The organism is Hymenobacter arcticus (assembly GCF_054779975.1).
Genome location: NZ_BAAGXF010000004.1, coordinates 283,499 through 339,621 on the forward strand (window position 1 = coordinate 283,499; position 56,123 = coordinate 339,621).

General features: G+C 60.6%; 52 protein-coding genes (2 of these 52 running past the window's edge). 20 read left to right on the forward strand and 32 right to left on the reverse strand.

The features are described from left to right. The 7 genes from ACYVGC_RS09940 to ACYVGC_RS09970 form a co-directional block, all read right to left on the reverse strand. A protein-coding gene (locus ACYVGC_RS09940) for a tRNA1(Val) (adenine(37)-N6)-methyltransferase (protein ID WP_460583670.1) crosses the window boundary here: on the reverse strand, positions 1 to 540 show its 5' portion. Its footprint begins 183 nt before the window's first position; only the first 540 of its 723 coding nucleotides appear in the window; it begins with the start codon at positions 538 to 540; the stop codon falls past the left edge of the window. A gap of 7 nt (positions 541 to 547) precedes the next feature. Beyond that, positions 548 to 1,456: a periplasmic binding family protein gene (locus tag ACYVGC_RS09945; RefSeq protein WP_460583671.1), complete on the reverse strand. Its 909-nt coding sequence runs from the start codon at positions 1,454 to 1,456 to the stop codon at positions 548 to 550. 60 nt (positions 1,457 to 1,516) lie between these two features. Then, positions 1,517 to 2,020, reverse strand: a complete 504-nt coding sequence (locus ACYVGC_RS09950; RefSeq protein ID WP_460583672.1) for a GyrI-like domain-containing protein — start codon at positions 2,018 to 2,020, stop codon at positions 1,517 to 1,519. A 17-nt stretch (positions 2,021 to 2,037) separates the two neighbouring features. Further along, on the reverse strand, positions 2,038 to 2,493 hold the full coding sequence (gene rnhA / locus ACYVGC_RS09955; protein ID WP_460583673.1) for a ribonuclease H family protein: 456 nt from the start codon (positions 2,491 to 2,493) through the stop codon (positions 2,038 to 2,040). A gap of 139 nt (positions 2,494 to 2,632) precedes the next feature. Beyond that, the gene (locus tag ACYVGC_RS09960; RefSeq protein WP_460583674.1) at positions 2,633 to 3,736 is read right to left on the reverse strand and encodes an aminotransferase class V-fold PLP-dependent enzyme; all 1,104 of its coding nucleotides are present in this window, start codon (positions 3,734 to 3,736) and stop codon (positions 2,633 to 2,635) included. Positions 3,737 to 3,784: 48 nt separating this feature from the next. After that, positions 3,785 to 5,914 (reverse strand): T9SS type A sorting domain-containing protein, encoded by a 2,130-nt coding sequence (locus tag ACYVGC_RS09965; RefSeq protein WP_460583675.1) that lies wholly within the window; start codon positions 5,912 to 5,914, stop codon positions 3,785 to 3,787. A 114-nt stretch (positions 5,915 to 6,028) separates the two neighbouring features. Continuing rightward, entirely contained in the window at positions 6,029 to 6,511 is a 483-nt protein-coding gene (locus ACYVGC_RS09970; RefSeq protein WP_460583676.1) for a type II 3-dehydroquinate dehydratase, read from the reverse strand. Positions 6,512 to 6,728: 217 nt separating this feature from the next. On the opposite strand from ACYVGC_RS09970, the gene xerD reads away from it, so the two are divergent. Genes xerD through ACYVGC_RS09985 form a run of 3 tightly spaced genes read left to right on the forward strand, consistent with a single transcriptional unit; the run spans position 6,729 to position 10,732 of the window. Continuing rightward, complete coding sequence (xerD, locus tag ACYVGC_RS09975; protein WP_460583677.1) at positions 6,729 to 7,628, forward strand: site-specific tyrosine recombinase; 900 nt, start codon at positions 6,729 to 6,731, stop codon at positions 7,626 to 7,628. A 52-nt stretch (positions 7,629 to 7,680) separates the two neighbouring features. Further along, complete coding sequence (locus ACYVGC_RS09980) at positions 7,681 to 8,946, forward strand: tol-pal system protein YbgF (RefSeq protein ID WP_460583678.1); 1,266 nt, start codon at positions 7,681 to 7,683, stop codon at positions 8,944 to 8,946. A 58-nt stretch (positions 8,947 to 9,004) separates the two neighbouring features. After that, on the forward strand, positions 9,005 to 10,732 hold the full coding sequence (locus ACYVGC_RS09985; protein WP_460583679.1) for a DUF6044 family protein: 1,728 nt from the start codon (positions 9,005 to 9,007) through the stop codon (positions 10,730 to 10,732). Positions 10,733 to 10,764: 32 nt separating this feature from the next. Here ACYVGC_RS09985 and ACYVGC_RS09990 read toward each other — a convergent pair whose 3' ends face one another. After that, entirely contained in the window at positions 10,765 to 11,199 is a 435-nt protein-coding gene (locus ACYVGC_RS09990; protein ID WP_460583680.1) for a hypothetical protein, read from the reverse strand. Positions 11,200 to 11,348: 149 nt separating this feature from the next. Here ACYVGC_RS09990 and ACYVGC_RS09995 point away from each other — a divergent pair, with 149 nt between their 5' ends. After that, a complete protein-coding gene (locus ACYVGC_RS09995; protein WP_460583681.1) occupies positions 11,349 to 14,333 on the forward strand; it encodes an FtsK/SpoIIIE family DNA translocase in 2,985 nt (994 codons plus the stop codon). A gap of 102 nt (positions 14,334 to 14,435) precedes the next feature. Then, complete coding sequence (locus ACYVGC_RS10000; protein ID WP_460583682.1) at positions 14,436 to 15,080, forward strand: LolA family protein; 645 nt, start codon at positions 14,436 to 14,438, stop codon at positions 15,078 to 15,080. An 86-nt stretch (positions 15,081 to 15,166) separates the two neighbouring features. Here ACYVGC_RS10000 and ACYVGC_RS10005 read toward each other — a convergent pair whose 3' ends face one another. Beyond that, entirely contained in the window at positions 15,167 to 16,024 is an 858-nt protein-coding gene (locus tag ACYVGC_RS10005) for a tetratricopeptide repeat protein (protein WP_460583762.1), read from the reverse strand. A 28-nt stretch (positions 16,025 to 16,052) separates the two neighbouring features. Here ACYVGC_RS10005 and ACYVGC_RS10010 point away from each other — a divergent pair, with 28 nt between their 5' ends. The 5 genes from ACYVGC_RS10010 (at position 16,053) to ACYVGC_RS10030 (ending at position 21,401) form a co-directional block, all read left to right on the forward strand. Next, positions 16,053 to 17,360 (forward strand): DUF2851 family protein, encoded by a 1,308-nt coding sequence (locus ACYVGC_RS10010; RefSeq protein ID WP_460583683.1) that lies wholly within the window; start codon positions 16,053 to 16,055, stop codon positions 17,358 to 17,360. Continuing rightward, entirely contained in the window at positions 17,357 to 18,658 is a 1,302-nt protein-coding gene (locus ACYVGC_RS10015) for a hypothetical protein (RefSeq protein ID WP_460583684.1), read from the forward strand. Before ACYVGC_RS10010 ends, ACYVGC_RS10015 begins: the two co-directional genes overlap by 4 nt. 69 nt (positions 18,659 to 18,727) lie before the next feature. Next, positions 18,728 to 19,360, forward strand: a complete 633-nt coding sequence (locus ACYVGC_RS10020) for an LbetaH domain-containing protein (RefSeq protein ID WP_460583685.1) — start codon at positions 18,728 to 18,730, stop codon at positions 19,358 to 19,360. A 136-nt stretch (positions 19,361 to 19,496) separates the two neighbouring features. Next, a complete protein-coding gene (trhO, locus tag ACYVGC_RS10025) occupies positions 19,497 to 20,438 on the forward strand; it encodes a rhodanese-related sulfurtransferase (RefSeq protein WP_460583686.1) in 942 nt (313 codons plus the stop codon). A gap of 93 nt (positions 20,439 to 20,531) precedes the next feature. Next, positions 20,532 to 21,401, forward strand: a complete 870-nt coding sequence (locus ACYVGC_RS10030) for a nucleoside phosphorylase (protein ID WP_460583687.1) — start codon at positions 20,532 to 20,534, stop codon at positions 21,399 to 21,401. A 195-nt stretch (positions 21,402 to 21,596) separates the two neighbouring features. Here the strand turns inward: ACYVGC_RS10030 and ACYVGC_RS10035 are convergent, their stop codons facing one another. Next, the gene (locus ACYVGC_RS10035; protein WP_460583688.1) at positions 21,597 to 21,902 is read right to left on the reverse strand and encodes a hypothetical protein; all 306 of its coding nucleotides are present in this window, start codon (positions 21,900 to 21,902) and stop codon (positions 21,597 to 21,599) included. A 91-nt stretch (positions 21,903 to 21,993) separates the two neighbouring features. After that, on the reverse strand, positions 21,994 to 23,010 hold the full coding sequence (locus tag ACYVGC_RS10040; protein WP_460583689.1) for an aldehyde dehydrogenase family protein: 1,017 nt from the start codon (positions 23,008 to 23,010) through the stop codon (positions 21,994 to 21,996). A 132-nt stretch (positions 23,011 to 23,142) separates the two neighbouring features. On the opposite strand from ACYVGC_RS10040, the gene ACYVGC_RS10045 reads away from it, so the two are divergent. Both ACYVGC_RS10045 and ACYVGC_RS10050 read left to right on the forward strand, forming a co-directional pair. Next, positions 23,143 to 23,493, forward strand: coding sequence for a 4Fe-4S dicluster domain-containing protein (locus ACYVGC_RS10045; protein ID WP_460583690.1), 351 nt, complete (start codon positions 23,143 to 23,145; stop codon positions 23,491 to 23,493). Positions 23,494 to 23,678: 185 nt separating this feature from the next. Further along, a complete protein-coding gene (locus ACYVGC_RS10050; protein WP_460583763.1) occupies positions 23,679 to 24,503 on the forward strand; it encodes a DUF4349 domain-containing protein in 825 nt (274 codons plus the stop codon). A gap of 18 nt (positions 24,504 to 24,521) precedes the next feature. On the opposite strand, the gene aat is transcribed toward ACYVGC_RS10050, so the two are convergent. From aat to ACYVGC_RS10065, 3 genes are all read right to left on the reverse strand, one after another. Continuing rightward, on the reverse strand, positions 24,522 to 25,175 hold the full coding sequence (gene aat, locus ACYVGC_RS10055) for a leucyl/phenylalanyl-tRNA--protein transferase (protein WP_460583691.1): 654 nt from the start codon (positions 25,173 to 25,175) through the stop codon (positions 24,522 to 24,524). 15 nt (positions 25,176 to 25,190) lie between these two features. Continuing rightward, a complete protein-coding gene (locus ACYVGC_RS10060; protein ID WP_460583692.1) occupies positions 25,191 to 26,159 on the reverse strand; it encodes a hypothetical protein in 969 nt (322 codons plus the stop codon). 86 nt (positions 26,160 to 26,245) lie between these two features. Continuing rightward, complete coding sequence (locus ACYVGC_RS10065) at positions 26,246 to 26,401, reverse strand: hypothetical protein (protein ID WP_460583693.1); 156 nt, start codon at positions 26,399 to 26,401, stop codon at positions 26,246 to 26,248. A gap of 823 nt (positions 26,402 to 27,224) precedes the next feature. Here ACYVGC_RS10065 and ACYVGC_RS10070 point away from each other — a divergent pair. Then, the gene (locus ACYVGC_RS10070) at positions 27,225 to 29,858 is read left to right on the forward strand and encodes a valine--tRNA ligase (RefSeq protein ID WP_460583694.1); all 2,634 of its coding nucleotides are present in this window, start codon (positions 27,225 to 27,227) and stop codon (positions 29,856 to 29,858) included. A gap of 154 nt (positions 29,859 to 30,012) precedes the next feature. Here the strand turns inward: ACYVGC_RS10070 and ACYVGC_RS10075 are convergent, their stop codons facing one another. After that, positions 30,013 to 30,609, reverse strand: coding sequence for a Uma2 family endonuclease (locus ACYVGC_RS10075; protein WP_460583695.1), 597 nt, complete (start codon positions 30,607 to 30,609; stop codon positions 30,013 to 30,015). 97 nt (positions 30,610 to 30,706) lie between these two features. Between ACYVGC_RS10075 and ACYVGC_RS10080 the strand changes: the two genes are divergently transcribed. Together ACYVGC_RS10080 and ACYVGC_RS10085 are read left to right on the forward strand one after the other, a co-directional pair. Beyond that, complete coding sequence (locus tag ACYVGC_RS10080) at positions 30,707 to 31,510, forward strand: alpha/beta hydrolase (RefSeq protein WP_460583696.1); 804 nt, start codon at positions 30,707 to 30,709, stop codon at positions 31,508 to 31,510. Positions 31,511 to 31,581: 71 nt separating this feature from the next. Then, positions 31,582 to 33,720 (forward strand): S9 family peptidase, encoded by a 2,139-nt coding sequence (locus ACYVGC_RS10085; RefSeq protein WP_460583697.1) that lies wholly within the window; start codon positions 31,582 to 31,584, stop codon positions 33,718 to 33,720. A gap of 71 nt (positions 33,721 to 33,791) precedes the next feature. Here the strand turns inward: ACYVGC_RS10085 and ACYVGC_RS10090 are convergent, their stop codons facing one another. Together ACYVGC_RS10090 and ACYVGC_RS10095 are read right to left on the reverse strand one after the other, a co-directional pair. Continuing rightward, on the reverse strand, positions 33,792 to 34,004 hold the full coding sequence (locus tag ACYVGC_RS10090; protein ID WP_460583698.1) for a hypothetical protein: 213 nt from the start codon (positions 34,002 to 34,004) through the stop codon (positions 33,792 to 33,794). 162 nt (positions 34,005 to 34,166) lie between these two features. Further along, complete coding sequence (locus ACYVGC_RS10095) at positions 34,167 to 35,660, reverse strand: dihydrolipoamide acetyltransferase family protein (RefSeq protein ID WP_460583699.1); 1,494 nt, start codon at positions 35,658 to 35,660, stop codon at positions 34,167 to 34,169. Between the two features lie 374 nt (positions 35,661 to 36,034). Between ACYVGC_RS10095 and ACYVGC_RS10100 the strand changes: the two genes are divergently transcribed. Together ACYVGC_RS10100 and ACYVGC_RS10105 are read left to right on the forward strand one after the other, a co-directional pair. Then, positions 36,035 to 36,463, forward strand: coding sequence for a hypothetical protein (locus ACYVGC_RS10100; protein ID WP_460583700.1), 429 nt, complete (start codon positions 36,035 to 36,037; stop codon positions 36,461 to 36,463). Between the two features lie 89 nt (positions 36,464 to 36,552). Beyond that, positions 36,553 to 36,990, forward strand: coding sequence for a hypothetical protein (locus tag ACYVGC_RS10105; protein ID WP_460583701.1), 438 nt, complete (start codon positions 36,553 to 36,555; stop codon positions 36,988 to 36,990). Positions 36,991 to 37,111: 121 nt separating this feature from the next. Here ACYVGC_RS10105 and ACYVGC_RS10110 read toward each other — a convergent pair whose 3' ends face one another. Then, positions 37,112 to 37,405 carry a hypothetical protein gene (locus tag ACYVGC_RS10110; protein ID WP_460583702.1) on the reverse strand — a complete coding sequence of 98 codons (294 nt, stop codon included), beginning with the start codon at positions 37,403 to 37,405 and terminating at the stop codon, positions 37,112 to 37,114. A gap of 279 nt (positions 37,406 to 37,684) precedes the next feature. Next, a complete protein-coding gene (locus ACYVGC_RS10115; protein ID WP_460583703.1) occupies positions 37,685 to 38,356 on the reverse strand; it encodes a porin family protein in 672 nt (223 codons plus the stop codon). Between the two features lie 109 nt (positions 38,357 to 38,465). Between ACYVGC_RS10115 and ACYVGC_RS10120 the strand changes: the two genes are divergently transcribed. The 3 genes from ACYVGC_RS10120 (at position 38,466) to ACYVGC_RS10130 (ending at position 41,715) form a co-directional block, all read left to right on the forward strand. Next, the gene (locus ACYVGC_RS10120; RefSeq protein WP_460583704.1) at positions 38,466 to 40,277 is read left to right on the forward strand and encodes an ABC transporter ATP-binding protein; all 1,812 of its coding nucleotides are present in this window, start codon (positions 38,466 to 38,468) and stop codon (positions 40,275 to 40,277) included. Between the two features lie 74 nt (positions 40,278 to 40,351). Continuing rightward, a complete protein-coding gene (locus ACYVGC_RS10125; protein ID WP_460583705.1) occupies positions 40,352 to 41,152 on the forward strand; it encodes a hypothetical protein in 801 nt (266 codons plus the stop codon). Between the two features lie 5 nt (positions 41,153 to 41,157). Next, positions 41,158 to 41,715 (forward strand): 3'-5' exonuclease, encoded by a 558-nt coding sequence (locus ACYVGC_RS10130; RefSeq protein WP_460583706.1) that lies wholly within the window; start codon positions 41,158 to 41,160, stop codon positions 41,713 to 41,715. A gap of 151 nt (positions 41,716 to 41,866) precedes the next feature. Here ACYVGC_RS10130 and ACYVGC_RS10135 read toward each other — a convergent pair whose 3' ends face one another. The 13 genes from ACYVGC_RS10135 to ACYVGC_RS10195 all read right to left on the reverse strand — a co-directional run. Further along, on the reverse strand, positions 41,867 to 43,009 hold the full coding sequence (locus ACYVGC_RS10135) for a TFIIB-type zinc ribbon-containing protein (RefSeq protein ID WP_460583707.1): 1,143 nt from the start codon (positions 43,007 to 43,009) through the stop codon (positions 41,867 to 41,869). A gap of 20 nt (positions 43,010 to 43,029) precedes the next feature. Then, positions 43,030 to 44,028: an SPFH domain-containing protein gene (locus ACYVGC_RS10140; protein ID WP_460583708.1), complete on the reverse strand. Its 999-nt coding sequence runs from the start codon at positions 44,026 to 44,028 to the stop codon at positions 43,030 to 43,032. A 98-nt stretch (positions 44,029 to 44,126) separates the two neighbouring features. Next, entirely contained in the window at positions 44,127 to 44,888 is a 762-nt protein-coding gene (locus ACYVGC_RS10145) for an enoyl-CoA hydratase/isomerase family protein (RefSeq protein ID WP_460583709.1), read from the reverse strand. 149 nt (positions 44,889 to 45,037) lie between these two features. Next, on the reverse strand, positions 45,038 to 47,098 hold the full coding sequence (gene paaZ, locus ACYVGC_RS10150) for a phenylacetic acid degradation bifunctional protein PaaZ (RefSeq protein ID WP_460583710.1): 2,061 nt from the start codon (positions 47,096 to 47,098) through the stop codon (positions 45,038 to 45,040). Positions 47,099 to 47,218: 120 nt separating this feature from the next. Beyond that, entirely contained in the window at positions 47,219 to 48,427 is a 1,209-nt protein-coding gene (pcaF, locus tag ACYVGC_RS10155) for a thiolase family protein (protein ID WP_460583711.1), read from the reverse strand. A 149-nt stretch (positions 48,428 to 48,576) separates the two neighbouring features. Further along, positions 48,577 to 49,014, reverse strand: coding sequence for a PaaI family thioesterase (locus tag ACYVGC_RS10160; RefSeq protein WP_460583712.1), 438 nt, complete (start codon positions 49,012 to 49,014; stop codon positions 48,577 to 48,579). Next, complete coding sequence (locus ACYVGC_RS10165) at positions 49,011 to 50,174, reverse strand: 3-hydroxyacyl-CoA dehydrogenase NAD-binding domain-containing protein (protein WP_460583713.1); 1,164 nt, start codon at positions 50,172 to 50,174, stop codon at positions 49,011 to 49,013. The genes ACYVGC_RS10160 and ACYVGC_RS10165 overlap by 4 nt, the downstream gene beginning before the upstream one ends. Then, positions 50,175 to 50,957, reverse strand: a complete 783-nt coding sequence (locus ACYVGC_RS10170; RefSeq protein ID WP_460583714.1) for an enoyl-CoA hydratase-related protein — start codon at positions 50,955 to 50,957, stop codon at positions 50,175 to 50,177. A gap of 135 nt (positions 50,958 to 51,092) precedes the next feature. Beyond that, positions 51,093 to 51,617, reverse strand: a complete 525-nt coding sequence (paaD, locus tag ACYVGC_RS10175; protein WP_460583715.1) for a PaaD family protein — start codon at positions 51,615 to 51,617, stop codon at positions 51,093 to 51,095. 58 nt (positions 51,618 to 51,675) lie between these two features. Further along, complete coding sequence (gene paaC, locus ACYVGC_RS10180) at positions 51,676 to 52,470, reverse strand: 1,2-phenylacetyl-CoA epoxidase subunit PaaC (RefSeq protein WP_460583716.1); 795 nt, start codon at positions 52,468 to 52,470, stop codon at positions 51,676 to 51,678. An 11-nt stretch (positions 52,471 to 52,481) separates the two neighbouring features. Then, positions 52,482 to 52,769, reverse strand: a complete 288-nt coding sequence (gene paaB, locus ACYVGC_RS10185; protein ID WP_133655299.1) for a 1,2-phenylacetyl-CoA epoxidase subunit PaaB — start codon at positions 52,767 to 52,769, stop codon at positions 52,482 to 52,484. 136 nt (positions 52,770 to 52,905) lie between these two features. After that, a complete protein-coding gene (paaA, locus tag ACYVGC_RS10190) occupies positions 52,906 to 53,862 on the reverse strand; it encodes a 1,2-phenylacetyl-CoA epoxidase subunit PaaA (protein ID WP_460583717.1) in 957 nt (318 codons plus the stop codon). 71 nt (positions 53,863 to 53,933) lie between these two features. Next, positions 53,934 to 56,123 carry the 3' portion of a T9SS type A sorting domain-containing protein gene (locus ACYVGC_RS10195; protein ID WP_460583718.1) on the reverse strand. 561 nt of this gene lie beyond the right edge of the window, so the window shows 2,190 of its 2,751 coding nt (coding positions 562–2,751); its start codon lies off the right edge, out of view; the stop codon is at positions 53,934 to 53,936.

Sequence of the window (56,123 nt, forward strand, 5' to 3'; positions counted from 1 at the left end):
CAACTGACCTGCAAGTGCCTCTTGCACAAAGTGTTGCATCTCGGGTGGCGGCAGCAGTACCGTGAGCGTGCCGCCCGGCCGCAGGTGCGCCGCTGCAAAGGCCACAATGTCGCCAAACGTGAGCGAGGCCTCGCCCGCGTGGCGCGCCGTGGCGCGGGCCGCATCGGGCGGGGCTAGGCTGCGCCGAAAAAAAGGCGGATTACAAATAATGTGGCTGAATACCGCGGGCTGGGTGGCCGCGTAGGCCGTCAGGCTCAGCGGCCGTACGGCAATGCGGCTGGCCCAGGGGCTGGCCGCTGCATTGCGGGCCGCCTGGGCCGCCGCCAGTGGGTCAATTTCGATAGCTTCGATAGTGGCGGCCGGGGCGCGCTGGGCGGCCATAAGGGCCAGCAGGCCGGTGCCCGTGCCCAAGTCGAGCACGCGGGTGGCCCCGGTGAGGTCAGCCGCCGCGCCGAGCAGGCAGGCGTCGGTGCTCACCTTTTGGGCGCAGTCGCTTTGGGCTATGCGAAACTGCTGAAACTGGAAGTAGTCGTTGGGCAAAGCAGCGCTAGCTTAGCAACTCATTGGTGAATAAGTCGTGCGACAGAATAGCCTCGCTTTCCAACTGGTGCGCCACAAGCCACTTTAAAAACGCAGTAATGCGGCCCGGCTCCATCTTGCCCCAGGTGGCTGCTTCGCCATAAAAGGGTGCCACGTACTGCTGGCTCTTAACCACGTCGATTGCCTGCGCATCGCGGGCCGGTAGGTGGTTGGTTAAAATAGCGGCGGCCTGCGCCGGGTTGGTAATCGCAAATTGAAAACCCTGCTTGGTAGCGGCCAAAAAGGCGCGGTAGGCGGCAGCATGGGCGCTGATATTTTCGCGGGTGGAGAAAATAACGGGCGAATAGGCGTAGGGAATATCATAATCGGCCAACGCGAATGTAGTCAGCGCCAGGTGCTGGGTTTGTGCCTCAATTCCCTCCCAATTATTGAAAATCCAGGTGGCATCGGCGGCCTTGGTGAGCAGCGTATCCCAGATGCCGAGTTTTTCGGGATACGTGATGGTGATAGCGCCCTGCCCGCCGTCGTTGCGAATCATCTGCCGCACGATGGCATCCTCGTAGCGCGCCTGGTAGGAGGCGTAGGTGCGGCCATCTAACTCGCGGGGCCGGGTAATGCCGCTGCTGGCCAGCGTGGCAATGGAGCTGATATCCTGCTGCAAGAGGGCGGCAATGGCCACTGCCTGCACGCTGGCCGCCTTGGTATTCAGGCTGATGACGCTCTCGAAGGGGGCAATGGCAAAGTCAGCCTGGCCTGATTCTACTTTTTTAGCCGGCGTGGTAGCGTAGTTATCCTGGCCGGGGTGGAGGATTTCCAGCGCCACGCCGTGGGCAGCATAATAACCCAGTTCCTGGGCTACAAAGAAGCCGGTGTGGTTGGTATTAGGCGTCCAGTCGAGCGCGATTTTTAGAGCCATTTTAATTGGTTGGTAATGCTGAACTAATTGGTGCAAAAGGGGCTGCGGCTGAGTTGACAGCTACGCTTCAGGCGCAGGCTGGGCTGGCTTAAGTTTAATCGGAATCCAGATTTCCTCTTCCGAGGCCGGGTCTTCGTTGCTGTATTTTTCGCCCAGCACCTCAAAGTGCGGCCGGTCGTCGAGCACGTACGCCGAGCCAGGCAGCCACTCTTGCAGAATATAGCGAAATATCGTGTCGCCCGCACTAGCGGGGCCCTGGTACATAAAAACAGCGTAAAGTCCGCTCGGTAGCGTCAGGGTTTCGAGGTCGGGCGGCATGGCAGCGGGCTGCGTCATTTCCACGGCCGCCCATTTCTCAAAGGTTGCTTCGGGCCGGAATGGATGGAAATAATCCGGCCCATACACCTGCACGGAGTAGCGCTCTGGGCTGCCCGTAAATGGCTGGGCCCACTGCCACTGCCCGAAGCCCCGCCACAGCGCCGCCGTAGTATTGGCGAGCAAGGACATACGCTGGCGCTGGCCAATCAGCTTTTTCTCGGCTGCTAATTCTATTCTAGGCTGCATGGCGGTTACGCTTTTGTCTACCCCAGCGCCTCGTACCCCTCATCCACCAGCAGGCCTTTACCAAGCGCGCTTTGCACGGCTAGCACGTCGCAGCGCTCGTTTTCGGCGTGGCCGGCGTGGCCTTTCACCCATTTAAAGGACACTTTACGGTCTTTGTACACGCGCAAAAAGCGCCGCCACAGGTCCTCATTGGCCTTTTTGCCGAAGTCGGGCTTCTTAATCCAGTTGAAAACCCACTTCTTTTCTACCGAATCAACCACGTACTTGGAATCGGTGACGACGAGCACGGGAATTTCGGGGCGCGTCACGGCTTCCAGGCCCACAATCACGGCCAGCAGCTCCATCCGGTTGTTGGTGGTGCGCCGGAAACCCTGGCTGATTTCCTTTTCGTGGGGGCCGTAGCGCAGAATGGTGCCGTAGCCGCCGGGGCCGGGGTTGCCGCGCGACGAGCCATCGGTGTAGAGGGTAATCAAAGTGGGTAACTGATGTTAGTAGAAAATAATGGAAGTAAAATCATCTGTCATGCTGAGCTTGCGAAGCATCTTTTCACCGTCGAACGTCTTGTTCTGGTGCGATAAGATGCTTCGCAAGCTCAGCATGACAGATGATTTTTTATTTCACAACTTCCTCATTTCTAATCTTTTCAAAAAACTGCACCAGCGCCTCAAACGCCGCGTCGGGCACGGCCGGGAAGTTGGCAATGCGCAGGCTGGTGGCCTTGTGGTCGCCATAGCCCGAGCCCAATTGCAGGCCAGCCTCGTCACGGGCGCGGCGTTTCACTTCCTCAATAACGGCGGGCGGGCCTTGCAGGCCGATGACGGTGGTAGAGCGGGCGTCCACGTTCTCGATGAGTGGGCGCAGGCCCAAGGGCTGCACCTGGTCGAAGTAGTCGTAGAGCTTTTGGGCGCGCTCGGTGAGGTGCGGAGCAACGGTTTTGATGGGCTCGCGGGCTTGCAGCACCCGGCTCAATAGGTAGATGCCCAGCACGTTGGGGGTGTGGGTGGTCTGGTAGTTAAGCATTTGCTTCACCATGCCATTTATGCTGTTGTAGTGCGCGTTGTCGCCCACCTCGCGGGCGCGGGCCACGGCGCGGGGTGACAGCACCATAATGCCCAGGCCGGCGGGCAAGCCCAGGCACTTCTGCACCGAGCCGTACCACACATCGGCCTTGATGAACTTGAGCGCCACGCCGCCCAGCGACGAAGTGGCATCTACGGCCAGCAGCGCCGGCCCCAGGCGGTTGAAGGTGTTGAGAATGAACTGGTCGCGCAGCTGGGTGGCGGTGCTGGTTTCATTCTGGGTAAGGCACACCAGGTCAGTCTCTTCGGAGTCGAAGGGCAGGGTGGCCGGGTCGGGCACGTCGTTGATGTCAAACTTTAGACCAGTGCAGCCGGGGCGCAGGGCGCGGGCGTAGTCAAACCACTTTTGCCCAAACGACCCGTTGTAGAGGTGAAACGAGCGGCGCGGCGTGAGGCTTTGGGTGAGGATTTCCCAGCACTCGGTGGCCGATGAGGTGAACAGGATGGTATAGTCTTGCGGAATGTTGAGCTTGAGGCGGGCCTGGTCGAGGCACAGGCGCACGAGCGAAATGAAGCGCTCGGAGCGGTGCGGCGCCGACAGCCAGCCTTCCTCAAACGCGTCGGCCAGGTACTGGCGCACGTCGGGGTACACGGCCGAAGGGCCGGGATTGAAGGTATAAGTCGGGAGGGTTGCCATGCCGCAAAGGTAGGGGCCGCGCCTGCCCCCAAAGCACGCCGCCGGGCCTTATTGCACCATCAGGCGCAGGCGGCTGCGGCCCGTGCCGCCATCCCATTCTACCAGGTAGAGGCCAGCCGGCACCCCCGATAAGGGCAGGGCAAGCTCGGCCTGCCCTGCCGGGCCAGCGGTGCGCAGCACGCAGCGGCCGGTGGCATCGAGCAGGCGCACCTGGGCCGTGGCCCCGGCGGCCAGCGGGCCGCTCAGCTGCACGAGGCCAGCGGCCGGGTTGGGGTAGGCAGCCAGCGCCGTGGCAACGGCCGAAACCCGCACCACCGGCGAGTAGGCCACCGTGCCGTCGAGGTCCACCTGGCGCAGGCGGTAGTAGCGGGTGCCGGCCAGCGGGCGGGCATCGAGGGCCTGGTACTGGCGCGGGGTGGCGCTGCGGCCGGCAGCGGCCACGCGCGTGAGTACCTGCCAGGTGCTATCCAATACATTGGCCTGGCTTTCAACCATAAAAGCGGCGCTGTTGAGCTCGGTGGCGGTGGCCCAGCTTAGTACGGTGCCCCGGCCGGACTGGTAGCGGGCGGCAAAAGCGGTGAGCTGCACCGGCAGCGGGGTGGCGCTGGCGGTGAAAGCCGGGTAGTTGCAGCGCTCCTCGGCGGTAGCGTCGGTGCTATAGGTGCGCACGTTCTGGCCGGCGGCAATGTCGCTGCTCGCATCGAGCACTCGGCGTGCCTGGCCATTGCCGATGTTGAAATTCATGACCCCCGTGGCCGAGATAATGTGCGTGAGCTGGGTGCTGTGGCCTTGCTCGTGCAGGGCCACGCTTTCAAAATCGTACTGCCGGCTGGCGGGTGCGCCGGTGGTGTAGTTCCAGGTGGCGGCGGGCGTGTTGCCGCTGGCCGGCACGGGCACCGGCGTGTAAGCATAGTCGGTTTCGATAACCTGCCAGTTGAGCGGCCCGTTATTGGCCGCGCAGCCGGTATAGTACGAATACGTGACGCCGAGTACCCCGGTGGGCAGCCCGGCATCGAAGCGCACCACGTTTACGCCATCGCGCTGGGTTACGTCCGACGGGGCCGCCGTGGCGCTGATGGTGCGGTTGATGCCCGCCGCGCCGCGCCAGCTTTGCAGAGCGCGCTCAAAAGGTGCTTGGGCTTCGGCCGGAAAGCTGGCGCTGTATTGCAGCGTGTAGCCGCCGCTGTCATCGGGGCTGATGAGGTGCACCCGGTAGTTCTGGCCGCTCGAATTGGCGCTGATGAGCGCGTAGGCCACCGTGAGGGCGCTGGCGCTCGTGGCCAGTGCCCCGCTGTTGTCGGCCACCTGAAAGGTGCCCGTGCCCGCCGGGCGGCCCGTGGTGCCGCGCGCGGGCACGCGCACCTGAATCTGGGTGTCGCTCCAGCTTAGGTAGTCGCTGGCCAGGGGCTGGGTGAATGAGGCCCCGCCGTCGTCGGCGTTGCGAAACTGCACGTAGCCCGCCCCCCGCGCATTGCCAAAGCCCGCCCCCACAATGGTGAGCACGCCCGCCGGGCTGGTGGTGGTCGTGGTGCTGGTGCCCGCCGTGACCGTGGCGGGCGAAAAGCTGTCGATGGTCGGGGCCGTTATGGCCAGTGGCCCGGCCGCCAGGCGCTGACTTTGGCGCCGGGTAGCGGCCGCCAGGCTGGTATTGGCGGCTACCTCCTGGTAGGTCGCGCCGGTTTTGGCCCCCACGGCCTCGTACAGCGCCGGCCCGATGCGGGCGTAGCGTTCAAACGGCTCGCTGGCCGTGAGGTCGGTCAGGTTGTAGCCGATGAAGCCCTGCGGCCCGGCGTAGGCGCGTAGCTCACCCGGCTGGCCGGGGTCGGCTTCCAAAAGGAAAATGCCCTGCTGGCCGGCTGCCAGCTGCAAGGCTCCGCTCACCTCTTCGCGCCGCAGCCCCAGGGTGCCGCCCTGGGTGAGCACCTGCACCGGCCCGGCCGGCAGCTGGCCCCGAAAAATCTTGTAAATAGTTAATTGATTGCGCGTTACAATATGCCCGCCCACATCGGCTACCTGCTGGCTGGCTACCTGGGCCTCCACAACGAGGGTGGCCTGCTGGCTGCGCTGGGCCAGCGGCACGGGCGCGAGCAGGCACGCCTGGGCGCGCAGCCTTTGGGGGGCAGTGGTGCCTAGCAGCAGAGCTATTGCCGGGCCGGCAAGGCGAAGAAAACGGGACATCAGGAATGGGTACACGAGCGGTATTCTGGTAAAAATACTACTGGCGTAGCCATTATTGGCGCTATTTATAAGTTAAAGTACAAAATTATCTTGCCACCGTGTTATCCGGTTGGGCTAGCGCCGGCCAAAGCCCATTGGCTTGGGCCGCTGCCCCAGCAGGTAGTGCAGCGCCAATCGGTAGCTTTCGAGCCCAAACCCCGCAATGCTACCCACGCAGTGCTTGCCAATGAAGCTGACGTGCCGGAAGTCTTCGCGCGCGGCCAGGTTACTCAGGTGCACCTCAATAATAGGTAGGCCCGCACCGGCCACGGCGGCCACGGCATCGCCCAACGCCACGCTGGTGTGCGTGAAGCCGCCCGCGTTCAACACCACGGCTTGGCTGGCGCCGTCGTGGCCCATTTCGCCCCAGCCGGCAGCGGCGTGCAGGCGGTCGAGTAGCGCGCCCTCGTGGTTGCTTTGGAAGGAGGTGAGCGTGAGGTCGGGGAAGTCGGCCTGCAGCTCGGGCAGGTAGTCTTCAAACGAGCGCGTGCCGTAGATGTGCGGCTCGCGGCGGCCCACCAGGTTTAGGTTGGGGCCGTTGAGAATTAGAATATTCATACTAAATATTTTCAGAGAATAAAAGGCAGCTTAGCCAGAGAAAACAGAAGCTAAGCCAGTGGGTAGCCCTGCCCAACGAGAAAAAAAAGACCCGCAGTGGCCGGCCCCGTACTTTGTGGCCTACAAACTACGGCAAAGGCAACCCGGGCGGCTACCAGCTGCCCCCAGTGCCAGGCAGCCAGTGGCGCACTGCTCTTCCCTTAACTATTCCCACCCCATGACCTGGCCGCAAGCAATCAAGCAATTCGATGGCTACCTGCGCCTGGAGAAGTCGCTCTCGCCCAACTCGGTAGAGGCCTACCGGCGCGATGTGCGCAAGCTGTACCAATGGCTGGAGCTGGAGCAGCTGAAGGCCGGCCCGCTGCAAGTAACTACGCGGCTGCTGCGCGATTTTTTGGTCGCCCTCACCGAGCTGGGCTTGTCGAGCACGTCGCAGGCGCGCACGCTTTCGGGCATCAAGGCCTTCTATGAGTTCCTCATCATGGAGGACCTACTCAAAATTGACCCCACCGACACGCTGGAGTCGCCCAAGGCCGGCCGCCATTTGCCCGACACCCTCTCGTACCCCGACGTGGAAAAACTGCTGGCCGCTATCGACCTCAGCACCAGCGAAGGGCTGCGCAGCCGGGCCCTGCTGGAGGTGCTCTACTCGTCGGGCCTGCGCGTTAGTGAGCTGTGCGACTTGAAGTTATCGAATCTCTATTTTGAGGAAGGCTTTATGCGGGTGCTGGGCAAGGGCAACAAGGAGCGGCTGGTGCCCATTGGCCGCGAGGCCGTGAAGCACCTGCACTTTTACCTGGGTGGCGTGCGCCAGCATCTCACCGTGCAGCCGGGCAACGAAAATAGTGTATTTTTGAGTATGCGCGGGCGGCAACTATCCCGAATTACTGTTTTTACTACTATTAAAAAGCTGGCCGAGCTGGCCGGCCTGCGCCAAACTATCAGCCCGCACACACTGCGCCATTCCTTCGCCACCCACCTGCTCGAAGGTGGGGCCGACCTGCGGGCGGTGCAGGAAATGCTGGGCCACGCCTCCATTACGACCACCGAAATTTATACCCACCTCGACCGTGACTACTTGCGCCAAGTAATGACGGAGTTTCACCCGCGTAGTTAAGTTATTTTATAAAATACTAATAATAAGAAACTTATAAAAGTACACCTGGGTTATGCGCGTTATTTGCTTTCTGACAAACTGGCTGGCGCTGGGGGTGCTGCTGGCCGGGCTGCTGCTCACCGGGGCCGCCCGGGCCCAAACGCTGCCGGCCGTGCCCGCCATGCCCGAAGTAGCGCTCGATAGCGTGCAGGTGGCCCCGCAGGCAGTGGATATTTCGGGCTGGCTGCTGCTGGACAAAGACATTCAGCTGGAGCTGGGCGGCGCGGTGCAAAATATGTATAATTTCAAGTTTGATAAGGCCGAAAAGCAGTTTCGGTCGCTGCGCCGCCGCTACCCGCAGCATCCCATGGCGTATTTTTTGCTGAGCATGAGCAACTGCTGGAAAATGATGCCCAACAGCGTGGCCGACACCCGCTACGATAAGGCGTTTCTGGCCTACGCCGATACGGCCGAAGCCAAGGCCGAAGCCCTGTACAAAGCCGACAAGCACAACTACGAGGCCTGCTTTTTCCTGTCCGCTACCTACGGGCTGGAATCGCGGCTGCACGCCGAGCGCCACAACTGGCGCAAGGCCACCGTGGCCGCCCGCCGCTCACTCAACTACCTCGAAAAGAGTAAGGAAGCCAACGGCCTGAGCACCGAATTTCTGTTTGGCCAGGGCCTGTTCAACTACTACGCCGTGTGGATAGGGCAAGAGTATCCGTGGCTGCGGCCGGTGCTGTTTTTCTTCCCCAAGGGCAACCGGGAGCAGGGGCTGGCCCAGCTGCGGCAGGTGGGCCGGTCGGCCTTCTACACCGGCACCGAGGCTAATTCATTCCTAATCAGTATTTTAGATAGCGACCGTGAGCACCAGACCGCCGCGGCCTTCCAACTAGCGCAGCAGCTAGCAACGCAGTTTCCGGACAACCCCTACTTTCAACTCAATTACGCCAAGCTGGCCTTTAAGCAGGGCCTGCTGATAGAAAGCGAGCAGGCTTGCCTATCGATACTGCGCAAATATGCCGTGGGCCAGGTGGGCTACGAGGCATATAGCTGCCGGCCGGCGGCCTACATCATGGGCTACCTGATGCAGCACAAATACCGCGACGTGCCCCAGGCCAAGGACTACTTTCAGCGCTGCGTGGTGTACTCGGAGCAGGCGGGCACCACCCGGCGCGGCTACTACGTGTTTGCCCAGGCCAGCCTGGCGCGCCTAGCCGTGCGCGAGCGCGACGAGCCCGCCGCCCGCCGCTACTACCGCATCATTGTGGACCAGACCGATACCGGCCAGGTAGAGTACGAGGAGGCCCGCACCTGGCTGCGTACCCACCGGCAGTAGGTGCCGCGCCGCGGTAGCATCCGCTTACTTTGCGGGCAGTATTCTTTGCCGCGCCCGTTTGAAACCCCTCCGCTTTGCCCTGCTGGGCCTGTTGCTTTTTCTGTTGCCCGTGCTGCTGCTGGGCCGCCACGGCTACGTGCTCATCCACGACAACCTGGACACCGAAATCAGTCTGGCGTACCTGCTCACCAAGCTGCACCTGGCCTTCGCCTACGGCACCCACGTGCTGGTGCCCCAGCTGATGAACGGCCTGCCGCGCAACGCCCTGCGGCCCGGCCTGAGCGGCACCGTGCTCATCTTCAGTATCTTCCAAGGCCAGCCGCTGGTGGCTTACCTTGTGCACCAGGTGCTGGTGCGGGCGCTGGGGCTGCTGGCCATGTACTGGCTGCTGCGCCGCTACGGCTTGGCGCGGCCCGAGCAGCGCGGCCTGGCGGCGGCCGTGGCGCTGGCCTGGGCCACGCTGCCACTCTATACTATCTACGGGCTCACAGTAATGGGGCAGCCGGCGCTGCTGCGCGCGGCCCTCGATTTGCGGCAGGGGCGCAACCGCGGGGTGGCCTGGCTGGTGTGCGCGGCGTTTCCGCTGTGGTCGATTTTTGTGTACGTGGGGCCGTTTATTGCCGTGGTGTGGGGCGGGCTACTGCTGCTGGATGTGGCCCGGCGCGGCCGGGCGGCCTGGGCCGGCACCGTGCGCGGCGCGGTGGGGCTGGGGCTGCTGCTAAGTATGTACGTGGTGGTGGAGTGGCCGCTGTTTTACTCGCTGCTGGTGGCCAAGCAGTTCGTGTCGCACCGCGAGGAGTTTGACTTTGTGCGGCTGCTGCCGCACGGGGTAGGAGTGGGGCTGAAGGAGTCGCTGCGCTACTTCTGGCTGGGGCAGTACCACGCCAGCCCGTTTTTTCGGGGGGTGGTGCTGCTGGCGGTTGGCGTGGTGCTGGCCCGGCTCACCCCGGCGCGGCGGCAGCTGCTGTGCCGCCGGGTGGGCGTGGTGCTGCTGGCGCTGGCCGGGGTGTCACTATTCTGCGGGTTTGCGCCGCAGTTGGCCATGTTGTATCAAAAGCAATTGCCTCTGCTTCACGCTTTTACGCTCAATCGATTTCACTTCCTGATGTCGCTGACGTGGTTTGGGCTGCTGGCGCTGGCCTTGCGCGAGCTGCCGGCCACGCCCGCCGCCCAGCGCCTGGGCTACGGGCTGGTGGCGCTGCAATTTGTGGTGGCGCTGCCGCTTAACTCCGAATACGTCTATAACTTGCGCATTATCGCCGGCCGGCCCAAGGCCGATGCGCCGAGCTACGCCGCGTTTGTGGCGCCGGATTTATTTAACCAAGCCAAAGACTTCATCTTTCTGCAAACCGGGCAGCGGCCCGCCGCCTACCGGGTGGCCAGCCTGGGTTTGCCGCCCGCCGCGGCGCAGCTCAACGACTTTTACACCCTCGATAGCAACCAGAACAGCTACCCGCTGCCCTATAAGCACGCCTTTCGGCCGCTCATTGCCGGCGAGCTAGCCAAGAGCCCGGCCCTGGCCACGTATTTCGATGCCTGGGGCAACCGCTGCTACCTGATGTCGGCTGAGTTAGGGCGTAATTATTTGATTGATAAGAAGTTGTCGAAAGAGGTGCAACATTATGCGTTCGATGCGGGGGCCTTCCGGCAGCTGGGCGGGCGCTACGTGTTTTCGGCGGTGCGCCTGGCCCACCCTGCCGAAAGCGGCTTGCGCCTGCTGGGCGTGTTCGATAGCTCGGAGGCGTACTGGCAATTGCACCTTTACGAGGTGGCGGCCGGCCGCTAGCAAGTGGTACCAGCTAGCTGGCTGGTGGGGTGCTACGCAGCTTGCGAGTGGTGCAGGCAGGTGCGCAGCCAGTCGGAGGCATCTTCGATAGTAGTAAACACTTGTAAATCAACATGTTTGCTAAAAGGATTGCGGTTGAATAAGATGCCCAGGTCGGCTTCGGTGTGGGGCTGGGCTACGTGGGCGATGTAGCGCAGGCCCAGGCGCGCCGCCTGCGGGGCCCACACGCGCCGAAGCCAGGTTATAGAATCAAACCATGGCCCCTTAACCTCGCTATTATCGTTGAGCAAACCCGCCATCGGGCCCTGGCAAAGTGGCTCCAGCGCGGCCAGCGCGCCCTGCTCGGCATCGGCGGGCGACACAAAGCCCAGCCAGGTAGTCTGGAGCCAGCCGTCGGCCGGGCGGCATTCGGTAATGCAAAAGGGTTGCCCGTTGGCGTGATGCATAATCCGGGTAAGCGTTTCCATATGATAATGTAGCGTTTAGTACAAAAGGACTATCGATGTAGCGCGAAGGTAAGGGCAGCATAGCTACGATTAGACTTATTTGCTTACTTGGGCTGGCCACCCGAAAACGGTGCGACTGGCGTAGATTTGACCTTTCTGTTTGCCCGCGCATGGCTACCAATAATTACCGCAACCCGGCGAGTGGTCCCGCCGCCACCAACCGCCCGGTGCCCCCTGCCGAGCCCGGCGCGGCGCGCCCAGGGCGGGGCAATACGCCCCGCCCGGCGCCCGGCACGGCTCCTGCGCCCGCCAAAGCCGCCGCGCCTGCGGGCCGGGCCCGGCCCCAGGCGGCCCCCGCCACCCCGCGCGGCCCCCGCGGCCCGCTGCCAGGCCTGGGTCAGCTCACGGCCTTTCTGCGCGACCGGCGCTTTCACCTGCTCATCGGGTTTGGGCTGCTGCTGGGCTCGCTCTACCTCACCATTGCGTTTACCTCGTTTTTGCTCAGCGGGCGCGCCGACCAAAGCGTGGTGGCCGCGCTGGGCAGCGTGTCGGTGAAGGAAGCGGGCCAGGAGTCGGGCAACTGGCTGGGCCTGCTCGGGGCTTGGCTGGCCGAAAAGCTGATTTACCGCGGCTTTGGGCTGGCCGCGTACGGGCTGATTCCGATTGTCTTTTTCCTGGGTTACAAAATCGTGTTTCGGCGGGCGGCTGGCTCGGTGAGCTACGTGCTGGCGCTGGGGCTGTTTACCATCTTGTGGGTCAGCGCATTGCTGGGCTACGTGGTGGTGCAGTTGGCCCAGCCCGGCACCGCGCAGCCGGGGCCTGACCCGTCCCAAGTACACCGCTACGACTGGCTGAGTGGCGGCGCGGGCTACGAGCTGGCGCTGTGGCTCGACTCGCTGCTTGGCTGGGGCACCGTGCTGCTGCTGGCCTTCGGGCTCATCATGTTCGTGGTGTTTTTCTTCAACGTAACCAGCCTCAACTTGGGCCTGGGCGGCCGCGATGACGAAGAATACGAAGGTGAAGAAGGCGAAGCCGAAGCGCCCGCACCCGCCGTAGTGGCCGCCGCGCCCGCCGCCGTGCGCCCACCCAAAACCCCCGCCCCGCACCCCACCGAGGCCGAATTTGAGTCCGCCCCGGTACCCAGCCGCGCCCCCGAGTTTGAGCCGGCCCCCGCGCCGCGCCCTAGTCCGCTCAAAGCGCCGCAACCCGTGAGTACCAGCTTTGAGGTGGTGGGCGCGGGCGACGAGGACGAGCCAGAAACAGCGCCCATGCCGAGCCTCAATGGCCCAGTGGCCGCGGTGGCCCTGGCCGTGCCGACCGCTGGCGCGGCCAGCGCCGTGGCGTTGCCGGTAGCGGCTGCTTCCTCAGTGGTGGCGGCCGTAGCGGCGGCCGGGCCTGCTTTTTCCTTCGAATTGCCAACGGCCGAGCCGGAATTGGAGCCCGCGCCGGCCGTGGCGGCCAGCATCCCCACGCCGCTTTCGCTGGCTGATTTGGCCGATGGCCCGGTGCCATTGCGTGCGCCTGCCCTGGCTTCCAAGCTAGAAATTACCGTGCCCAACCGCGACGACCTCGACCCCAACGCCGGGGCCGACATTGCGGCCGTGGCCGATGAGGACGAGGACGCCGACGCCATGCCTGATGTCAACTACGACCCCACGCTCGACCTTTCGCGCTACCAGTTTCCGACCCTGGAGCTGATGAACGACTACGGCGTGGCCAAGGCCCAGGTAACCAAGGAGGAGCTGGAAGCCAACAAGGACCGCATTGTGGAAACGCTGGGCCACTACAACATCGCCATTGCCAGCATCAAAGCCACCATCGGGCCCACGGTCACGCTCTATGAGATTGTGCCCGAAGCGGGTATTCGCATCTCCAAAATCAAGAGCCTGGAAGACGATATTGCGCTGAGCCTGGCCGCGTTAGGTATCCGCATCATTGCGCCCATTCCGGGCAAGGGCACCATTGGCATTGAGGTGCCCAATGCCAAGAAGGAGATGGTGAGCATTCGCTCGGTGCTAGGCTCCGAGAAGTTTGCCCGCACCGAAATGGACCTGCCCATTGCCTTCGGCCGCACCATCACCAATGAGGTATTTGTGGCCGACCTGGCCAAAATGCCCCACTTGCTGATGGCCGGGGCCACCGGCCAGGGTAAGTCGGTGGGTTTGAACGTGATACTGGCCTCGCTGCTCTACAAGCGCCACCCCGCCCAGCTCAAGTTTGTGCTGGTTGACCCCAAGAAGGTGGAACTCAGCATCTTCAATAAGATTGAGCGTCACTTCCTGGCCAAGCTGCCTGACACCGAGGAGGCCATCATCACCGATACCAAGAAGGTGGTGAACACGCTCAATTCGCTGTGCATGGAGATGGACCGGCGCTACGACCTCCTCAAAGAAGCCGGCTGCCGCAACCTCAAGGAGTACAACCTCAAGTTTGTCGAGCGGCGGCTGAACCCAAAGAAAGGCCACCGCTTCCTGCCGTTTATCGTGTTGGTAATCGACGAGTTAGCCGACTTGATGATGACGGCTGGCAAAGAAGTGGAAACGCCCATTGCGCGCCTGGCGCAGCTGGCCCGCGCCATCGGTATTCACCTTATTGTGGCCACTCAGCGCCCCAGCGTGAACGTGATTACGGGCATTATCAAGGCCAACTTCCCCTGCCGGATTTCCTTCAAGGTGACCAGCAAAATCGACTCGCGTACCATCCTCGACACCGGCGGGGCCGACCAGCTTATTGGCCAGGGCGACATGCTGTTTTCGGCCGGCTCCGACCTCATTCGGGTGCAGTGCGCCTTCATCGACACGCCCGAAGTGGACCGCCTCTGCGACTACATTGGCGAGCAGCAGGGCTACTCCGATGCCTACCTGCTGCCCGAAGTAGCCGGGGCCGAGGGCGACGACGGCAGCGGCCAGGACGAGATGGACCCCAGCGAGCGCGACTCCATGTTTGCCGAGGCCGCCCGCTGCATCGTGCTGCACCAGCAGGGCTCTACTTCGCTGATTCAGCGCAAGTTGAAGCTGGGCTACAACCGCTCGGGCCGCCTCATGGACCAGCTTCAGCAGGCCGGCATCGTGGGCCCATTCGAGGGTAGCAAGGCCCGCGCCGTGCTCATCCCCGACGAGTACCAGCTGGAGCAGCTACTGAACTCGATGAAGTAATCACCGTTTGTCCTTGCGAGCGCAAGGACAAACCAATCTTCTGGCCCCGCTTTTGCGTATGGGTGCCCACCTGGCCCCTACCGCGCCGGATTTTTAGTAATCATGACCAAGCAATTCTCCCTGTTGGCGCTGGCCGCCACATTGGCCCTGCCCGCCGCCGCGCAGCAAGACCCCAAAGCCGGCAAAATCCTCGATGCCGTAAGCGCCAAGTACACGGCCCTCAAGTCGTTTCAGGCTGGCTTCACGCAAACTCTGGAAAACCCCGCCGCCAAGCTCAAGCAAAACATCAACGGCGACGTAACCGTGAGCGGCCAGAAATACCACCTCAAGGCTAATGGCCAGGAGGTGCTCAACGACGGCAAAACCACCTGGACTTACCTCAAGAATGAGAACGAGGTGAACGTGTCGGAGACGGACCCTAGCAACCAGGATATGTCACCGGCCCAGATGTACTCGATGTACAAAAAAGGCTATAAGTACACCTACGTGAAGTCGCTCAAGGATGCCGGCGTAACCAGCGACCTCATTGAGCTCACGCCCGACGACCGCAAAAACGACGTGTTCAAGGTACAGCTCATTGTGGGCACGGCCGACAAGGCCATCCACAGCGTAAAGACGTTCAAGAAAAACGGTACCCGCACCACGTTCATGCTCAAGAACTTCAAGCCCAATGTGCCCGTCGCGGCCAGTACGTTTGCCTTCGACAAGGCGCAGTACCCCGGCGTGAAAGTGGTGGACCTGCGCTAAGGGTAGGGTAAGCTTTAGCTTGCCACGCCACAACGCCTGACAAAAACGGCCCGCTCTTTTCAGAGCGGGCCGTTTTTACGTGTCACCTAAAACGTCTCGCCTTGTAACAGAGCTAACTGTAAAGCTGCTCGCTCGTGCCCTAACGCAGCGGCCTGTTGAAACCAAAAGGAGGCATCAGCTAAGTTTTCTTGGTCATTCCAGCCACTTTCAGCCCATACGCCCAGTATGTACATGCCCTGAGATTGCTGATTTTCGGCGGCCTGCTCCAACCAGTAGCGCGCCTGCTTCCAGTCTTCAATAGGCTCGCAGGCGTAGGCTAGCCCCAGCCAGGCCTGGGCGCGAAGGCAGCCCGCACGCACGGCCTTTTGAAACCAATAAATTGCCCAGCGCGGACTCTTTGGGCCACCCACTCCGCGTTGGTGGCAGCGGCCCAAATCGCACATGGCATCGGCGTAGCCTAATTTGGCGCTTCTGCGATACCAGTGCCGAGCCTTTTGGTAGTCTTGGTCGACGCCCTGACCCCAGCAGTAAAAACTGCCTATGGCGTGGATTGCCCTTGCATTGCCCAAGCGGGCCGCTTGCATATAATACTGAAAAGCTTTGTAGTGGCTCTGCGCTACACCGTAGCCATTATCATACGCCATCGCTAAATTGAAGACTGCATTAAGAATGCCGACTTCGGCTGCAGCTTGGAGGAGCGGTATGGCGCGCTCCCTATCTTGAGGTACGCCGTAGCCGTCCCAGTACAACATGCCTAAGCGGTACATTGCCTGAGGGTTATGTTTTTGCGCTAAGGCTTCGAGGCGGGCTACCGCCTGAGTTAGCAAGCGCTTGTTGCTGTACTGGCCGAAGTGCGTGCGGTTGATAAATTGTATCAGTTCCTTCATCAAAAACGAATTGTGGGCTGCACGCAATAATTTGCGGCCTGCTAAGCCCTGCGCCATCGGCAGCAAGGCGCACCCCAGGCAATATATGAAAGAAGATTTCCTCCACTACGTCTGGCAGCACCAGTACTTCGACAAGGCCGACCTGCGCACCACGGCCGGCGAGGAAATTCAGGTGCTGCGCCCCGGCCAGCGCAACGCCGATGCCGGCCCCGACTTCCTGAATGCCCGCCTGCGCCTGGGCGAGGTGGAGTGGAACGGCGCGGTAGAAATTCACCTGCGCGCTAGTGACTGGCAACGGCATAACCACCAAGTAGATGCAAAATATGACCAGGTGGTATTGCACGTGGTGCTTACAGCGGATGCCGACATCTACCGCACCAACGTCAGCCTGATTCCGGCGCTGGCCCTGGCCCCGCGCTTGGCCCCCGACCTGCTGGCCCGCTACGAGGCGCTAGTGGCCGCTCCGCCCGCTGCGCCGCTGCCCTGCGCGCGCCTGCTGAACCAGGTGCCGCAACTAGTGCGCACGATGATGACCGAGCGCGCCCTGCTGGAGCGCGTAGAGCAGAAGGCCGACGCCATTGCCGCGCTGCACGGCCACTTGGCCGACGATTGGGAAGCCACCGCCTACCACGCCCTGATGGCGGCCTTCGGCTTCCAAAAAAACAGCGAGCCGCTGGCGCGCCTCGCTAAAGCCGTGCCGCTGGCCGTGCTGCGCCGCCACCGCCACGACGTCCGTCAGCTGGAGGCGCTGCTCTTCGGGCAGGCCGGCTTTCTGGTTGAGAATGAAGAAACTGCGCAAGACGATTATATCCGCGACCGGTGGCAGGAGCACGAGTTTTTGCGGCATAAGTACGGGCTGGGCGAGGCCGCGCTGGCCGCCCACGAGTGGAATTACCTGCGGCTGCGGCCCGCTAACTTTCCGGCCGTGCGGCTGGGGCAACTGGTGGGGCTTCTGCACCGCCGCCCGGCGCTGTTCGACGCGCTGCTCACGGCCCAGAGCGTGGCCGCGCTCAGTGAATTTTTTGCCGGCGCGCCGGCCCCCGACTATTGGCAGCAGCACTACCGCGCCGGTCGGCCGGGCAAGGTGCCGGCCTTGGGCAAGAGTAGCATCAACCTACTCATTATCAACGTAGTGGTGCCGCTGCGCGTGGCCTACGCCCGCCACACCGGCCAGCCCGCGCTGGTTGAGAGCAGCGTGGGCTTATTAATGGAGTTGCCGGCCGAGCACAATCAGTACACCGACCTCTACCAGGACCTGGGCTTTGAGCACCGCACCGCCGCCGACTCGCAGGGGCTGCTGGCGCTGCACAAAGGCTACTGCGCGCCGCGCCGCTGCCTGCACTGCGCCATTGGCGGTCGGCTGGTGGGCGGGGGCGCCGTCCGCAATCGATGAGGCTGGTGCTGGCGCTGGTGCTTAATGCATTGCTGTTGAGTGGATTACTGCTGTGGCTGCGGGCCGAGTACCAGCGGGCAGAATCGCTGCTGCGCCGCTGGCTGCTGCCAGCTCTGGCGTGGCGGCTGCTGCTCACGGCGGCTAGCACCCACCAGCTCAGCCCCGATGCCCGCCAAGCTCAGGAAGCTGCCGGGCTACTGGCAAAGGCCCTGTGGGCGCAACCATCCCACCTAGTAGCCACGCTGCAAGCCGCAAGCTTCCTGATTGATGGCCAGCAGCTTAGTCTTTATCAATGGTCTAACACCCTGTTCTTTATTAAGATACTGGCGCTGCTGAACCTGGCATCGGGCGGAATGATGTGGCTTAATGCACTTTATTTAAGTATATTGTTCTTTATGGCTTGCTGGGGTTTGGTGCGCACGCTGGCGCGGGTGCTGCCGGCTACGCCGGCGCTGGCCGGCGTGGTGGCCTTTCTGCTGTGGCCCACCGTAGTATGGTGGACGGCCGGCCTCACCAAAGAAACCCTGGTGGTAGGAGCCGGGGCGGGGCTAGTGGCGCTGGCCTTGCCGGGGCTCTACGGCGGCCGGCCGGTGCGCTTTGCACCACTCCTCGGCCGGGCACTGCTGGGCCTGCTCCTGGCCTGGCTGATGGTGCGGATGCGGTATTTCTTCGCCCTGCCCTTGCTGGGGGGCCTGCTGGCGCTGGCTGCCGTGCAACTGGCCACGCGGCGCGGCTGGCTGGGGCCGGGCCTCTTGCCGCAGGCAAGTAGCCTACTGCTGCTGCTGGGGCTGGCCGGGGCTACCGCCGTGACTCTGGGCGGTGAGCATCTGGCTCTCAGCTACTTCAGCCACGAGGTAAATGCCAACTACCAGCACGGCCTGCTCACTTCGCCCGGCCGGCCCCACCTGGCGTATGCCGATTGGCAGCCCACGCCTGCTGGCCTGCTGCGCCATGCGCCGCTGGCCGCCGCCCAGGTGCTGGTGCGGCCCTGGCCCGGCGAGTCGGCCCAGCCGCTGTACGTAGGAGTTGAGTTGGAGAATGTATTGCTAGTGAGTTTGTTAGCCACGGCGCTGGTGTCGGTGTGGCGCGGCCGCGCCGGCCGGCTGCCGGTGGCGCTGGTGGTGGTGGTGGCTGCGTACTGCCTGCTGCTGGCCGCCTTCATTGGCCTGAGCACGCCCAACCTGGGCACTCTGCACCGCTACCGCGTGGCCCTGCTGCCCTGGCTGCTTTTGTTACTATTGCAAAACGACTACGCACGGCGTTTGTTGAAGAGGTTGGAAGAAGGAATTTGGAACTGATGGAAGAGAAGAATGCTTCATTCTGCATTCCAAATTCAACATTAACCCCTGTCGTACCTTTGCCTACTTATGGAAAACCCTGTTATCATTCTCGGCGCGCAGGCCGTGGGCACCGCCGCGCTGGATGCTTTTTTGTCTAATGACGTGGTCGTGTATTGCATTCTCGACGACGACCCCAAACTGCATAGCACTGAGCTACTCGACGTGCCCGTGATGGGCAACACCGATGACGGTGAGCTACTGAAGCTCCTTGGTAAAAAGTGCGAAGTATTCGTGGCGACTGAGGACTCCGCCAGCCGCCGCAGCCTCACCAAAATGCTGCGCGACGAGTACGAAGTAGTACCCGTTAACTCCATTCATCAGCGCGCCAGCGTGTCGGTACACGCCGAAATTGGCCACGGCAACTACTTCGGTCCCAACGCAGTAGTGGCTGCCACGGCCAAGCTGGGCGAAGGCATTTTGGTGGGTCCTAATGCCGTGATTGAAGGCCAGGCCACGGTAGGCGACTACGCCCAGATAGGGTCGGGCGCCCAACTGGGCGTGGGCGTGAGCGTAGGGGCTGGAGCCTTCATCGGACCCGGTGCGGTGCTGGTAGCCGGTGTGAAAGTGGGCGACAAAGCCCGCGTGGGCGCCGGCTCGGTTGTGGTAGCCGACGTGGCTGCCAGCCAAACGGTGTTTGGCAACCCAGCAGTTAAGGTGTAATTAGAAATGATTACTAGAAGAACGTCATGCTGAGCTTGCCGAAGCATCTCTATCACGCCGTTAGAATTACTAACCTAACGGCGTGGTAGAGATGCTTCGGCAAGCTCAGCATGACCGTCTTTTTTAACCATTAATCATGTATCAAGTCCTTCTCTATTACTGCTATACGCCCCTGGCCGACCCCGAGCAATTTCGGGCGGAGCACCACCGGTTGTGCCTCGACCTGGACTTGCGCGGGCGCATCATCGTGGCCGCCGAAGGGCTGAACGGCACCGTGTCGGGCACCCGCGAAAGCTGCGCGGCCTACATGGCCGCCGTGCAGGCCGACCCCCGCTTTGCGGCTCTGGAATTTAAGATTGACGAGGTCGAAGCGCACACTTTCCAAAAGCTGCACGTGCGGCTGAAAGATGAGATTGTGCACAGCAGCCTGCGCCACGTGCGGCCCCACGAAAAAACCGGCCAGCACCTTACACCCCAGGAATTCAAGGACTTGAAAGACCGCGACGACGTGGTAGTAGTTGATGTGCGCTCGGATTATGAGTACAACCTCGGCCGCTTCAAAAACGCCGTGACGCTGGACATCGAGAATTTCCGCGACTTCCCCGAGCGCGTCGAGCGTTTGCAAAAGTTCAAGGATAAGAAAATTCTGACCTACTGCACCGGCGGCGTGAAGTGCGAGAAAGCCAGCGCCTTTTTGCTGGAGCAGGGCTTCGAAAACGTGTACCAGTTGCACGGCGGCATCATCAAGTACGGCCACGAAGTGGGCGGTGAAGACTTTGATGGTCAGTGCTATGTGTTTGATGGCCGCGTGGCGGTAGACGTGAATACGGTGAACCCCACTGTTATTTCGCGCTGCCACCACTGCCAGCAGCCCTCGCCTCGCCTCATCAACTGCGCCAACCCGCACTGCAACGCTCACGTGCCGCTCTGCGAAAGCTGTGGTACGCTCCTCGACGGGGCCTGCTCCGAAACCTGCGCCGAGCACCCCGATAAGCGGCCATACGATGGCACCGGTACGTATCCTAAAATCAGCAACCACTACACGCCAGCGCAAGGGCTGGCTTCGTACAAAGCGTAAATGTGCGGTAAGCTTTAGCTTGCCGTGCTACCGTTTGCGTACGCAGAATTCTCCCTTCAACTTACGGCAAGCTAAAGCTTACCGCACACTGCTATGATTCCCGACTCCGAACTTATTCTGAACCCCGACGGTACGATTTATCACCTTAATCTGCTGCCCGACCATATTTCCGATACCATCCTCACGGTGGGCGACCCGGCACGGGTGGCCCAGGTGAGCCGGCACTTCGACTCCATCGAGTTTGAGGGCACGCACCGCGAGTTTGTGACCCACGTGGGCTACTACCGCGGCAAGCGCCTCACGGTGCTGAGCACCGGCATGGGCACCGATAACATTGATATCGTGATGAATGAGCTCGATGCGCTCGTCAACATCGATTTCCTCTCGCGCACCGTGCGGCCCGCTGAGGAGCGCCTGAGCCTGCGCATCATCCGGCTGGGTACCAGCGGCAGCTTGCAGGCCGATGTGCCGGTGGGCGCCATGCTGGCCACCCAGCACGCCGTGGGCCTCGACTCGCTAATGCAGTTTTACCCGTTCATGGAAACCGGCATCGAAACGCTGGTAGCCAAGGACTTACAGAAAAGCCTCGACTTGCCCTTCGCGCCCTACGTGGTACGCGGCTCCGACCTGCTGCGCGAGCAGCTGGCCGCCGACCTGCTCATTGGCAACACCGTGACGTGCCCCGGCTTCTACGGCCCGCAGGGCCGCCGCCTGCGCCTCGACCTGCGCCAGCCCGACTACATGGAGCGCTTGCAAAGCTTCCGCCACGAGAGCCCGGAGGGCGACTTCCGCCTCAGTAACTTCGAGATGGAAACGGCGGGCTACTACGCCCTTGGCCAGCTGCTGGGCCATGAAGTGCTGAGCCTCAACGCTATTGTGGCCAACCGCGCCACCGGCGAGTTTGCCAGAGATGCCGGCGATATCGTGGACCGGATGATTGCCCGCACCCTGGCCCTACTCTAGAACCACTGATGAGCACGAATTTTAGCGGATTTCACGGATTTTGTGGACGGCGCTATTCAGCGTATTTTACTAAAAAGGCCACCCGACAGGTGGCCTTTTTATTGTTCATTAAATCTGCTCAAACAGCCACTACGCAAGAAGTTCAACGTCCACAAAATCCGTGAAATCCGCTAAAATTCGTGCTCATCAGTGGTCCTAGTAGAAGTCGAAGCCCAGTACGGCGCGCAGGGGCAGCATGATGCCGGCTTTGAGCGTAAGATACTCGTTGTGAGAGCCCCACACAGCGGTTTGCACCCGTTTGGGCTGGCCGTCGGCCGTTTGGAAGAAAATATCTAATTTGCCATGGTACGCGTTGCCGAGGCGGCAGGCGCGCTCGGCATCGGCGCGGCGGCGCTCCAGCTGAGCTTGGTCGGTCAGTACGTCGTGCTGCGGAAAGCGCAGGGTTGGAATGGTCTCTTTCTCAACGGTTTCGACAGGCTGGTCGGTGGTGGGAGCGAACATAAACGGGGCAGCGGTAGATGAATAAACGAGCAGGAAAGCCGTTTACAGAGGCAACGGCGCCGGTAATGTACCAACTTTCGGCCAGTTGTGTTTACAATTCGGCGGCCAAAAACTCCATCGTGTCGAGGCCATCGGCGTAGTCGGCCACGCTGGGCTGCTGCGCCCGGCCAAAGGGCACCGAGCCGGCAAAGCGCCCGCCCGCTGACACGAGGCACTGCGTTTGGGCGGCCACGTTGGTGAGCTGGTCGAGCAAGTCGATTTCCTGCGTGTAGGTGCTGTAATGCAGCACCGAAATGGGTGACACCAGCGCCGATTGCGCCGTGAGCAGCAAAAAGCCGGTGTCGAGGTGCGGCACGGCATTCACCAGCAGGATGCTCTTGTTGTAGTCGTAGTTGTTCTGGTACTTGTGGTGGTTGAGCACGTGCTGCCAGGGCTGCAAGGCGTCGAGCAGGGGCACAAAGTCGTAGCCTTCGGGCACGTAGAGTTTGCTCACGTTGCGGCAGCCCAGGCCGTAGTACTGAAAAATATCGGGCCCCAGCGCGGCCAGTTCCTCCGCCGTTTCGTGGCCCGTGAGAATGGCCAGGCTGGTGCGGTTGCGCCGAATGATGTGCGGCCGGCTCTTGAAATAAAACTCAAAATAGCGCGCCGTATTATCTGAGCCGGTGGCAATAAAGGCATCGGCCGCGTTGAGGCGCTCCACAAATTGCAGGCGCTCGGCAAATAGGGGCTCAATTTCCAGCAGCTGCTGACCCAGCCAGCGCATGAGCAGGGTATCGTCTTTGCTGAGCTTGGCGAGCAGCGTGTGGCCGCTCAGCAGCACGCACAGCAGGTCGTGGAAGCCCACCATGGGGATGTTGCCGGCCACTACCACGCCCACCTGGCGCGGGGCGGCGGGCTCGGCCGGGTAGCGGCTGGCCCACTGGCTGAGGGCGGGCTCGGCCAGCAGGTGCACAATGCCGGCGAGGGCGGTGCGCACGTTGGGCAGGTCGAACCAGGCGTTTTGGTTGCGGGTGCGGTAGGCGAGTTCCGTAATTTCGGCCTCGGTGAGGGAGGCGAGGTGGTGGCCCAGCGCAGCGAAAGCGGCGAGGCGGGTAGTGCGATTCAACATGAAGAAAAGGTAGCGGGGAGGCAGAATGAGCCGTACTTTTGAGGGTCCGAATCAGCCTGAGTCGGCGTTTTTACGTACAGCCGGGCAGCTTTGAACAGCAAAATTACTCACTAGCATAAGGAGACGACGGCAATGGCCATCATGATAACCGACGAGTGCATCAACTGTGGTGCCTGCGAACCGGAATGCCCCAACACCGCCATCTACGAGGGCGGTGCCCAGTGGCGCTGGGCCGATGGTACGGCCCTCAAGGAAGTGCAAACCATCGACGGCCACCTGGCTGGCGGCACCGACCCCCAGCGCCCGGTATCCAACGAATACTACTACATCGTGACCGATAAGTGCACCGAGTGCGTAGGCTTCCACGAGGAGCCGCAGTGCGCCGCCGTGTGCCCCGTCGATTGCTGCGTAGACGACCCCGACCACCGCGAAAGCCGCGAGCGTCTCACCCAGAAGCAACATTGGCTGCATAACGCCGCATAAAGCAGGTCACTGCGCAAGTAATAGCCCCTCGTTTATCGGCCCGCTGCGGGCTGATAAACGAGGGGCTGTTGGCTGTTTGGGTTGCAGCGCCCTACTTTGCGGCTCCCCTAAGGGCCTGAGATATCATGACAACTTTTAAAGCCAGATTCTGGCGCGTGAGCCGTTGGTTTAGCGTGTTATTCGTGATGCTCTTTGTTTTCCGCCTGTTGTATGGCTATGTGGCTACGAACACCGGACGCGGCGACGCCTACAGCGACGATTTTTTCAGCAGTATTGAGAACCTGCGTAAAAATTATGCCTCGGAGAAGTTTGCGCTCAAAAGTGGTGACGTGCAGGTTTCAGCCCGTGTGGCCTCAAACCAGAAATTCGAAAAAACAGCCTCGGTTAAATCTAAAACGTCCGAATTTATTCCGGATGAGAAGCTGATTAAGGAGAAAACCCAGGCCTATAAAGCAGTTATCCAGTACGAGCAAAACCTGGGACAGCCGGGCAACCGGCAAATTCATTTGCTTATCGGGGTGGCGCCGGCGATGTTCGATAAGTTTTACCAGGATATCCAACAAATAGGCGCTATAAAAGCCACCGAAATTACCAAGGTCGATAAAACCAACGAGTACCGGCAGCTCAACGCAAAGAAGGTTTCCATTGAGAAAACGCTACAGTCGCTGAATGAATTGAAATCGAAGGGCGGGCAAATTGCCGATTTTGTCGCGCTCAACGACAAGATTTTGGAGATAGAAGAGAAGCTCCAGGAGCTAGGCGTGGAACTGGGGAATTTTGACGCCGAAAACGAGTTTTGCACCGTCAAATTTTCGCTCTACGAAGGTGCTACCGAAAAAAGCATTAGCCTGATTCACCGGCTGAAAGTGGCCTTGGAATGGACTGTCAAGTACTTTGCCATACTGGTGTTTGCTTCACTTGGGCTATCGGTTACAACGTTCGTGCTGCTGCTATTAGCTGATAAGCTAAAGTTGCTGGCCGCTCTAACCAACACCCTGCCCCGCGAATAAGCCTGTGGCCTGGCTGCCTTAGAACAATTGCCGCCCCGCCGCCTGCTCCGCCGCCAGCAGTGCCAAAAACTCGTCCCGCGATACCTCCTCCGCACCCAGCGCCCGCATGTGCGGCGTCAGCTGCTGAATATCGAACCAGCTAGCGCCGCGCGCCCGCAGGTGCCCAGCCAGCGCCAGCACCGCCAGCTTCGAGGCATTGGGTCGGTGGTGAAACATGCTTTCGCCCGCAAACACGCCCCGCACGGCCACGCCGTAGAGGCCGCCGATTAGCTCGTCGCCTTCCCACACCTCCACGCTGTGGGCGTGGCCGGCGGCGTGCAGCGCCTCGTAGCCGCGCACCAGCTGCGGCGTTATCCAGGTGCCGCCCTGGCCGGGGCGTGGCTGGGCCTGGCACGCCCGCATCACCTGCCCAAACGCCTCGTTGAAGCTGATGCGCCACTGCGACTGCCGCTGCGCCCGCGTCAGGCTGCGGCCCACGTGTAGCCGCGCCAGCCGCAAAATGCCCCGGCGCGGCGGGCAAAACCAGGCCAGCGGCCAACCCTCCACGGGCCACGGAAAAATACCCTGACTGTAGGCCGCCACCAGGTTTTCGACGGTGGGCTGGCCGCCGAGCAGCAGCAAGCCGTCGAGGTCGTCGCGCGCGGCGGTGGGTGGGGGGAAGGCGAGGGGCATTAGGAAGGAAGTATTCTATTCAAGGCAGTGCTGCATCCATTCCGCGCACTCGGCAGCATCCACGATGCTCCAAGAATGGGGCATCCGTCGTTTACCGACAAACCCTTTACCTGTGGTTTTAATATACTGGGCACGGGTATTACCCAGGGTTTGTAGGCGGGTAATAAGTGCCGCCGCGCCATCAGCGTTTAGGTCTGCCAGTTCCAAGGCTGGGCAGGTTTGCTGCCAGAAGGCTAAATCGGGTTCGCAGTATAACCGTACGGGCAAGCGCTTGAGCCACTTTGCGTTGCCACCGGCCGGGTCACCACGCAAAAAGGCTGTTCGGTCTAAATAAGCGGTGGGAAATTGAGTTGGTGAGCCACCCATGTCGCGCGTCAATTCGCGCAGCATATTTTGGTCAGCTGCCCGCAGGTCAGGACAATCCTTTTTGGCCAAATGATATTCCGCCCGTTGCCAATGCTCCGTTAAATCCAGCGGCGGGTCAACCCCCAGTACTGCCCGCACGCGCCACGGGTGCTGAACACTATCTCGCACCAGTTCTTCGGCATAGGCAAATGCTAGCTGTCCGCCGGCCGAAAACCCGCCAATAATAAGCCGGCGGGCGAGTACCGGGTATTGCTGTACGAGCTTCCCAAGGGCGTCATCCAAAAAATGCTTGCTGGCAGTGTCCAAATACTTTCGGTCGTTCAATGCCGGAACTACTACCACAAACCCTCGCTGCGCAGCTTGCTGCACTAATTGGGTAGCGCGGAATACGTCACGAGCTGGCTCTCCCCGGCCTGGTAGTAAAACTAATAGCCCCCGAGCAGGCAAGGATGTTGGGTTGAGCTGGTAAATCGTGCGTTTGGTGGGGAGGCCATCATGACTTGACATGCCGGCTGATTCAGTACGCGCAAAAACGTGCTTTTGAAACTTTTGGGCAGTCGCGCCCAGTACCCATAGTAGCAGCGCGACGGTACAAACAAGCGAGATTTTAACTGGCATACAAAGGCGTTTAAGAGTGCCAAGGTAGAATAAGCTATCAATATCGTAGGTCGGCTTTCCTGAAAAAGCGAATGGTTAAACTCGCGCTACTTGCAGGGCGGCGGGCAAAACCAGGTTAGCGGCCAGCCTTGCACGGGGCACGGAAAAATGCCCTGGCTGTAGGTCGCCAGGTTTTCGACAGTAGGCTGGCCGCCGAGGTCATCGCGCGCGGCGGTGGATGGGGGGAAGGTGAGGGGTATCAATTTATGTCAGCCCTAAGATTCGATACGTGAAACTCACTAAAATCCAGGGTGCTTTAGAAGCCAGGGTTTTAATCGTCGATTTAATGCTGTGTCTTGGCTCATTGCGACACTTGTACTATCAACTAGCTGCCAAGAAGCATCTACTACGCCTTGGCCCGCGATGGGTAGGCGCGTTGCCCACTGCAAGCCAGGCAGGAGCGGAGTGATTATAGCTTGGCGAACATCCATAATGCCATGCGGTACTTCATACAAGTACTGATGTGTAATTACTTGCGAGCCACGGCGAAATATTATGCGTTGTTTAATCCAATCCTCTTTATTGGCAAATATGAGTTTTAGTGGTTCCAATATTGCTACTCGGAGCGGGTAGTCGGGTGTTCTGTATAACGAATTCCAAATCGCCATTCCTTCAACCCATACCAAGAGCGACCATAGAAGCCAAGGTAGCATTATCCAAAGCCAGCACAATCGGCGGTTATGCAACCTGAGTAAATAACAGGCTGGAAATGCTAGCCCCCATACAGCACATCTTGATAAATTACCTAATGGAAGAGGGGTAAACTCTAGTCTGGTAAATAGGGTAAGGATGGTCAAAAGAAGACTTAGCAGCCAAACACTTATTATTAACTTGCTTGTAGTAGGTTTAGCTGCAACAGTTTGTAAAATGCTATTCATACACTGCAAATATCAGTGGGTACTATCTAATGCAAGCAATAGTCTGTTCTGAGCAGTTATTTGATGCAAAAACCCCAACTACAAAACGTGCACTACTAGCCGCTAGCCCCGCCGTACTTTTGCTACCTAGTAGCAGACCCCCGACCTAATGTCCCTCGCCAAAACCTATTCGCCCGCCGACGTTGAAGCCAAATGGTACCAGCGCTGGCAGGAGCAGGGCTTTTTCCAAGCCAAACCCAACCCCCGCAAGCAGCCCTACACCGTGGTCATTCCGCCGCCCAACGTCACGGGCGTGCTGCACATGGGCCATATGCTCAACAATACCATCCAGGACGTGCTGGTGCGCCGCGCCCGCATGCAGGGCAAGGAAGCCTGCTGGGTGCCCGGCACCGACCACGCCAGCATCGCCACCGAGGCCAAGGTAGTGGCCATGCTCAAGGAGCAGGGTATCAACAAGAAAGACCTGAGCCGCGAGCAGTTCCTGGAGCACGCGTTTGCCTGGAAGGAGAAGTACGGCGGCATCATCCTGGAGCAGCTCAAGCAGCTCGGTGCCTCCTGCGACTGGAGCCGCACGCGCTTCACGATGGAGCTTAAGCTGACCGAGGCCGTACTGCGCGTATTCGTGGACCTGTACCGCAAGGGTCTCATTTACAGGGGTGTGCGCATGGTGAACTGGGACCCGCTAGGCGGTACCGCCATCTCGGATGAGGAAGTGATTGCGAAGGACACCCAGGCCAAGATGTATCATCTTCGCTATGAAGTAGTGGGCCAACCCGGCCGCTTCCTCACGGTGGCCACCTCGCGCCCCGAAACCGTGATGGCCGACGTGGCCGTGGCCGTGAACCCCACCGACCCGCGCTACCACGACCTGGCCGGGCATAAGGTACGCATTCCGCTGCTGGGCCGCGAAATTCCGGTTATTCAGGACGAATACGTGACGGTAGATTTCGGCACGGGCGCGCTAAAGGTTACCCCAGCCCACGACCTCAACGATTACGAGCTGGGCCTGAAACACAACCTGCCGGTCATTGATATTCTGAACGATAACGGCACGCTGAACGAGAAGGCGGAGCTGTACGTGGGCCAGGACCGGTTTGCGGCCCGCCGCAACATCGTGAAGGATTTGCAGGAAGCCGGCCTGCTCGACAAAATCGAGGAATACGCCAGCATCGTGCAGACGTCGGAGCGTACCGGGGCCGTGATTGAGCCCAAGCTGAGCTTGCAGTGGTTCCTGAAAATGGAGCACCTCGCCAAGCCCGCGCTCGAAGTGGTGGAAAACGACACCATCAAGCTGCACCCGCCCAAGTTCAAGAACATGTACCGGGCCTGGATGGAGAACGTGCGCGACTGGTGCATCTCGCGTCAGCTGTGGTGGGGCCAGCGCATTCCGGCCTACTACCTGCCCGATGGCTCGTTTGTAGTGGCCCAGACTGAGGTCGAAGCCCTGGAGCTGGCTCGCACCCAAACCGGCAACAACGACCTGCAAGCCAGCGACCTGCGCCAGGACGAGGACGTGCTCGATACCTGGTTTTCGTCGTGGCTGTGGCCCATCTCGGTGTTCGACGGCTTCGACGACCCCGACAACGCCGATATCAACTACTTCTACCCGACCAACGACCTCGTAACGGCCCCCGAAATCCTGTTTTTCTGGGTGGCCCGCATGATTATGGCCGGGCTGGAATTCCGCAAGGAAGTGCCGTTCAAAAACGTGTACCTCACTGGTATTGTGCGCGATGCGCAGGGCCGCAAGATGAGCAAGCAGCTCGGCAACTCGCCCGACCCGCTTGACCTCATCCGCGATTTCGGGGCCGACGCGGTGCGGACGGGCATGCTGTTTTCGTCGCCCGCCGGCAACGACCTGTTCTACGACCAGAAGCTGATTGACCAGGGCCGCAACTTCAACAACAAGCTCTGGAATGCCTTCCGCCTCGTAAAAGGCTGGGAAGTTGACAACAACTTACCCTTCGCTAACGCGCAGGCCGTGAGCTGGTTTGAAGCCAAGCTGGCCGAAACCGTGGCGGTGCTCGACGAGCACTTCGAGAAGTTTCGGATGAGCGACGCGCTGCTGACGGTGTACAAGCTGCTGTGGGACGATTTCTGCGGGCAGTACCTCGAAATGGTGAAGCCGGCCTACCAGCACCCCATTGATGCCCAGACGCTTAGCGCCACCGTCGATTTCCTCGAAACGCTGCTCAAGCTGCTGCACCCGTTCATGCCCTTCATCACCGAAGAGCTGTGGCACGAGCTGGCCGAGCGCGGCGACCGCGACTACGTGTGCGTAGCCCACTGGCCCAAAGTGACCGCACCCGCCGCCAGCGCCGATACCCTGGCCGAAATGGACAAGGCCCTGGCCATCGTGGCCGGCGTGCGCAACGTGCGCAACCAGAAGAATTTAGGTCCGGTGAAGCAATTGGAGCTGGCCGTAAAAACCGACGACCAGGCCGCCATCCTGGCCTACGCACCGCTGGTGCGCAAGCTGGCCAACCTCAGCGACTTGTCGTTTGCGCAGGACGCGCCGGCCGGCGCGGTCAGCTTCGTGCTGGGCGGCAACGAGTTCTTCATCCCGCTTGATATCCAAGTAGATGCCGCCACCGAGCGCGCCCGCGTGGAGAAGGAGCTGGGCTACGCCATCGGCTTCCGCGACTCGGTGAATAAAAAGCTGGGCAACGAGAAATTTGTGGCCAACGCCAAGCCCGACGTGCTGGAGCGCGAGCACCAAAAGCTGGCCGACGCGGAGGCGAAAATCGCGGCCTTGGAGCAGGCTTTGAAGGCGCTGGAGTAGATGTGAAATAGGTTGAAAAAGAACGTCATGCTCATCTGGCGTCCGCTTGTCGAAGCATCTCTACCACGCCGTAAGGGTTACTAACCCTAATGGCGTGGTAGAGATGCTTCGACAAGCGGACGCCAGATGAGCATGACGTTCTTTTTTGTACACGTTACGAAATCCGTAACTCCTTCAATTCCAACTCAAAATTCGGCAATACCGGGTCGCCGCTCAGCACCTGGTCGAAGCCCTGCACCAGGCGGGGCGGGTGCGGCGGCTCGAAGATGTGCACGGTTTCGGTGCTGGGCACCACCAGCCAGGCCAGGCGCACGCCGGCCCCCAGCCAGTCATGCATTTTGGTGAGCAGGGCGGGCAGGCGGTCGGAAGTCGAGGCCAGCTCAATCACGAAATCGGGGCAGATGCGGGCGAAGCGCCGGCGGTCGGCCTCCGGCAGCGCCTGCCAGCGCGCCTCGGCCACCCACGACACGTCGGGCGAGAGCATGGCCCCGTCGGGCAGGGTGTAGCCGGTGGAAGAATCGCCGACCCGGCCCAGCCGGGCGCGGTGGTTCCAATTGCCAAGCTGGCGGGACAACTCGTTGTTGGTGAAGCCGCTTTCGGTGAATACGGGGGGCATAATGGTGATTTGGCCGCTGCTGTTGCGCTCGATGCGCAAGTCGCGGTGGTCGAGGCAAAACTGCGCAAATTCCTCTTCCGTGAGGCGGTCCAGCACCGGGGTTTTCAGCGTGATAACATCCATCGCAAAGTCCATGTGAATGAGTAAACAAGGTACGGCAAGTTGGGCCGCAACTTAATGAGTGCCTTGCCAGTAGCTTCATGGGGCGCTTACGGTTGGGGCGCAGTCACCCATGAAATACTTTTTTCTGTTCTCAATCGGCTTGCTGTTAGCAGTATACCTGCTGGCTAGCGCGTGGCTCTATTTCAAGCAGGAGTCGCTCCTGTTTTATCCGCAGAAGCTGCCGGCCGCTTATCGGTTCAACTTTCCTGGCCGCTACGCCGAGTGGCCCATTACGGCCCCCGACGGCACGCAGCTGAGCGGCCTACTTTTTAAAGCTGACGCGCCCAAAGGCCTGGTTTTTTTCCTGCACGGCAACGCGGGCTCCCTGGCCGATTGGGGCCAGCTAGCGGCCACCTACACGCGGCTGGGCTACGACGTATTCATGCTTGACTACCGGGGCTACGGCAAAAGTGCGGGCACCATCACCAGCCAAGCCCAGCTGCTGGCTGATGTGGAACTAGCTTATCAGCAAGTAGTTGCGCATTATGATGAAAGCCAATTGGTTATTGCCGTCTACTCGCTCGGCACGGGGCCGGCCACGTGGCTGGCGGCGCGGCCCCGGCCCCGGCGGCTGCTTTTGCACGCACCCTACTACAGCCTGGCCGACATGGCGGCGCACACAATTCCCGTCTGGCCGATTTTGCCTGATTTCTTGCTGCGCTACCCGTTGCCGACCAATGCGTTTATCCGGCAGGTTAGCGCGCCCGTTGTGCTGGTGCACGGCGACCACGACGAGCTGATTCCCTACAATTCTTTGGTCAGGCTAAAGGCGCTGTCGAAGCCCGGCGACCAGTTACTTACCATTCGGGGTGGGGGCCACAACGGCTTAACGGCAACGCCGCAGTACCAACAAGCCCTGCGTAACATCCTGTAAATACTAGCATTAATGCACTTAATGCCGCATTGTTTCTTTTCTTTGGGGTCGTCAACCAAAACCTTTTCCGGATGAAACGACTCCCTACTCTTTGGCTCAGCGGCCTGGCTAGCCTCGCGGCGCTGGCCGCGCAGGGCCAGGCCACGCCCCCTTCTTCCATGCAAAATCCTCCTACCGTGGCCATTAAGGCCAAGCAGCTCGTGTCGCCCTACGGCACCCGCACCGATAACTACTACTGGCTCAACGAGCGCGAAAACCCCGAGGTACTCGATTACCTCAAGGCCGAAAACGCCTACTTCGACGATAAAATGACCCCCGTGAAGGGCTTGGAAGACAAGCTGTTCACCGAGATGAAGGGCCGCATCAAGGAGCAGGATGAGTCGGTGCCCTACCGCGACAACGGCTACTATTACTACAGCCGCTACGAGGCCGGCGGCGAGTACGCGCTGTACTGCCGCAAGGCTGGCAGCCTGCAAGCGCCCGAGGAAATCATCCTCCACGGCAACCAGATGGGCCAAGGCCACAGCTACTTCGCCATCGGCGGCTACGCCGTGAGCGACAACAACGAGGTGCTGGCCTACAGCACCGATACCGTGAGCCGCCGCCTCTACACGCTGCGCTTTAAGAACCTGAAAACCGGCGCGTTATACCCCGAGAAAATTGCCAACGTGGAGGGCACCGGCGTATGGGCGGCCGATAACAAAACGGTGTTCTACGCCAAAAAGGACGTGAACACGCTGTTGCCCTACCAGGTGTATCGCCACACGCTGGGTACCGACCCCGCCCAGGATGCGCTGGTGTATGAGGAAAAAGACAACACGTTTAGCCTGCACGTAAGCCGCAGTAAATCAAAGAAATACTTGGGTATTGAGCTGGGTAGCGCGTTCTCCTCCGAGTACCGCTTTCTGGATGCCAGCACGCCCACGGGTGCGTTCACGGTGTTTACGCCGCGCACGCCCGACCTGCTCTACGACGTGCAGGATGCCAACGGCAAGTTCTACGTGTTCACCAACTGGGAAGCGCCCAACTTCAAGGTGATGGCCGCGCCACTCACCAGCACCGGCCGCGGTAGCTGGACGGAAGTGATTCCGCAGCGCGACGACGTGTTTCTGGAGCAGATGGAGCTCTTCAAGGACTACCTGGTGCTGAACGAGCGCGAGGAAGGCATTCGCCAAATGCGCGTTATCAACTTCAAGGATGAGATTGGGCGCGTGGTCGATTTCCGCGAACTGGCCTACACTACCTATATCGGCGTCAACCCCGAGTTCGATACCCCGCAGTTGCGCCTCACCTACACCTCGTTTACTACGCCGGCCAGCACCTACGACTATAACATGGCCACCCACAAGCTGACGCTGCTCAAGGAGCAGCCCGTGCTCGGGGGGTTCGACAAAAAGAACTACGTGACCGAGCGCAAGTTCGTGACCGCCCGCGACGGCAAGCTCATCCCTATCGCCGTGGTGTATAAAAAAGGCTTCCACAAAAACGGCCAGGGCCCGGTGCTGCAATACGCCTACGGCTCGTATGGCCTCTCCATGGATCCCACGTTTTCGAGTGCCCGCCTGAGCTTGCTCGACCGCGGCTTTGCCTACGTGCTGTGCGGTATTCGGGGTGGGCAAGAACTTGGCCGCCAGTGGTTTGAGGATGGCCGCATGATGCGCAAGATGAATTCGTTCACCGATTTCATCGACTGCTCCGACTACCTCATCAAGGAGAAATATACCTCGCCCGCCAAGCTATTCGCGCTGGGCGGCAGCGCCGGCGGCCTGCTCATGGGCGCCGTGGTCAACATGCGCCCCGAGCTGTACAAGGGCGTAATCGCGGCCGTACCCTTCGTGGACGTGGTCACTACCATGTCGGATGCCAGCATTCCGCTCACCACCGGCGAGTACGACCAGTGGGGCAACCCCGCCGACAAGCCCGCCTACGACTACATGCTCTCGTATTCGCCCTACGACAACGTGAAAGCGCAGGCGTACCCCAATATGCTGGTAATCACGGGCCTGCATGACTCGCAGGTGCAATACTTCGAGCCTGCCAAGTGGGTGGCTAAGCTGCGCGCCACCAAAACCGATAAGAACCTGCTGCTGCTGCACACCGACATGGAGGCCGGCCACGGCGGCGCATCGGGCCGCTTCAAGGCGCTGCACGACGTGGCGCGGCAATACGCGTTCCTGTTCCTGCTGCTCGACGAGAAGAAAGCAATGTAAAACGGAGTGGCACTCCGTTTCTGGGTGCGCGACTTGCGTGAGCGCCAAACGGAGTACCACTCCGTTCTACACTACTTTACCGAAGGCGCGGTGGTCGAAGAGGCCGCCGCGCTTTTTTCGTCGGCGCTCAACTGGGCTTGCAGTTGGAAGGTGACTTGCTGGCAGGCCTCGCTCTTTACCTGGGCGTCCTTCAGCGCGTTCTGGGTCAGGGTGAGCTGCCAGTAGAGGAAGAAAATGAGGCCCAGTGAAACGGCTAGGGTAACGATGAAGAGGATGTTTTTCATATAATGCTAATTAGTAAGGTTTTGTAAAAAGAACGTCATGCTGAGCTTGTCGAAGCATCCCTATCGCAGCGTTGGGTTAGTAACCCTATCGGTGTGGTAGAGATGCTTCGACAAGCTCAGCATGACGCTCTTTTTGTGCTATCTATAATAAAGGCAAGCCGGCTACACCGTTGTATTCGGGTCGAACTGCTCCAAATAGTCAGCCACTTTGCGCACAAACATGCCGCCGAGCGAGCCATCGACCACGCGGTGGTCATAGCTGTGGCTCAAGAACATAAAGTGGCGGATGCCGAGGAGGTCGCCCTGCGGCGTCTCAATCACGGCGGGCTTCTTCTTGATGGCACCCACGGCCATAATGGCCACCTGCGGCTGCATAATGATAGGCGTGCCCATGACGTTGCCAAACGAGCCCACGTTGCTGAGCGTGTAGGTGCCGCCGGCCAGGTCTTCGGGCTTGAGCTTGTTCTGGCGGGCGCGGTTGGCCAGGTCGTTCATCTTCTTGCTCAGGCCGTTGAGGTTGAGCTGGTCGGCGTTGTGAATCACCGGCACAATGAGGTTGCCCGAGGGCAGCGCCACGGCCACCCCAATGTTGATGTCCTTCTTCTTGATGATGAAGTCGCCATCGACCGATACGTTGATGCCGGGGTAATCCTGGATGGCGCGGGCCACGGCCTGGATGAAGATGGGCGTGAAGGTGAGGTTTTCGCCCTCGCGCTTCTTATAGGCATCCTTGTGCTTGTTGCGCCAGTTCACCAGCTCCGTCACGTCGGCCTCTACGAAGCTCGTCACGTGCGGCGAAATGCGCTTGGAGTCCACCATGCGCTGGGCAATCATTTTGCGCATGCGGTCCATCTCCACCAACTCCTGCCCACCCGATACCGAGGGCGCAGGCTTGCTGGCGGCTGGGGCTGCCTGGCCATTGGAAGCGGGCGCCGCGGGTGCCGGAGCAGCTTTAGGGGCCGGCTGCGGGGCAGCGGGCGCGGGAGCAACAGCGGCGGCTGGTGCCGGCTGGGCAGCGGGCGCGGCTGCCACTGGGGCGGCCGCCGAAGCTGGCTGCAGCGAAGGCTTGCCACCCGCTACGTGGTCGAGGATATCTTTTTTGGTTACGCGGCCATCCTGGCCAGTGCCGGGCAGGCGCTCCAGGTCGCTCATGCTCACGCCTTCTTCGCGGGCGATGCTGAGCACCAGCGGCGAGTAGAAGCGGCCTTCCTGCACAGGGTGTGCTGGAGCAGCCGCGGCGGGGGCATCCACGGGGTTGTTGGGGCCGGGCAGGTAGGGCACGCTTTCGTCGCCGGCCGGGGCCTTGTGCAGCGAGCGCACTACTTCGGGGGTGGTGAGGGGCGGGTTGGCGCTGGCCTCTTCCAAGTTGTCGGTGTTGTTGTCGGCGGCTGCGGGCGCAGGCGCGGCGGCGTTGGCATCGGTTTCGACGATGGCAATGGGCGCGCCTACGGCTACTACCTGGCCTTCCTGCACCAGTATTTCGGCCAGGGTGCCGGCGTGCAGGGCGGGTACTTCGGTGTCCACCTTGTCGGTGGCTACTTCCAGCACCGATTCGTCTTGCTCAATGGCGTCGCCAACTTGCTTGAGCCATTTCAACACGGTGCCTTCCATGATGGATTCGCCCATCTTGGGCATCGTCATTTCCACTCGGGCCATAATCAGGGGGCTGGGGGTCTTAAAAAACGTAGGGTGGGGTGGGAGGGAGTTTCGTGCCGCAAAGGTAGGCAGCAGCCAAATGCCCCCGCCGGGTAAGGCGCTCTTAAGTACGAACAACTGTTAGCCTGCGGCTGATTCTGGCCCCGCTGCCGTGCCAAAACCGCCGCGCACGGGCCGTAGCTACCAGATTTGGCAGCAAGGGCGCGGCCCTCCGGCCAGCTTTCAATCGGCGAAATGTGGGCGTTGGTCGGGGTTTAGGCGGGGCCGACGCGAAAGCGGGAGGTAGGGCCAGGTTTGTGGTCGCTCGTTTGCAAAGGGGTAATCACCCCGCTGCTACTGGCCCGGTAACCACCACAGTTTATTTAAAAAACGTCATGAAAGCCAATCTATTCGCCACGTTCGCCGCCACTGCCTTGCTCGCCGCTACCAGCGTTTTTGCCGCTCCTGCTCCTGCCAACGACCACGACCGTGATATCCGCTACCAGCAGGGCCCCGGCAACAACTACGGCTACGACCGCAACCACCGCGTAACGCCCCAGGAGCGCGCCCGCTACGAGGCCCAGCACCGCAACGACAAGCACGACGACCGCCGCGACAACGACCACAAGAATGACCGCAACGACAACGACCGCCACGACGACAAGTTTGACCGCAACAAAAACTACGGCTTCGACCGCGACCACAAAGCGACGCAGGACGAGCGCCGCAACTGGGAGCAGGGCCACAACTACGGCTACGACCAGAACCACCGCGTGACCGCCCAGGAGCGCACCCGTTGGGAAGCCCAGTATCGCCGCCGCTAAACCCTGCGCCCCGGCCAACGTCTAAGTGCCACTGGCCGCCGGCTATTATTTCCTGTGCTAATACAACTTGCTTTAAATAAGCTACTTATATGAAAAATTTTCTGTTGCCCCTGCTGGCTTTTGCCCTTTCTGCCACCGCCGCATCGGCCCAAATGAGCCCCGGCCAGGACGGCGGCCGCCCGCAGCGCACCCCCGAAGAAATGGCTTCGCGCCAAACCCAGGGCCTCACCAAGCAGCTGGGCCTCAGCGCCGACCAGTCGGCCAAGGTGCAGCAAATCATGCTGGCCCGCGACCAGGAAATGACGGCCATGCGCGGCCAAATGCAAGCCGGCACCGGCGACCGCAAGCAAATGCGCGACCAAGCCAAGACCGGCCGCATCAAGTATGATGAGCAAATCCGGGCCGTACTCACCCCCGACCAGCTTGCCAAATACAACACCATGCAGACCAACCGCCGCGAGCGCGGCATGGAAATGAAGGAAAGCAAGATGAAAAAGAAAGACGGCAAGGTGAAAATCAAAGCCTAAACCGATAGCTAGTTGCTTGCCAGCTTCTTAGCAAAGAAGCCCCGTGCCAATTGGCGCGGGGCTTCTTTGTGGGGCGGTTTAGGGTAATTTGATACTAGTTAATTTACTGATAGACAGAAATTTAGAACAAGCCGCTGGTGTGGCCGCCGTGCTTGCGCGGGGCGTGGGTCGAGTTTTTGTTGGCGCGGTGCCGGGCCGTAATCTGCCGGCGGCTGCCAAAGTTGAGGAAGCTGAGTGGCCCCCGGCGTTCGCGGCTATGGTAGCGGTAATCCTTGTATATGGGCACGTGGTTGCCGCGCGTGAGGCGCTGGCCGCGCATGGCGCTGGGCGTGCGCCGGGCGGCGCTGGGGCCGGCCGTAGCCGCCGAAGTTGCCAGGCCGAGCAGGCAAAAAAACAGGAGGGCAATCCGCAACATAGGGTAGGGGAAAAGGAGAAAAGCAGCTGCGCACTGCCGCGCAGTGCCACGGGCAGCACCCTGCCACCATACGCTAAACTGCGCTAGTACCGGAAATAGTACGCGGGCTGCCAATTAAGCCGACGTTTGCCCCCACTCACCCGACCAACTGTGCCTTTGCTGCTACCAACCCGAAGCCTTAGCCGCTGCCCGGTGCGGGACTTATGGTGGCCGGGGCCAGTGCACAAAAAAACCGCTGGCCCCGGGGGGCCAGCGGCTGTTGCCACTAATGCGCAGCGGCTACTTGCCGCCCAGCAGGAAGCCCACGTAGGCCTGAAATGCCGAGTTGCGGGCATTGCGGAAGTCGTTGTTGCTGTAGCCGTCCTTGGCAAAGTCAGTGAACGCGCCGTTGTAGCGCACGCCCAGCAGCACGCCCTGGCTCGACTGGAAGCCCAGCCCGCCCACGTAGCCCAGCTCGTTGCGGTTCACGTTGTCGAGGTTGCTGGTGCCCGAGCCGGCGGTGCCCACCACGCTGCCGTTGTAGGTTTGGGTGCGGTCGGTCGAGATGTTCATCAGGTAGCTGTACTGCGGGCCCACTTCAAAAAACACGCCGCTCACCTTGAGGCGCACTAGGATGGGCACGTCGAGGTAGTCGTAGCGCACGCTGCCGGCGTTGCGGTAGGTGTTGCCGAGCACCGTCACCGACTGGTCGGCGTATTTAAAGCCCTTTTGCGAGTACAGGATTTCGGGCTGAATCGAAACCAGGTCGTTGGCCAACCCGAAATTGACCATTACCCCGCCGTGAAAGCCGACGCGGTTGTTGTACTGGCTCTGGTTGGCCAGGTCGCCCGACAGGTTGGAGAGGTTGGCCCCGGCCTTGAGGCCAAAGCGAACGGATTGCGCGTGGGCCGCCGGGGCCGCCGCTACGGCCAGCAGCATAGCCGCCACGGCGCTGATAACTAATTTTTTCATGGGGCGAAATACGAGGTTGGCTGGTGAGTGGTTTGCCGGCCTGGGGCCGGGCAATAACCCCAGCCGCGGACCGCTCGTCTAACTTGCTCGCCCCCCTTTCTATTGCTTGATGAGTCTTTGGCAAATAATTCAACGCCTGCTGCCCTTCGTGCAGCCCTACCGTAAGCTGGTCGTCAGCACGTTGCTACTCACGCTGGTGGGCTCGCTGGCCGCGCAGGTCAACCCGTTTGTGCTGCGCTACACCGTTGATACGGTGCAAAGTCTGCTCAACCAAGGCCAGGGCCTGGCTGCCGGTTGGCAAATGTTGGTGTGGGTGAGCGTGTTGCTGCTCGCCAAGGAATTGCTGAACACGGGCATCACCTTCGGCCAGAAATACTACGGTGAGAAAATCCGTATCAGCGTGTCGGGCGCGCTGGCCGAGGCGGCCGTCACCAAAATACTGGGCTACGAGCTGGGTTTCTTCACCGAAAGCGGCAACCAGACCGGCAAGCTCCAAACCCGCATCGACCGCGGCGTGGAAAGCCTAATGAAGCTGGTCCAAAACTTCTTCATCGACATTCTGCCGCTCTTCGCCAATGCCCTGGTAGCGCTGGTCGTCATGTTCTTAGCCAATAAGTGGGTGGGCCTGGTGGCCACGTCCATCCTGCCCGTGTATTTCTGGCTGAGCTACCGGCAGGCCGACCGCCTCAACGGCACCCGCCGCGCCCTGCGCGCCCTGCGCGAGGAAAAAAACCACGGCCTCATCAGCATCATCGATAGTATTGTGGTGATTAAGAGCTTCGTACGCGAAGCCTACGAAGGTGAAAAGCAGCTGGCTGTGCAAGACAAGCTGGAGGCCGCCCAGCTCACCACCCGCAAAACCAACTTCCGCTACGACGGCCTCAAGTCGTTTTTCGAGCAAATTGGCGTGGTGGCCATCATCGTGCTCACCGCCTACCTCGTGCTGGCGGGCCAAATGAGCATCGGGGCCATCATGTTTCACGTGCTGCTGTTCAACAACGTGTCGGCGCCCATCCGGCAGCTGCACCGCATCTATGACGAGATGAACGAGGCCCTGACCTACGCCGAGGGCTTCTTCGCCATCCTCGACGCCGACGACCAGACTGAGCGCCCCGGCCCGCTGCGCCCCGCGCATTTGGAAGGCACGTTCGAGCTGCGGCACGTCAACTTCACCTACCCCAGCGGCACAGCCGCCCTGCACGATGTGAGTATGACCATTGAGGCCGGCAAAACCACCGCGCTCGTGGGCCTTAGCGGCGCGGGCAAGAGTACGATTATCAACCTATTGTGCGAGTTTTATCGCCCCGACAACGGTGGCGTTTTCCTCGATGGCCAGCCGCTGGCCCAGTATGACACGCCCGCCCTGCGCCAGCAAATTGGCCTGGTGCTCCAGAAAAATCACATTTTCAAAGGCACCATTGAGGAAAACATCCGCTACGGTAACTTCAACGCCACCCAGGCCGAAATAGAGGCTGCCGCCCGCCAGGCCTACCTCCACGACCAGATTCTGGACCTGCCCAAGGGCTACCAGAGCGACGCCCAACAGCTATCCGGTGGCCAGCAGCAGCGCATCGCCATCGCCCGGCTCTTCCTCAAAAACCCGCCTATCATCTTCCTCGACGAGCCCACCGCCAGCCTCGACGCCATCGCCACCGAGCAAATCAAAAACAGCCTCGACGCCATCAAGCAGGGCCGCACGGTGGTCATCATCTCCCACAGCCTCGCCCAGATTGTGGACGCCGACTGCATCTACGTCATGAAAAAAGGCGAAGCCGTGGAGAGCGGTACTCATATGGAACTCTATGAAAAGCGCGGCACCTACCGCGAGATTTTCGACGCCTCGGCGCGCAGCCTCAACATCGAGAAGCTAGCTAAATCAATGGCCGACGACGGCGACGATGTGCTGGATACGGCTCTGTGAGTTAGATTCACACTTTGAATATTTAAAAATGTGCCAAGACACAATCTGCTCAACAACTTAAAAAATACATAAGAATGAATAAGAAAGGCTACCTATGGCTCGGAGTCATCTCTTTATTGGCTCTAGTATTTCTATTTGAATACCTGAAGACTGTTTATAAAATAGGTATAGCAAATACATCTATAAATGTAGTATTTAATATTTTATTGGCAATACTAACTGGGTTAATTGTTGGTATTTATTTTGACCTTTCATCTAGGTCAGAAATAGCAGATAACATGCTAAAGCACTTTGAAATGTCCAAAGAAGTGCTTGGTGCAGGTATTATGAAATACTATCAGAATTTTTCTGATTTTGATTTGCGTAAAGCAGTAAGTAACTCGAATGATATAATAATTTATCTTACCTATGGGCAAACTACTTTCAGTAATATTAGGGACTCACTTGATATAGTAGCTAAAAGAAAGTCAACAATTAAAATATTTATGTATCACGAAGATAATGAATTTATAAATGGCCTTGGCAAGCATTGGGGAGCAAATGACCCGAATTATAATGTCATGCGTATAAAACAGAGAGTATTGGAATCTCAACAAACCTTAACTTCGTATTTTGGTGAATTAAAAAAGAAGAAACTTTTAAAGGCTAAGGTGCAGATATTTCTAATGAAAAAACATCCTGTATTTTATTCCTTTTATAAACTTGATGACCATATTTTATTTTGTCCATCAAAAATTTCTACCGATAAATCTGTTAAACCAATGGCACTTTATGTTCGCGATAACGGCAATAATGGATGTATATTTAGAAAATGTATGGATGAAATAAAAGGTGTAATAGAAGAATCTAGCTTTTACGAATTAAAAAATTTCTAAGGAGCATGAAGAATACTTCATCCAAAATTTGTTTCATTGATTTTGAAACCACCGGAATTAATATTTACAGCGACGAGCCTATAGAAGTTGGTGCAATTGTTGTAAACAATGAACTTATAATTGAAAATAAATTTTATTCTAGATTTCAACTTCCTGAAGGAAAATTTATTAGCGAAGAATCGTTTCATATTCATGGAATCTCACATAAAGATTTGATAAAAAGTCCATCAAGAAGACATGTTATTCAGAATTTCTTTGAATTATTAGGCCATGAATTTTGCTTTGCGTCTTGGAATATTAGCTTTGATGTAGGTTTTTTTAAAAAAATATGCTACGAAAATGGTATGATAGATGACTTTAATAAAGTTAATTACAGACATATTGATGTGCAAACGATATCACAGGTAGCTAGCAGGCTTGGAAAGTTTAATACCCAGGTAAGCTCATTATCTGATTGTGTTAACTATTTTGGTTTGCAAAGGTCAACACATCATAATGCATATCAAGACGCTGAATTATGTTTTGCCGTTTATAAAAAACTGCTTCTTCTAATTGGTGAATAAGTACTCATCATTAATTAGTTTACTGTAAAAAAAATATAGTGAATCATCTCCATTACTAGTGTGACCCTAACCTTAATATTTAGAGTTAGTTACACGGTAGAGATGCTTCGACAAGCTCAGCATGACGTTCTCTTTTAATATAAACTATTCATTAACGGGCACTATTATGGTGCTGATTGATGAAATAGTAAACAGCACCCGCCAGTAGCAAGCCCAGCAGCACGAGCAACCCTATTTTCCACGGCGAGTAGGGGTAGGAGCCGCTGACCCGGCCGGTTTGGCCATTAACGAGGAAGTGGTAGAGCTTGCCTTGGTATAGATAGGCACACACCCAGAGCGGCAGCAGCAGGTGCTTGAACGACTCTTCGGTGAGGACGGTGTGCACCTGGAGGCCACGCTGTTCATCGCCGCCCAGTTCCTGTTTGCAGCTGTCGTGCTCCTGCTCGCGGAAGGTGGTGCGGGCCTCTTGCAGGCCCTCGGCCAGGTCGATGCTGTAGACTTCGGCCTCCCAGCCCAGCAGCACGCGGGCATCGTAGTCGATTACCGCGTCGAGGTTGTAGTCATCCAGCACCGCCTCCACGTGGTTTTGCTGGTTGGCCAGGCTGCGGGAAGCCAGCGTGAGGAGGTCATCATAGAAGTGCTCGTGGGTACCGCGTTCGGTGCGCCAGCGGGTGCGCTGCTCCTGGCGGGTGGTGGGGCGGCCCTGGCTGTCGGTGCCGCTCACCGACACGTAGTAATGGTCGCCGCGCTCGCCCTGCCATTCGGAGTAGGCCTGCGCATCAAACGTCCAGAAGGGCAGGTAGATACCGTGCAGATTGTCGAGCACCGCGCCGCTTTGCAGCTTATTGGGGGCCAGCCACTTGCCCGCCAGCCATGTGCGAAAGCTTATGGTGGCGCCCGGTCGCCCCAGCCGGAAGGGTAGCACCCCGGCCGGCTCGATGAGACGGGTGCGCTGGGCCTCGGGGTTGATGGCCCGGCTGCCGCAAAAGCCGCAGCTGAGCGTGGGCTGGTCGGCGTTGACGCGGGTGCGCGAGCCACAGCTGGGGCAGTGGAATAGCAGCTGCTCGCTCACGCGGTCGGCGGGCAGCTCCGCGCTGGTGAGCAGGGCGCTGAGCGGGCGCTCGGCCAGTTTGGTTTCACTGAAGGTGAGCGTTTGGGTAGCGCCGCAGTGCCCGCAGGCCAGCTGCTGGGTTTCGGCCTGAAACGTGAGGTTCGACCCGCAGCTGAGGCAGGGCGCGCGCAGTAAGTCACGCTCGCGCAATTCGCGCAGGGCGCTTTCGGTAGCAACATCCATGGGGGCCAGCGCGAAGGGGGTTAGAGGCGGGCCAGCAGCTCCGCCTTTTTGGCGTCAAACTCAGCTTCGGTCAGGATGCCGTCGGCCTTTAGCTGGCCCAGGTCGCGCAGCATGGCTACTATCTGCTCGCGGTTAGGGCTGGCGGTGGGGGCGGGGCTGGCCGGGGCCGCGGCGGGCGCGGTGGCATTGCCCAGCATGTTGCCCAGGCCGCCCAGCAGCACGGCGGCCCCGCCAATGCCGCCTTCCTGGCTGGCGGCTTTTTCCACGGCTAGCCCGGCCTGAAACTGCTGAAACCGGCTCATGTCGCCGGCCATGTTCATTTGGGTGGTTTTGTCGAGGAACGCTTCGACTTCGGGGGGCAAGCTGGCGTTTTCGAGGTAGAAGCGCGTGAGCTCCAGGCCGTAAGCGCCGAAATCGTCTTGCAGCAGCGGGCGCAGGCGTTCGCCCAGCTCCTGGTAGTTGCGGGCCAGGTCGAGCACCGACACGTTGGCCTCGGCCAGGGTATCCGAAAACTTGTTGACGATGGCCGAGCGCAGCTGCCCCTCCACGTCGCCGACGCGCACCACGGATGCCGTGCCCGCAAACTCGGTCAGAAACTTGGCCGCTTCGCGCACGCGCAACGCAAAGGTGCCAAACGCCCGCACCCGCACCTGCTTGAACTCGGGGTCGCGCAGGATAACGGGGTTGGGCGTACCCCACTTCAGATTAGCGAACTGCTTGGTAGACACGAAGTAAACATCGACCTTGAATGGCGACTCGAAGCCATATTTCCAGCCGCGCAGCGTGGTGAGCACCGGCAGGTTGGCGGTGGCCAGCACGTGGCGGCCGGGGCCAAACACGTCGGCCACGCGCCCCTCATCCAGCAAGATGGCCACCTGCGACTCGCGCACCACGAGCTGCGCACCGTTTTTGAGGTTGTTCTCGTTGTCCGGAAACTTCCAGATGAGCGTGTCCGAGGAATTATCAACCCAGTCGATAACCTCAATCAATTCGTTGCGGATGAAATCAAAAAGCCCCATGAGCAGCCAGCGGGTTAGGAGGAAAACGGGCGCAACCTAAGCAGGAAAGCCTATACTTATTCGCTGGCAAGTGCCCCGGCATTACACCCAACCCCGCGCTACTTGCCGATGGCCGCGCGCGTAAACTCCGACAGCACCAGCCGGCCGCTGATGGCGGCGCGCTCCAGCAGCAGCGTGTCCCAATGCGCGGTGCCGGCCCAGAGCACCTGCTTAAGCTCACGCATGGCGTCGGGTGAGGAAGCGGCCAGGCGCTGGGCCAGCGCCCGCACGGCCGCATCGAGGGCAGCAATGTCGGGCAGCACGTCGGCGTAAAGGCCGCGGGCGGCGGCCCACTCGGCCGAGCGAAACTCGGTGGCGTCGATGGCCAGCTGGCCGAAGGCGGAGGTGCCGATTTTGCGCTCCACGGCCGGGCCGACCACGAAGGGGCCGATGCCCACAGCCAGCTCGCTGAGCTTCACGGCCGCGTGGGTGGTGGCCAGGCAGTAGTCGGTAGCGGCGGCCAGGCCCACACCGCCGCCCACGGCCTTGCCCTGCACCCGCCCGATAATGAGCTTATTGCAGGTGCGGCAGGCATTGATAACGTGCGCAAAGCCGGAGAAAAATGCCAGGCCCTGCGCCGCATCGGTCACGGCGCGCAGCTCGTCGAAGCTGGCCCCGGCGCAAAACGTGCGCTCGCCCTCGCTTTGCAGGATGATAACCTTGGTGGCATCGTCCTGGCCGGCTTTCGCTATGGCGGCGGCTAATTCAGCTAAAATATTGCTGGGTAGTGAGTTATGAGCCGGGTGAAAAAACGTGACGGTGGTGATGCCAGCGGCGTCGGTAGCGACCGTGACGTGGCCGGCGGGGAGAGTATCGCTCATAGATTGAGTGGGGAAAGACAAAAAAGAACGTCATGCTGAACGCAGTGAAGCATCGCTACCACGCCACTAGGATTACTAACCCTCACGGCGTGGTAGAGATGCTTCGACAAGCTCAGCATGACGTTCTTATTTGATTGATATTAAAATAATTATGCTTGGTGAAGTTTCTTCACCATCGTCAAAATGGTAGCCACCGCCACAGTGTCGCCGGTTTCGTCGGTCACGGTTACGAGCCAGCGCACGATGCCCTTGGCGATGTCGGTTTCGTCACGTTTTTCCTGGCCCACTTTCTCCTTCACCGTGAGCTGCACGCCGATGGTGGTGCCGGGGTACACGGGCTTGGTAAAGCGGCACTCATCGAGGCCGTAGTTGAGCAGCACGGGCCCCTTGCGCGGGTCCACGAACATACCGGCGGCCTTGGATAAAATGTAGTAGCCGTGCGCTACACGGCCCGTAAAGAGCGTGCCTTCCAGCGAGGTAGCATCGACGTGGGCGTAAAAATTATCGCCCGAGATACCGGCAAAGTTGCTGATATCGGCCTCCGTTACGGTGTGCTTGTGCGTGGTATACGTCTCACCGATTTCCAGCTCCTCAAAATAGCGCTGGAAGGGGTGCTTGTCGTACTCAACCTGCTTGGCCCCAGTCTGGTACACTTCCGTGATGGCCGTAATCATGCTGGGCGAGCCCTGCAAGGCCACGCGCTGCATAAAGTGCTCCACGCCCCGGATGCCGCCCATTTCCTGGCCGCCGCCGGCCCGGCCGGGGCCGCCGTGCACGAGCTGCGGCAGGGGCGAGCCGTGGCCGGTGCTTTCCTTGGCCATCTCGCCATTGAGCACCAAAATGCGGCCGTGGTGGGTGGCCGCGCTCAGCACAAAATCCTGGGCCGCGCGCGGGTCGTTGGTGGCCAGCGAGCACACCAGCGAGCCCTTGCCGAGGTTGGCCAGGGCCACGGCTTCGCCCAAATCGTGGTAGGGCATGAGCGTCACCACGGGGCCGAAGGCTTCCAGCTCGTGGCTGTCGAGGTGCTCAAACGGGTGGTCGTTGCGCAGCACAATGGGCGAGATAAACGCGCCCTTGGCCGCGTCGGCCCCGCGCTCCTTGCCCAGAATCTCCACGTGGTCGAGGTCACCGTACACGATGGGCGTGGTTTTGGCAAGCTGGCGCACCTGCTGGCGCAGACGCTCGGCCTGCTCGCGGCCGGCCAGCGCGCCCATGCGCACGCCCTCGGCCTGCGGGTGGCCGATGGTGGTCTGCGCCAGCGCTTTACCCAGGGCAATCTGCACATCTTCAAGTAGTTCGGCGGGCACGATGGCGCGGCGGATAGCTGTGCATTTCTGCCCGCACTTAGCCGTCATTTCCTTGCGTACTTCTTTGATAAAGAGGTCGAACTCCGGGGTGCCGGGCCGGGCATCGGGCCCCAGCACGGCGGCGTTGAGCGAGTCGGCCTCCAGGGTAAACGGCACCGCCTCGCTGATGATGCGCGGGTGGGCGCGCAGCTTGGCGCCGGTGGCGGCCGACCCGGTAAACGTGACCACATCCTGGTACGTCACGTGGTCCAGAATGCCCTGGCCCGAGCCCACCACCAGTTGCAAGGCCCCATCGGGCAAAATGCCGCTGGCGATAATCTCGCGTACTACGGCCTCGGTGAGGTAGGCACCGGGCACGGCGGGCTTCACCATGGAGGGCATGCCGGCCAGCAGGTTCACCGCGATTTTCTCTAGCATGCCCCAGATGGGGAAGTTGTAGGCGTTGATGTGCACGGCCACGCCCTCCTTGGGCACCAGCAGGTGCTGCGCCATAAAGGTGCCGCCCTTGCTCAGGCCCACCGGCTCGCCCTCCACGTAAAATGGCTTGTCCGGAAACTTACGCCGCAGCGAGGCGTTGGCAAACAGGTTGCCGATGCCGCCCTCAATGTCAATCCACGAGTCAGCCCGCGTGGCCCCCGAGCGGTAGCTCAGCTCGTAGAAAAGCTCCTTTTTTTCCTGCAAGTGAAAGGCCAGCGCCTTCAGCATCCGCCCGCGCTCGTGAAAAGTCATATGGCGCAGGGCGGGGTTACCCACGCGCCGGCCGTAGGCCAGAATCTGCTCAAAATCAAAGCCTTCGGTGTTAGCCAGGGCAATGACTTCACCGGTGCTGGCATCGCGCAGCTCGTGCGGGTCGGAGCCGCCGGGCTGCCAGCGGCCAAGGGTGTAGTTTTCGAGGGTGCGCATTTTTGAGCTGTTAGCTGATAGCTATTAGCTATTAGCTTTTTTTGGGTGGGAATTGAAAATGAACTGGCGACTGTGAACGAAAGCTATCAGCCATCAGCTAAAAGCTAACAGCTCAAAAAATTACACCCGCTCAATAATCACGGCGTAGCCTTGCCCCACGCCAATGCACATCGTCACCAGCGCGTAGCGCTTTTGCTGCTGATGCAGCTCCAGGGCGGCGGTGTTGAGCAGGCGCGCGCCGCTCATGCCCAGCGGGTGGCCCAGGGCAATGGCCCCGCCGTTGGGGTTGATGCGCGGGTCGTCGTCGGCCAGGCCGAAGGCGCGGATGCAGGCCAGCGACTGCGCCGCGAAGGCTTCGTTGAGCTCAATAAGTTCGATGTCATTGAGTGTCAGCCCCGCTTTTTTGAGCGCGAGGTGGCTGGCCGGCACCGGGCCGATGCCCATGAGGCGGGGTTCGACGCCGGCCACCCCCATGCTCACGATGCGGGCTTTGGGCGTGAGGCCGTGCTGCTTGATGCCGGCCTCGGAGGCGAAAAGTAGGGCGGCGGCTCCGTCGTTGAGGCCCGAGGCGTTGCCGGCCGTTACGGTGCCGCCGGCTTTGCGAAAGGCGGGGCGCAGCTTAGCTAGCCCTTCCAAAGACGTGTCGGGCTTGAGAAACTCATCGGCCGCAAATAGCACGGGCTCGCCCTTGCGCTGCGGAATGGGCACGGGTAGTATCTCGGTGCTAAAGCGGCCCCGCTGCTGCGCGGCGGCGGCTTTTTGCTGCGAGGCGTGGGCAAATGTATCCTGGTCCTCGCGGCTGATGTGGTACTGGTCCACCAGGTTTTCGGCGGTTTCGCCCATGGCGTCGGTGCCATAGGCGGCCTGCATGGTGGGGTTGACGAAGCGCCAGCCAAAGCTTGAATCGGCCATTTGAGAGTCGGTGCCGAAGGCTTTCGAAGGCTTTGACATCACGAAGGGGGCGCGGGTCATGCTCTCGACCCCCCCGGCCACAAACAGGTTGCCGTCGCCGCTCCGAATGGCGCGGGCCGCCGCGATTCCGGCTGATAAGCCACTGGCACACAAGCGATTAATGGTTTCGCCGGACACCGAGTAGGGCAGGCCCGCCAGCAGCGCCGCCATGCGGGCCACGTTGCGATTGTCTTCGCCAGCCTGGTTGGCACAGCCCAAGATTACATCGGCAATGGCGGCCGGGTCGGCCGTGGGGTGGCGGGCCAGCAGCTCGCGGATGGTGAGCGCGGCGAGGTCGTCGGGGCGCACGGCGGCCAGCGTGCCGCCAAAGTTGCCAATGGGCGTGCGCACGCCGTCAATGATATAGGCCTGATTCATAGTATGCTAAATCGTTGTCATGCAGACCGCAGGGCAGCATCTCGCGTGGGGTAGTAGCTAACTCGTTCGAACCACTTGATTACAACCCCACGCGAGATGCTGCCCTGCGGTCTGCATGACATTCACTTATTGGTTTACCTGTCAGTTAGTTAGGCAGGATTGTTCTCCGTGCTGGTGCGGTAGGCCGTGCCCTTAAACAGGGCCAGCCGTAGGCCGTCCTGGTTGCGGATACCCACCTCGTACACGCCCACGCGGTGCTTGAGGCTGGCTTCCTCGGCTTCAATAGTAATAACGTCGCCGGGGCGGCCGGGCTCCAGGTAGTCGATGGTGACGGTGAGGCCCACGCTCTGGCGGCCGTGGGTGTTGCAGGCGATGGAAAACGCCGTGTCGGCGGCCGCAAACGTGACGCCGCCGTGCACCATGCCGAAGCCGTTGAGCATGTCGGGGCGCACCGGCAGGCGCAGGCGGCAATAGCCGGCCCTTACTTCTTCCACAATCACCCCCAGCCACGCGCTGAATGGGTCGCGGGTGGTGAGCCAGTGTTGCACAGCGTGGTGGGGTTCGTGGTGGTCGGCAGAAGTACTCATGGGGTCAGAAAGAATTGATTGTCACGGGCTAACCGGCGCAGCAGCACGCTGGCGCGGTAGCGGTCCTCGTGGTAGTCGTGGTAGAGGCCGTCGAGCGTGGCCAGCACAGTGGCCGGCCCCAACTCGTTGGCCCAGGCCAGCAGGCCTTTGGGGTAATTGACGCCGGTAGTCATGGCCAGCTCCAGGTCGGGGGCCGAGGCCACGCGCAGGTGCAGCGCCTCGGCGGCCTCGTTGATGAGCATGGCCAGCACGCGCTGCACAATGCGCTGGCCCAGCGCAGGGTCGCGGTTGGGCTCGGGCGGGCTGGCCCCGGCGCCGTAGTCGTAGAAACCGCGCCCCGCCTTGCGGCCGTAGTAGCCGGCCTCAAACAGCCGCCGCTGCGTGAACGACGGCCGGTAGCGCGGGTCGTAGAAAAAGGCGGTAAACACCGATTCCGTGACCCGGTAATTGACGTCGTGGCCGATAAAATCCATCAGCGCAAACGGCCCCATGCGGAAGCCGCCCAGCTCAGTCAGGGCCCAGTCGATGGTGGCGATGTCGGCAATGCCTTCCTCTAAAATCCGGATGGCCTCGCCGTAGAACGGCCGCGCCACGCGGTTCACGAGGAAGCCGGGCGTATCCTGGGTGAGCACCGGGCGCTTGCCCCAGCCGGCCACCAGCGCCTTTATTTCGTCGGCCAGCCCGGCGCGGGTTTGCACCGCCGGAATAATTTCGACCAGCTGCATGAGCGGCGCTGGGTTGAAAAAGTGGATGCCGATAAAGCGCTCGGGCCGCTGGCAAGCCGCCGCAATGGAGGTGATGGAGAGCGATGACGTGTTGCTGGCCAGCACGCAATCAGCATCTACAATGGCTTCTACCTGCTTGAAAACCTGCTGCTTCACGGTCAGGTCCTCCACAATGGCCTCGATAACCAGACTGCAATCGGCAAAGTCCTGCATGTCGGCCGTGGGATGGAGGCGGCCGATGGCTGCCTCCGCCATTTCCGTGGTCAGTTTGCCTTTCTCGGCCAGCTTGCGCAGGCTGGCGGCTATGCCGGCCTGGGCTTTTGCAAGGGCCGCCGCGTTCTGGTCGAGCAGGCGCACGGGGTGGCCGGCCGTGGCCACTACCTGTGCAATGCCCGCGCCCATCGCGCCACTGCCAATAATTCCGATGGTCATCATCTACTGGCCGGTGAAGGTGGGCTGGCGCTTTTCTAGGAAAGCCGCTACGCCCTCGCGGTAGTCGGTGGTGTGGCCGGCGCGCAGCTGGTAGTCGCCCTCGGCGCGCAGCTGCTGGGCCACATCGTTGGCGTAGGAGCTATTGAGGAGCTGCTTGGTGTAGGCGAGGCCCTTGGTGGGCAGCTTGGCCATTTTGTGGGCTAGCTTGGCTACTTCCTGGTCAAAGCTTTCGTCGGCAAAAGCTTTATAAATCATGCCCATCTGCACAGCCTCGGCGGCGCTTACTTTGTCGCCGGTGAGCATGAGGGCGCTGGCGCGCTGCATGCCCACGAGGCGGGGTAGAAAGTAGGTGCCGCCACTATCGGGCACCAAACCTATCTTGCTGAAGGCCTGAATAAAGGCGGCTGACTCCTTGGCTACCACGATGTCGCAGGCCAACGCCAGGTTAGCGCCTGCGCCAGCCGCCACGCCGTTTACGGCCGCAATTACGGGTTTCTCCAACTCCCTGATAAGCAACACGATAGGGTTGTAGTGCTTTTCCACAATTTCCGACACGTCGGGCGCGTTGGGCCCCGTTATCTCGGCCAGGTCCTGGCCCGCGCAAAAGGCGCGGCCGGTGCCGGTAAGCACCACGGCCCGCACGGTGGCATCGGCCTGGCAATCACGCAGATGCTGCTGCAAAGCCAGCGCCACGGGCTTGTTGATGCTGTTGAAAACGTCGGGCCGGTTGAAGGTCAGCGTGGCCACGCCGTCGGCGAAAGAGTAGAGCAGGGAGGAATCAGACATGAGAAAGAAAATGTAGCGCGAAGCTTCCGCTTCGTGCGCAAGCGCAGCGAGCATCTCGCGTAGGTAGTCGGTTGGGTTGGCGCGGGGCCGCCTGCTCGCTGCGCTCGCGCATGAAGCAGAAGCTTCGCGCTACTGCTAGGCGTGGCACTTAAAATAGTCGAACGGCTCGCGGCAGTCGTCGCACTGGTACAGCGCCTTGCAGGCCGTGGAGCCGAACTGGCTGACCAAGTGCGTGTGCGCCGACTTGCAAAGCGGACAGCGCACGGCTGTATCCTGACCAAACAGGTTGAGTACGTGGCCAGTAGCCGTGCCATCAATGGGCGGGGCAATGCCGTATTCTTCGAGCTTGGCACGGCCGGCTGCACTCATCCAGTCGGTGGTCCAGGCCGGGCTGATTTGGTTAACAATAGCCACCTGCTTGTACCCTTCGGCCAGCAGCCGCAGCCGGATGTCGGTGGCAATGGCACCCATGGCTGGGCAACCCGAGTAGGTGGGCGTAATGGTAACGATAATCTTCTCACCCTCAATAGCTACCGCCCGCACAATGCCCAGGTCCAAAATGCTGAGCACGGGTACTTCAGGGTCGCTCACTTCTTCCAGCAGCTGCCAGATTGTTTTAGCTGTTAGCTGAGAGCTGTTAGCTGTTAGCTTTTCAGTCATGGCGCGGTTTGTATAAAAAGCTAACAGCTAATAGCTCTCAGCTAACAGCTAAAAAGAGCTACCAGGTGAGGCCGGGGTAGGTGCGCTGCATGTATTGCAGCTCGGTGAGCAGGTAGCCCAAGTGCTCGGAGTGGCGGCCGCTTTTGCCGCCCTGCTGCGCAAACACGCCCGTGGGTTCCGGTACGGTGGCCTCAGCCAGCACGTGGGTGAGGTGGGCCTGCATGGCGGGCAGCAGCGCGGCGTAGTCGGGCACCAGACCTAGGTCTTGCAGCTGGGCTTCGGTGGCGGTGGGCGTGGTCAGTTCGCCCGCAAAGCGCCAGAGGGTGGCAATGGCTTTGTCGAGGCGCTGGCGGCTCTCGGGGGTGCCGTCGCCGAGGCGAATTATCCACTCGGAGCTCCATTTAAGGTGGTAAGCGGCCTCTTTCAGCGACTTCTCGGCGATGGCGGCCAGCTGGGTATCGGGGCCGTTTTTTAGCTCTTTAAGTAGTTGATAATGAAAGTTATCAAATAAAAACTGCCGCACCATGGTGTGGGCAAAGTCGCCGTTGGGCTGCTCGACCAGCAGGGGGTTGCGGTATTCCACGGCGCTGCGCAGGTAGGCGAGGTCGTCTTCGGTGCGGCCCTTGCTTTCGAGCTCGGCGGCGTACTGGTAGTAGCTGCGGGCCTCACCCAGCAGGTCGAGGGCGATGTTGGCCAGGGCCAAATCCTGCTCCAGCACGGGGCCGTGGCCGCACCACTCCGAGAGGCGGTGCGCCAGGATGAGGCTGGTATCAGCCAGCTGCACCACAAAGGGAAACAGCGGGTTGGCGGTGGCGGCCGGGGCAACGATACTTTCAAGCTGGGTAGCTGACATAAACCGCAGAATTACATGTGCTTAATGGAGTCCGGCACGTCGTAAAACGTGGGGTGCCGGTATACTTTATCGGCGGCCGGGTCGAAGAATTCGGCTGCTTCATCGGGGTTGGAGGCGTGAATGTGCTTCGACTCCACCACCCAAATGCTCACGCCTTCGAGGCGGCGCGTGTACACATCGCGGGCGTTTTGCACAGCCATGGCGGCGTCGGCGGCATGCAGGCTACCCACGTGTTTGTGGTCGAGCCCTTGCTTGCTGCGGATAAAGACCTCCCAAAGGGGCCATTCGGAGTTGTTCATGTTGGTGAATTATGCGCCATTTGTCATTGCGAGCCTGCGAAGCAATCGCACCTGAGCGTTGGACGAACGACTGGCACGGGTATCGTTCGAGTGCGATTGCTTCGCAGGCTCGCAATGACAAATGCAGTTGAGTCGCCTAAGCCGCAACTACCTCACGGGCAGCGCGCTTGGCGGCGTGGGCCGAAGCGGCTTCGCGCACCCAGGCACCTTCTTCGTGGGCTTGCACGCGGGCTTGCAGGCGCTCGTGGTTGCACATGCCGTTGCCTTTTACCACGGCCCAGAACTCCTCCCAGTTCACCTCGCCGAAGTCGTAGGCCTGGCGCGCTTCGTTCCACTTCACTTTTTCATCGGGCACGGTGAGGCCCAGAAACTCGGCTTGGGGCACCATCATATCCACAAATTTCTGGCGCAGCTCATCGTTGGTGAAGCGCTTGATGCGCCACTTCATGCTCTGCTCGGTGTTGGGCGAGGCATCGTCGGCGGGGCCAAACATCATGAGCGTGGGCCACCACCAGCGGTTGAGCGACTCCTGGGCCATCTCTTTCTGCGCAGCCGAGCCTTCGCACAGCGTTTGCATCACCTCAAAGCCCTGGCGCTGGTGGAAGCTTTCTTCTTTGCACACGCGCACCATGGCCCGGGCGTAGGGGCCGTAGCTGGTGCGGCATAGCGGCACCTGGTTGAGGATGGCCGCGCCGTCCACGAGCCAACCCACGCAGCCCATATCGGCCCAGCTGAGGGTGGGGTAGTTGAAAATGCTGCTGTATTTGGCCTTGCCACTGTGCAGGTCGGCGAGCATCTGGTCGCGCGAGGTGCCCAGGGTTTCGGCGGCGCTGTAGAGGTAGAGGCCGTGGCCCGCCTCGTCCTGCACCTTGGCCAGGAGGATGGATTTACGCTTGAGCGATGGGGCGCGGGTTATCCAGTTGCCTTCGGGTAGCATGCCAACTAGCTCAGAATGAGCATGTTGCGAAATCTGACGGATGAGCGTTTTTCGGTATGCCTCGGGCATCCAGTCTTTGGGCTCGATGCGAATGTCGGCGTCGATGCGCGCCTGAAACTGGGCTTCGGGGGAGAGGTCTTGGGCGAGGGTTTCCATAGGGCTTCAACGCTAACTAACAAGTGTTAGTTTTTCAAAGGTAAGAAAAGAATGCGAAGTAGCGAGCGGCCCTACTCCACCACCAGGCGGCGGGTAGCCGTGCCCTGGGTGGTGCGCACCCGTACCAGGTATACGCCCTGCGCAGTGCCAGCCGGCAGGGCCAGCGCCTGCTGGCCCGCCGCCAGCCGCTGGGCCAGCACCGTGCGGCCGGTCAGGTCCAGCACGGTTACGTCGAGCGGCCCGGTTACCGGGCTTGCTACCGCAAAGCGGCCGCCGGGGGCGGGATTGGGGTAAAGGCTGAAAGTGGGGTTGCTCGCCGTCCCGGTTGTAGCCGTAACAACGGCCGTGCCGGGCACCGTAATGCGAAACGAGCGCAGGATGCTGCCGTTCTGCGGCTGCCCGTTGCGCACGGTGACGCTCACCGTGGCCGTGCCCCCGCGGGTGCTGCTGATGGTGTAGGGCAGGCTACCCGTGGCGGCCGGGCTGGCATAGCTGAGCACCCCAATGCTCACCAAATCCGGGTCGGAGCTAACGGCCGTTACCGTGAGTGGCAGCACTTGGCTGGGGTCGCCATCGGTGATGCCGGTCAGTGCCACCGGCAGCTGCGTGGCGAGGCTGCGGTTGGCGGTGAGGTCAGCGAGAGCATCCAGGGTGGGCGGACTGGAGGGAATATTTGGTGCTGTGCCTCCGGGATTGTAATAGATTCGGAAGGTGCGCGTGAGGGTATTGTTACTCGGTTGGCCGTCATTGACGGTTACCATTAGGGTACCCAATAAGCGCGGCGTATTATTGGTAACGACCAGTCCAAAATCAAGCCGGCCGGTGGTAGCTGGGCTGATATACGTGATATTGCTGCTATAGCCGCCAAAAATGTTGGGGTCATTCCAAGTGAAGGCCAAGCTCAACGTAAGTAGTTGATTCTCATTTGCGGCCCCCGCCGTAATACCAGAAAGCGGAATGGATAATTGGGCAGCTGAAGTCGCCGTCGTAATCACCACGTCCGGGATGGGGTCTAGGGTGGGCGCGTCGTTCACCGGGTTTACCGTGACCTGGAACGAGCGGGTAATAGTCCCGGTCTGGGCCTGCCCATCGGCGGCGGTAACGGTGATGGTGCAGGTGCCAAAGGCATCGGGGGCCGGCTTGAGGCGCAGGGTACCGGTGCTGGTGGGGCTGAAGTAGGCGATGGTGGGGGTGGGAATAAGCGCCGGGTTGGAGCTGACGGCCGTAAGCGTCACGGCTTGGCCCGGCTCGCCGCCGTTGCTGATGCCGCTGAGGGCAATGGCTTGCTGGGGCGCATCCTCATCGATGGTCAGGTCGGTCAGGGGGTTGAGGGTGGGCGGGTTGTTGGTGTTGGCGCTGGCCCCGGTGTAGTGGTAAATCGTGAGGCTGCCAGTGGTAAAATCAAACGTCGCCACGTCGGTGCGCCCGTCGCGGTCGAAGTCGCCGGCCACGAGCTTCGCGCCGGCCGCGCCAAAGGTGAGCGGCTGGCCCAGGCCCCCGCCCGCCTGCCCCGGCAGCACCGCAAAATTGCCCCCGGCGCTGGCCAGCACATCCACAAGGCCATTGCCATCGAGGTCGGCCACGGCCTGGGGCAATGGGTAAGATATAGTGCTGGCTGGCAGTAGGTTAAATGGCCCTAGTTTGGTGAAGCCCGTGGCCGTGCGCACCAGCTCAGCAATGCCGTACAGGCCGGCGCTCGACTGGTCGAGGCCCAGCAGGTCGGGGAGGCTGTCACCGGTAACATCAGCCAGCTGGACACCGCCCGCGGCCAGAAAAAGGGGCACCACGGGTAGGGCGGCCGGCGCGTCATAGCCCGTGTTGGCCGCGTTGCGGGCCAGCACCAGGAGCTGGGTGCCGGTGGCGGCGGTACTGGCTTGCACCTGCACCAACACGTCGGGCTTGCCATCGCGCGTAAAATCAGCCACTACCTGCCCCACCAGCCGTTCGCTCAGCAGCAGCGCTGGCGCGTCGAAGCCCGTGCCGTTGTTGCGCAGCTCCACCAGCTGCGCCAAGCCGGTTAGTGGATTAAGGTCGCCCAAAATCAGCAGGAGGTCTGGCAAGCCATCCGCGTTCATATCCTGCACGTCGATGGTGAAGGCGGCCGCATCCAGCCGGCGCGGGCCGCCCAGGTCGAGGGGCAGGGCAGTGGTGAAGCCATTGCCGCTGCCCAGGTTGCGCAGCAGCACCAGCCCCAGGCTGCCGCCCACCAGCAGGTCGGGTGCGCCGTTGGCATCCACGTCGGCCGCCTTTAGATAAGTGGG

Bases quoted from the DNA above. Each gene is read 5' to 3' on its own strand.
- ACYVGC_RS10075 (WP_460583695.1), bottom strand. From the start codon at position 30,609: ATGGACTTTGCGATGGATGTTATCACGCTGAAAACCCCGGTGCTGGAC.
- ACYVGC_RS10000 (WP_460583682.1), top strand. From the start codon at position 14,436: ATGACCAAGCAATTCTCCCTGTTGGCGCTGGCCGCCACATTGGCCCTG.
- ACYVGC_RS10070 (WP_460583694.1), top strand. From the start codon at position 27,225: ATGTCCCTCGCCAAAACCTATTCGCCCGCCGACGTTGAAGCCAAATGG.
- ACYVGC_RS10050 (WP_460583763.1), top strand. From the start codon at position 23,679: ATGCTCTTTGTTTTCCGCCTGTTGTATGGCTATGTGGCTACGAACACC.
- ACYVGC_RS10095 (WP_460583699.1), bottom strand. From the start codon at position 35,660: ATGGCCCGAGTGGAAATGACGATGCCCAAGATGGGCGAATCCATCATG.
- ACYVGC_RS09980 (WP_460583678.1), top strand. From the start codon at position 7,681: ATGCGCGTTATTTGCTTTCTGACAAACTGGCTGGCGCTGGGGGTGCTG.
- pcaF (WP_460583711.1), bottom strand. From the start codon at position 48,427: ATGAATCAGGCCTATATCATTGACGGCGTGCGCACGCCCATTGGCAAC.
- ACYVGC_RS10005 (WP_460583762.1), bottom strand. From the start codon at position 16,024: ATGGCGCAGGGCTTAGCAGGCCGCAAATTATTGCGTGCAGCCCACAAT.
- ACYVGC_RS10020 (WP_460583685.1), top strand. From the start codon at position 18,728: ATGGAAAACCCTGTTATCATTCTCGGCGCGCAGGCCGTGGGCACCGCC.
- ACYVGC_RS09970 (WP_460583676.1), bottom strand. From the start codon at position 6,511: ATGAATATTCTAATTCTCAACGGCCCCAACCTAAACCTGGTGGGCCGC.
- ACYVGC_RS10160 (WP_460583712.1), bottom strand. From the start codon at position 49,014: ATGAGTACTTCTGCCGACCACCACGAACCCCACCACGCTGTGCAACAC.
- ACYVGC_RS10170 (WP_460583714.1), bottom strand. From the start codon at position 50,957: ATGTCTGATTCCTCCCTGCTCTACTCTTTCGCCGACGGCGTGGCCACG.
- ACYVGC_RS10090 (WP_460583698.1), bottom strand. From the start codon at position 34,004: ATGAAAAACATCCTCTTCATCGTTACCCTAGCCGTTTCACTGGGCCTC.
- ACYVGC_RS10035 (WP_460583688.1), bottom strand. From the start codon at position 21,902: ATGTTCGCTCCCACCACCGACCAGCCTGTCGAAACCGTTGAGAAAGAG.
- ACYVGC_RS09945 (WP_460583671.1), bottom strand. From the start codon at position 1,456: ATGGCTCTAAAAATCGCGCTCGACTGGACGCCTAATACCAACCACACC.
- paaZ (WP_460583710.1), bottom strand. From the start codon at position 47,098: ATGCGCACCCTCGAAAACTACACCCTTGGCCGCTGGCAGCCCGGCGGC.
- ACYVGC_RS10080 (WP_460583696.1), top strand. From the start codon at position 30,707: ATGAAATACTTTTTTCTGTTCTCAATCGGCTTGCTGTTAGCAGTATAC.
- ACYVGC_RS10165 (WP_460583713.1), bottom strand. From the start codon at position 50,174: ATGATGACCATCGGAATTATTGGCAGTGGCGCGATGGGCGCGGGCATT.
- ACYVGC_RS09990 (WP_460583680.1), bottom strand. From the start codon at position 11,199: ATGGAAACGCTTACCCGGATTATGCATCACGCCAACGGGCAACCCTTT.
- ACYVGC_RS09950 (WP_460583672.1), bottom strand. From the start codon at position 2,020: ATGCAGCCTAGAATAGAATTAGCAGCCGAGAAAAAGCTGATTGGCCAG.
- paaD (WP_460583715.1), bottom strand. From the start codon at position 51,617: ATGACTGAAAAGCTAACAGCTAACAGCTCTCAGCTAACAGCTAAAACA.
- ACYVGC_RS10010 (WP_460583683.1), top strand. From the start codon at position 16,053: ATGAAAGAAGATTTCCTCCACTACGTCTGGCAGCACCAGTACTTCGAC.
- ACYVGC_RS10060 (WP_460583692.1), bottom strand. From the start codon at position 26,159: ATGCCAGTTAAAATCTCGCTTGTTTGTACCGTCGCGCTGCTACTATGG.
- xerD (WP_460583677.1), top strand. From the start codon at position 6,729: ATGACCTGGCCGCAAGCAATCAAGCAATTCGATGGCTACCTGCGCCTG.
- ACYVGC_RS10135 (WP_460583707.1), bottom strand. From the start codon at position 43,009: ATGGATGTTGCTACCGAAAGCGCCCTGCGCGAATTGCGCGAGCGTGAC.
- ACYVGC_RS10040 (WP_460583689.1), bottom strand. From the start codon at position 23,010: ATGTTGAATCGCACTACCCGCCTCGCCGCTTTCGCTGCGCTGGGCCAC.
- ACYVGC_RS10115 (WP_460583703.1), bottom strand. From the start codon at position 38,356: ATGAAAAAATTAGTTATCAGCGCCGTGGCGGCTATGCTGCTGGCCGTA.
- trhO (WP_460583686.1), top strand. From the start codon at position 19,497: ATGTATCAAGTCCTTCTCTATTACTGCTATACGCCCCTGGCCGACCCC.
- ACYVGC_RS09965 (WP_460583675.1), bottom strand. From the start codon at position 5,914: ATGTCCCGTTTTCTTCGCCTTGCCGGCCCGGCAATAGCTCTGCTGCTA.
- ACYVGC_RS10130 (WP_460583706.1), top strand. From the start codon at position 41,158: ATGAAGAATACTTCATCCAAAATTTGTTTCATTGATTTTGAAACCACC.
- ACYVGC_RS10120 (WP_460583704.1), top strand. From the start codon at position 38,466: ATGAGTCTTTGGCAAATAATTCAACGCCTGCTGCCCTTCGTGCAGCCC.
- paaB (WP_133655299.1), bottom strand. From the start codon at position 52,769: ATGAACAACTCCGAATGGCCCCTTTGGGAGGTCTTTATCCGCAGCAAG.
- ACYVGC_RS10125 (WP_460583705.1), top strand. From the start codon at position 40,352: ATGAATAAGAAAGGCTACCTATGGCTCGGAGTCATCTCTTTATTGGCT.
- ACYVGC_RS10105 (WP_460583701.1), top strand. From the start codon at position 36,553: ATGAAAAATTTTCTGTTGCCCCTGCTGGCTTTTGCCCTTTCTGCCACC.
- aat (WP_460583691.1), bottom strand. From the start codon at position 25,175: ATGCCCCTCGCCTTCCCCCCACCCACCGCCGCGCGCGACGACCTCGAC.
- paaA (WP_460583717.1), bottom strand. From the start codon at position 53,862: ATGGAAACCCTCGCCCAAGACCTCTCCCCCGAAGCCCAGTTTCAGGCG.
- ACYVGC_RS10030 (WP_460583687.1), top strand. From the start codon at position 20,532: ATGATTCCCGACTCCGAACTTATTCTGAACCCCGACGGTACGATTTAT.
- ACYVGC_RS10140 (WP_460583708.1), bottom strand. From the start codon at position 44,028: ATGGGGCTTTTTGATTTCATCCGCAACGAATTGATTGAGGTTATCGAC.
- ACYVGC_RS09960 (WP_460583674.1), bottom strand. From the start codon at position 3,736: ATGGCAACCCTCCCGACTTATACCTTCAATCCCGGCCCTTCGGCCGTG.
- ACYVGC_RS10110 (WP_460583702.1), bottom strand. From the start codon at position 37,405: ATGTTGCGGATTGCCCTCCTGTTTTTTTGCCTGCTCGGCCTGGCAACT.
- ACYVGC_RS10100 (WP_460583700.1), top strand. From the start codon at position 36,035: ATGAAAGCCAATCTATTCGCCACGTTCGCCGCCACTGCCTTGCTCGCC.
- ACYVGC_RS10085 (WP_460583697.1), top strand. From the start codon at position 31,582: ATGAAACGACTCCCTACTCTTTGGCTCAGCGGCCTGGCTAGCCTCGCG.
- ACYVGC_RS09995 (WP_460583681.1), top strand. From the start codon at position 11,349: ATGGCTACCAATAATTACCGCAACCCGGCGAGTGGTCCCGCCGCCACC.
- ACYVGC_RS10145 (WP_460583709.1), bottom strand. From the start codon at position 44,888: ATGAGCGATACTCTCCCCGCCGGCCACGTCACGGTCGCTACCGACGCC.
- ACYVGC_RS10045 (WP_460583690.1), top strand. From the start codon at position 23,143: ATGGCCATCATGATAACCGACGAGTGCATCAACTGTGGTGCCTGCGAA.
- paaC (WP_460583716.1), bottom strand. From the start codon at position 52,470: ATGTCAGCTACCCAGCTTGAAAGTATCGTTGCCCCGGCCGCCACCGCC.
- ACYVGC_RS10015 (WP_460583684.1), top strand. From the start codon at position 17,357: ATGAGGCTGGTGCTGGCGCTGGTGCTTAATGCATTGCTGTTGAGTGGA.